Below are 42,822 nucleotides of genomic sequence, written 5' to 3'. Positions count from 1 at the left end.
ATCGCTTCCATTGAGTTAGGGCTTGGTGAGAAATGTTGTCGCAAACACTTTTACCTCCCTAATTCTTTGGAAGTTATTAAACTCTAAACAGCTTCCATCTTATTTATCCGTGAAACGGCAAAGGCGATTGACTATTTTTTTGAGGAAGATAGAAAAGAATACTATACTTGGCCTGCGGTCTCATTCGCTTTTCAACCAATTACCAGCTATGAAAAAACTTCTCCTGTCGCTCTGCGTCTTGTGGGCATGCAGTGCTTCGGCCCAAGGAATATTAAAAGAAAGCCTTGAGGTAAAAAGCAAAGTTCTGGACAAGAAGGTAGAATACTCTCTGTACCTGCCGGCAGACTATGAACGAACCAACCGCCGGTACCCCGTGCTGTACCTGCTGCATGGCTACTCAGATGACGAGACGGGTTGGGCGCAATTCGGCGAGGCCCACCTGACCGCAGAGCGGTTGATGCAGGCCGGCGAGGTGCCGCCTATGATCATTGTCATGCCAGATGCCGGCGTGAGCTGGTACATCAACAGCGCAGACGGCAAGGTGAAGTATGAAGATTTCTTCATCAACGAATTTATTCCCTACATTGACAAGATATACCGTACCCGTGGCAGCAAAGAGTTTAGAGCCGTAGCCGGTCTTTCTATGGGAGGTTACGGCACCCTGGTAATGGCGCTGAAACACCCAGACCTGTTTGCGGCGGCAGCCCCGCTGAGTGCCGCCGTCTGGACAGATGAGTTGTTTACCACTATGCCAGAGGCCTCCTTTAAACGGTATTTTTCTACTGTGTTCAAAGAGAACCTGCAAGGGCAGGAGCGACTGACTGCCCACTGGTACCAGAATTCAGTGCTGAAGTTGGTAGAAACAGCGCCTCTTGACCCCATGAAGAAAGTGAAATTTTACATTGACTGCGGGGATGATGATTTCCTGATCAAAGGTAACATGGCATTGCACGCGGCCATGCTGGACCGTAAGCTTCCGCATGAGTTCAGGGTGCGTGACGGCGGGCATACCTGGAACTACTGGCGCACGGCCCTGCCAGAGGTGTTGAAGTTTGTGGGGGAAAGCTTTCGGAGGTAGGTGTTCTAGGTACTGCCTGTTCAGGCGATGGGAAAATCCGTTTTGGGGCTGTTTTCTGAAAAACAGCCCCAAAACGGATTTTTTTTTAGCGGCCCTTCCGGCCGTTCTGGAGAATAAAGAATATCTTATATACAGTAATTTCAGTATAAGACAATGAATAACGTAAGGAGCCCTTACAGTATTGTGAAGGCTTTCTTGACCATTATTGCTTGATCTATGCTGCAGATAAACGAACTGTCCCTGAACATACCAGACACCACCAAGCCACGTGTTGTCATCATTGGCGGCGGCTTTGGCGGTGCCAACCTTGCCCGCAACCTCTCTGGAAGGGATTTTCAGATTGTGATGTTTGACCGCCAAAACTACCACGGCTTCTGGCCGCTGCTGTACCAGGTGGCCACCGCGGGGCTAGAGCCAGATGCTATTGCAGAGCCGCTGCGTAAAATGTTTGATGAAGACTATGAAGACTTCCACTTTAGGCAGGTGAAGGTGACGGGCATAAACCCGGCTGCCAAAACGGTCTCAACGCTGGTGGGGGACTTGCCTTATGACTTTCTGGTGATTGCCACGGGCACCAAGTCTAACTACTTTGGCAATGAGCAGATCAAGAAGTACTCGTTCCCGCTCAAGCAGATCCCAGATGCCCTGAACCTGCGCAGCCAGCTGCTGCAGTCGTTTGAGCAGGCCAACATGATCAAAGACCCTGAGGTGCGGCAAAGCCTGCTCAACATTGTGATAGTGGGCGGCGGACCAACGGGGGTAGAGTTGGCCGGTGCCCTGGCCGAAATGCGTAAGCACGTGCTTCCCGGTGACTACCCCGGCATGGACTTCAGCAAAATGAACATTTATCTGGTAGAAGGCATGGATCGGGTGCTGCCGCCCATGTCACCGGAGTCCAGTGAAAAGACCAGACGCTATCTGGAGGAAGTAGGCATCATAGTCAAATTGAACACCCTGGTGGAGTCTTATGATGGCCAGACGGTGACCTTCAAGGGCGGCGAACAGATCAAGACGCAAACCCTCATCTGGGCGGCCGGCGTGTCAGGCGCTCAGATTCAGGGGCTTCCGCCAGAGTCCAGTGAGCGGGGCCGTTACCTGGTGAACAAGTTCAACCAGGTGCTGGGCTTCAATGATGTCTTCGCCATTGGTGATATTGCCGCCATGAAGACCGAAAAATGGCCCAAAGGGCACCCGGGGGTGGCGCAGCCCGCCATTCAGCAAGGCAAGCACCTGGCCAAGAACCTGAAGCGGCTAGTGCGCCGGGAACCGCTTGAACCGTTTGAATACTATGACAAAGGCTCCCTGGCCATTATAGGGCGTAACCGGGCGGTGGCCGACTTGCCCAAAAACATGCACCTCAGCGGTTTCATTGCCTGGATGGCCTGGCTCTTTGTGCACATTTACTACCTCATTGGCTTTAGGAACAAGGTAGTGGTGCTGGCCAACTGGGTGTACAAGTTCTTTACCTATGAGAACAGCACACGCCTTATCATCAGGCCTTTCCTGCGGAAGGAAGATATAGCAGGGCAGGAGTTTGTGCGCAAGCAGGCAGACCTTGATTAAGTAGGAATCAACGTTTCATAGCAGCTTTCCTGTTTTCGGCCTGTTTTCCCAAAAACAGGCCGAAAACAGGAAAGTGAACCCTCTGGGTTAATCCTTTGCCTGCCATGGTTGGTGTTCTCGCTAGCAACTCACTGGGCGGTTCAGTTGCAGAGGCACCTACTTAGCCTGAGAACCTGTTAATAGTTTTCCGTTTACTTGTTTACAAGCGTAAGCCAGCGCCCAATATTTGGGGCTTGTCAGTTGAGACGAATCAGCAGCTTGCCCTTCCAAAAAAAGCTAAATGGAAAGCTTGCGCCAGAGAAGGGAATGCCTTTTAAATAGCTTCTAAAACAAAAAGCCCCGCTGTGGCAACAGCGGGGCTTTTTAAAGATAGTCAATATGGTAGATTAACCAATGGCAACACGCTTGAACTCAGTCACGGTCATGCCTTTGTTAGTGTTATCTAACAATTTAGCAATGGTTACAGATGGGTCTTTCACGAACTCCTGGTTCAACAACGTGCTTTCTTTGTAGAACTTGTTCAGTTTGCCTTGGGCAATTTTCTCCAGCATTTCCTCTGGTTTGCCTTCCTGGCGAGCCTGCTCTTTCCCAATCTCAATTTCGCGTTCAATAGTAGCGGCGTCAACTCCGTCTTTGTCAACCGCGATAGGGCGCATAGCGGCAATTTGCATAGCTACGTCTTTGCCTACTTCAGTTACTTCTTTACCGCCGGTGTTGGTTAAACCTACCAACACACCCAGTTTACCGTTTGAGTGGTTGTAAGCAACAACTTTCTCAGCAGAAACAGTCTCATAAGACACTACGTCAATTTTCTCACCAATTTTACCCATCAGGTCAGTGATGTGGTCTTGCAGCGAACGGCCGTCTGTCTGTGGCGTAGCCAACAGTTCTTCTTTGGTGGCAGCGTTGGTAGAAACCGCGGCGCTTAATACCGCTTGTGCCAGGTTTTTGAAATCTTCTACTTTAGATACCGGCTCAGTCTCGCAGGCTAACGCGATTACTTTACCTACAGTACCTTCAGCGTTTACTTGCGTTAAAACAGCTCCTTCAGAAGTAGCGTTGTCAGCGCGCTTGCTGGCAATTTTCTGACCTTGCTTACGCAGAATATCTTTGGCTGCTTCAAAGTCGCCGTTGGCCTCAGTCAGGGCTTTTTTGCAGTCCATCATACCAGCGCCAGTCTCTTGGCGAAGTCTGTTTACATCTTGTGCTGTAATAGCCATTTTTCTTTTATTAAGAAGTACGGATAAAAAGTTTTATGAGGGTGGGGTTGCTTTCTCGCAACGCCTTTTAAGCCTTTAAATCTTTGTCTTTCCTGCTGCCATGGGCTCTGTCAGGAACCGCTTCTGCAGAACCTGGTTGCCTTGGCTTGCAGGAACAATCTTTAAAGAGGCTGTTATCAAAAAGAAACTGAACATTAGTGGCCAGGCTTCCTAATGTTCAGTTTCTTTGACAGTGATCTTATGAGGTTAGGAGCTTATTCAGCCTCTACTTTCTCGGCAATGCCTTCTTCCTCGGCACGTTTTCTGTCTGAATCTTCTTTGTCTACTTTACGCTCAGACAAACCTTCTTCAATGGCTTTGCCAATCAAAGAAGTGATCAGGGCGATAGACTTAGAAGCGTCATCATTGGCCGGGATTGGGAAATCAACCAGCTCTGGGTTAGAGTTGGTGTCTACAATCGCGAATACGGGCAGGTTCAGTTTGTGGGCTTCTTTGATCGCAATAGACTCACGCTTCACGTCCACTACAAACAAGGCTGCCGGGAGACGGGACAGGTCAGCAATACCACCCAACACACGCTCCAGTTTCTCGCGCTCACGAGACAGCATCAAACGCTCACGTTTCGCCATGGCGGCATACGCGGTGTTTTCTTTCACCATTTTGTCAATGGTAGACATTTTCTTCAATGACTTACGAACAGTCTGGAAGTTGGTGAGCATACCACCTAACCAACGGTCAGTCACATAAGGCATTTTCAGGCGTTTCGCCTCTTCTGCCACTATGTCCTGCGCTTGTTTCTTGGTAGCCACAAACATGATCTTGCGGCCAGACTTGGCAATCTGCTTGATAGCAGCAGTAGCCTCATCTAAAGACACAAGGGTTTTGTTCAGGTCAATGATGTGAATGCCGTTTTTCTCCATGAAAATGTAAGGAGCCATTTTAGGATCCCATTTTCTGGTAAGGTGACCAAAGTGTACACCGGCATCCAGTAAATCTTTATATGTGGTATTAGCCATGATATTGATACAGCTGATGAAATATTAACGTTTAGAGAACTGGAACGAACGACGGGCTTTGCGCTTACCGAATTTCTTACGCTCCACCATACGTGGGTCACGCGTTAAGAAACCTTCTTTTTTCAGGGCCGGACGGGTCTCAGCGTTTTCTTCTACCAATGCCTTGGTAATCGCCAGACGAAGGGCCTCTGCCTGACCGGCAACGCCACCGCCTTTGATATTCGCCTTAATGTCGTATTTGCCCACCCCGTCAATCAGCACCAATGGCTGCTGCACAATGGTTTGCAACACTTCACTAGGGAAGTATTCCTTAATATCTCTATCGTTAATAGTGATATTCCCTTGCCCTGACGTCATGTAAATGCGCGCCACCGAGGTTTTTCTTCTACCAGATGTATTGAGAACTTCCATTAAATATGTCTAGATTATTTTGTAAGTTTTACTTGAACAGGCTGTTGTGCCGCATGTGGGTGCTCTGCACCTGGGTACACAAACAGGTTGCGGAATTGCTCACGGCCCAGACGGGACTTGGGCAACATCCCTTTCACCGCACGCTCTACCAGCAGCGTAGAAGATTTGGCTTTCAACTCACGGGGAGTGAAGGTGCGCTGGCCGCCTGGGTAACCGGTGTGGGTTACAAAGGTTTTCTTATCCCACTTCTTGCCAGTCATACGAACTTTATCCGCATTGATCACAACCACGTTATCTCCGCAGTCTGCGTTAGGCGTGAAAGAAGGTTTGTTTTTGCCGCGAAGGATCATCGCGATCTGAGAGGCCACACGGCCAAGGGTTGAGTCTCCGGCGTCTATCACTACCCAGCCTTTATTAGCGGCCGCCTTATTAACTGATAGCGTCTTATAACTTAAGTGGTCCATTATTAAATGGTTAACGGTGAAAAGAATTTACTTTTTCTTGAAAATGGTCACAAAGATACGCGCTTTCTTTTTGGTATGCAACACTCCCTTAATTTATTGCCTTGAAAATCAGGCGAATTTAGAAAGAGTCAGAGTGGTGGCAGTAGAGGAGGCCTCCCGTTGTTATCTGGGGTAGAAGCGCTTGAGAGTTGTTTTGGGATAAACAGGCCAGAAACGGAAATTGGCGCAGAGGCCCGCAGGTCTTCCGGGCGCTAGGGGGCCGGTAGCAGTCCTGAGTCTTGGGTTCTGAGTCAAACATGTGATTTGGTTTCAGTTGGGGAAACAACTTGCCACGCGTAAAACCCACCACTGCCCCTCCCAGGAGGGGAGTATCAGGAATGCGTGGGGCAAGTGGCGGGTGACCGTACATCTGGCGAATGCGTATCCCTCGGCTGTCCGGAATTTGCCATCCCGGGCCTGTTACCTGCGGATTTGCAATCCGCGGCGCCTGAAGATCAAACGTGCCGCCACGGGGATTGCAAATCCCCTCAGTACCAGCTTCCGGATTGCAAATCCGGAAGAGCACTGTGATTGGCAGAACGCAACTATATGCGCCAAAAAGAGGGTGATCTGGCATGCGTGTCCTCCTGAGTAAACATTCCCCTTCGCCCCTTCAAAGGGGGAGTATTGGAGTGAGTTCTGAGTCTTGAGTTCAGAGTCCTTTCTTTTTCCCCTAGGCAATTCAGCATGGATGAAGTAGCAATGTCTGGTTTCGCAGCCGCGCCGCGAGGGCAGGCAGAGACGGCCCATCAGTAGGAACGCGTCTGGAGGCCCGCGCCAGCGCGGGATGTGGGAAACCATTCGCAACAGGCAAGCAATAATGAACAATCAACGATTCCCCCGACTGATGTGCGCAGCACGGGCTCGCCTCAGGCTAGCGGGACAGCACTAGTTACCTACTGAAACAGACAGAGCAAGTAAGGAAGTAGCAGGAGGGGAAGCCAAACCAGTCCTGGGGTGAGCGCCTCTGTTAATACGGTGCCGAAGGCAACGACAAAGGCCTAGTTTTAACAGCAGTGCGAACCGCCAGGACGGGGCCCCGCGGCCGTGAGCGCTTACCGGAAAGATGAAACGATACAGTGAGTGAGGCATTGCGTCAAACGCCAAAGCCAAGGGAACAGCGAACTACGCATTGCCCTTGCAGCAGCATGACTATAAGGCACCTCATCCAGCAGCCCAGCCAGGGTAACAACAGACTACACATTGCCCCAAAAGAACAACATACTACGCATTCCCGCAATGCAACATGGTAGCCCGTGAGGCACTGCTTCCAATAGCCCCGCCAGGGAAACAACGAACCATGCATACCCGCGGCAAAAAGCAGACACACCTTATTAAACCAAGCAGAGACGGCAATGCTGAATTAAGCAGAGGAGATGAACCCTGCCGCCAAGAGAACAACAAACAACCCCCCGCTACCCATGCTGCCGTAGCAGCTTCACCAGCACCTGAAAATCTTTGGGGTATTCTGCCGTAACCATGACGGGTTCATTATTCAAAAGTGTAAAGCCCAACTGGTATGAGTGCAGGGCGAACCGTTTGATCACCGGTTGCTCCTCTGTGTTCTTGGCCAGATTGAACTTGCGTTTCAGGGTGGAGAGGTACAGCGGCTCCCCGCCGTACAGTTCATCCTGCACAATGGGGGCTTTCAAGAAAGCCAGGTGCAGACGAATCTGGTGCATACGTCCCGTAATAGGCTTACACGCCAGCAGGGTGTGGCGGCCAAACTTCTCCAGCGTGGTGAAATAGGTTTGGGCAGGCTTGCCCTTGTAGGCCAGTTTGGCCACTCCTTTGAGACCGGGTTGAATGGCGCGGTCAACCAGTTCATCTTGGAAGGCATGGCTTCCCCAGGCTACCGCGTGGTACACCTTCTGCACCTGCCGGTTCTCAAACTGCATGGAGAGGTGGCGGTAGGCCTCCGGGTTCTTGGCAATGGCCAGGCAGCCCGAGGTTTCCTTGTCCAGGCGGTGGCAGGCCTGGGCGTCTGGGTGGTACTGGCGGGCCAGGGCCAAGAGGTTGGTGGCGTTGAGGGCGCGGTCTTCCAGCGTGGCCAGAAACGGTGGTTTGTTCACCACTATATAATCATCATTCTCAAAAATGATGAGGTCCTGAAAAGCAGGTAACTTCATAGAAACAGCTAAAGGTGGGCCTGGGTGATTTCTGTTTTCGGCCTGTTTTTCTAAAAACAGGTTGAAAACAGCTACGGCCTTTCACGCAACAAAGGTACCGAATATTTTCTGGTAAGGGGAACGGTCGTTTTGGGGCTGTTTTGGCCAAAACAGCCCCAAAACAGAAACTATTCCTTCAGTGTGGGCAGTTTGAACCGGAGCGTGGTGCCTTGCCCCACCTCACTGGAGACCGCTATCACAGACTGGTGCGCCTCTACAATGTGTTTGGAGATGGCCAGCCCAAGGCCAGACCCCCCCCCAGACGTATCACGGGTGCGGCTCTTGTCTATGCGGTAGAAGCGCTCAAAAATGCGGTTGAGGTGCTCTTTGGGAATACCCGGGCCGTCATCCCGCACGGTGATGAGCGTTTTCTTTTTGCCGTCCTGGAACGAGAGCCAGATGTTGCCGTTTTCCAGCCCGTACTTGATGGCGTTGTCAATGAGGTTGATGAGTACCTGCTTGATCCGGCCCCGGTCAGCAAGTACGTCAAAGACTTCGTGGGGCGGGGTGAGCAGGTGCAGGGTGATGTGTTTAGAGGCGGCTTTCCCTTCCAACTGCTCAAACACCTCCTGCCCCAGCTCATTCAAATCAAAGGGGGCCTTCTTCATCTGGATCACCCCTTTCTCCAACTGGGAGATGGTGATCAGGTCCTGCACCAGAGTGTCTAGCCCGTCTAAGCTTTTGGCGGCTTTCATCAGGAACTTGTCCCTGACGCGCTCATCATCCATGGCACCGTCCAGCAGGGTGTGAATAAAGCCCTGGGCGGCGAAGATGGGGGTTTTCAGCTCATGTGATACATCGGCCAGAAATTCGCGGCGCATCACCTGCAGGCGTTTCAGCTCGTCAATCTCTTTCTGGTTGCGCTCAGCAATGAGGTAAATCTCATCTTTGATGCGCTTGAGCGGGTCTGGCCTGAACAGGAATTTGCTGCTCATCTGCTTGAACTCCTTGCGCTTGAACTTCTCCAGCCCGGCGTAGATGTTGTTGATTTCCCTGAACACCAGCGCCTCATAAGAGAAGTACACCAGCAGGAAGCAGGCCGAGAAGGTGAATCCCAGCACCAGCACCATTTGCTTAAAGCTCAGCTGCGGCGCTAAAATGAGGTACGCCGTGATAATGAAAGCCACCAAAAAGGCCACTGCAACAGCAATGGCCCGGGAACCTACTCTAATCCCTTTTTTAGGGGCAGGTTTAGTCTGTGTTGAATTTGTAGCCAACGCCTTTGATGGTCTTGATCTGATCTTCGCCAATTTTCTCCCTCACTTTTCTGATGTGCACGTCAACGGTACGGGCAATCACGTAGACATCGTTCCCCCACACGTTGTTGAGGAGCTCGTCGCGGCTGAAGACCTTGTTCGGCGTAGCCGCCAGAAAGGCCAGCAGTTCAAATTCTTTCTTGGGCAGGGTGATTTTCTGCTCGCCTTTGAGCACCATGAAGCTGGTACGGTCAATACGCAGCTCCCCAATCTCAATCACCTGGGTCTGCTCCGGGCCCTGGCTGCTCTCGCGGCGCTTGTAGGCGGCCAGACGGCTAATGAGGGCGCGCGGCTTGATGGGCTTGACAATGAAGTCGTCTGCCCCGGCCTCAAAGGCGGCCACCTCAGAGAACTCCTCACTGCGGGCGGTCAGGAACAGGATGTGCGTGTCTTTGAACTTGGGGTCTTCCCTGAGCTGGCGGCAGGCGGTGATGCCGTCCATCACGGGCATCATCACATCCAGCAGAATAATGTCTGGGGTGATTCTTTTGGCGGTTTTGAGCGCCTCCTGGCCGTTTTCGGCGTGAGACACTTCATAGCCTTCCTTCTCCAGGTTGTACTGCAACAACTCTACAATATCTGGGTCATCATCTACTACCAGAATCTTATATTTAGCCGGCGTTTGCATAAAGTATGCGTTAAATTGAAAAGAGTATCACAAGTGGCTAGTCTCTTCGAAATGTCAGGCTAAAATCGCTAGGGTAAGTGGAGAATCGCGAATCTCTGAATTTCAAGTCAAAGATAGGGAATATGTTGTTAGTTGTTTGTTTTTAGTTGCCCAGGGCGTTTTTTACAGGTGCCAGGCAAACCAAGAACAGAGGTGCAGAAGCGGTGAGGGTGGGGCGGGCGCCTGTAAAGTCACTAGGGTGGCCATTCCTGTTTTAGACCTGTTTTCAGAAAAACAGCCCCAAAACAGACGGCAGCGCAACGCTTACACGGCCGCGGTGGCTGCTATCGTTACGTTTATCTTTCCAAGCCGCAAAGTCCAATGCCAGGCCGCTTTCCCGCTCTTACCGTTTTCATAACGCGCTAGTAAGTTCTTAAAACCGCTCTACAAGAACCTCCCGCGGCGGCTCTACGCTACCAGAACTTACCCCTAAACAGCTTTCCCAGAAAACTCAGTGACGAACCACTCTGGACTCAGAACTCTTGACTCAGGACTCTTTCAGGGCGTGCCCCTGCGGGTCGGGCGCTATACGCTGCAAGCCCACAGGGCCGCGGCGGGGCCTTGGCCCTGTGGGCTTGCAGCTGCTATCCCTCACGCGCGGCCGGGCAAACCGCTGCAAGTGGCAAGCTGTTTCCTGTTTTGGAGCCGTTTTTTCAAAAACAGCCCCAAACCAGTGAGGGCCGCCCCGGTCAACTTGGGCGGCCCTCACTGGTTCTCCTGACTGCTGGCAACAGGAACTGATATTACTTGACCAGGTTTAACCTGCTCTTCAGGCCGCTGTACTTGTAGAGGTTTACTTTAACGGATCCCACAAACATTTCGGCCTCAAACAGAACCGGTGCCTTGTTCTCGTCATTTGAAAAATAGACAGAGATGGCGTCTTCGCCTTTGAACAGTTTGTTTGACGGCATCTTGGGGGTAAGGCGGTGCGCCCTGATCTTGCCGGCCTTGGTGTCAACCGTAGTCACCCCTTTGTAAGTAACGGTCATGTCAAAGACCTCATCCCCCAGAAAGCCAGACATTTTCAAGGTTTGCCCCGGTTTGTAGCTGTCTAAATCAAGGGTGCGCAAGTAGTAGAAGCCGCTCACCATGTCCTGCACGTTGTCTGGCACTTTGTACACCTGGTTCTTTTCTTTGTCACGGCTGTCATTGACCACCACCACGTTGCGGGCATGGTCAAAGTCTGTAGTCTCTTTGCGCTTGTAGCTGCCTTCTTCAATGTTACGGTGGAACCGCAGCGGCTGCATGGTAGAGGTGTCTATGAAAGAGCTCCAGGTGTCCCGTATGCGGTGAAAGAAGTCAAAGGAGCCGGTGGTTTTGCCGCTCACGGTGGTGAGGTAGCACGGGCGGTTGTTGATGCGCTGCAGGTTGGAAGACACGTTGATGGTGGCCTCTCCCGCATTGATGATGCCGTAGTGCACTTTGTATTGCAGAACCTCGCCAGGGGCGAAGCTGTCATTCTTCATGGTGCGCAGGGTGTCCTTCAACGCGAAGCCGCTCAGCACCAGCCCAAGAAGAGGGAGTATCAAAAGTAGTTGATGTTTCAATCGCATAAGCTGTTCAATCAGGTGTACCTGTGCCTATTCAAATGTCGTACCAAATCTGGTTAGGTGCTTGGCTGGTACAAATCTAAAGTTTTCAGGTGAACTTCACCTAAACAAAAACGGCACCCTGAAAGGTGCCGTTTTTGTCTTATTTTTTCTGTTATTCATTGTCTTCCAGGGCGGCCGCCACCTTGTCTGGCTCGCCTTTTACCAGAGCTCTGATTTTCGTCTCAATGTCCTGCATGAGCTCTTCGTTGTCCAGCAGCAGCTGTTTTACCGCGTCACGGCCCTGGCCTAAGCGGTCACCGTTGTAGGAGAACCAGGAACCAGATTTCTGGATAATGTTCAACTCCACGCCCAGGTCAAGGATTTCGCCTACTTTGGAGATACCCTCGCCGTACATGATGTCAAACTCCACCACTTTGAACGGAGGCGCCACTTTGTTTTTCACCACCTTCACCTTGGTGCGGTTACCGGTAATGTTATCAGCCCCCTCTTTGATCTGCCCAATGCGGCGGATGTCCAGACGTACGGAGGCGTAGAACTTAAGGGCGTTACCACCGGTAGTGGTTTCCGGGTTCCCGAACATGACGCCAATCTTCTCCCGCAACTGGTTGATGAAGATACACAAGCAGTTGGTTTTGTTGATGGTACCGGTCAGCTTACGCAGGGCCTGTGACATCAAACGGGCCTGAAGCCCCATTTTGCTGTCCCCCATGTCGCCTTCTAGTTCGCCTTTAGGCACCAGAGCGGCCACTGAGTCAATCACAATGATATCAATCGCGCCAGAGCTGATCAGGTGGTCCGCAATCTCCAGGGCTTGCTCGCCGTTGTCTGGCTGGGCTATCAAGAGGTTTTCTGTGTCAATGCCGAGTTTCTCAGCGTAGGTTTTATCAAAAGCATGCTCGGCGTCAATGAAAGCGGCAATACCGCCTTGCTTCTGCGCCTCAGCAATGGCATGCATAGTGAGCGTGGTTTTACCGGAAGACTCCGGGCCGTAGATTTCTACCACCCTGCCACGCGGAAGACCCCCAATTCCCAAGGCGATGTCTAGCCCGAGGGAACCGGTAGAGATGGCCCCTACGTCCACCACTTGGTTGTCGCTCAGCTTCATGACCGTGCCTTTGCCATAGGCTTTGTCCAGCTTGTCAATGGTGAGTTGAAGCGCTTTCAGTTTTTCGGTGTTTACACTCATGTCTGTGTTTTCTTTGCTTAAATTTAGGTCTAAATTACTACTTCCTGAGCCAATCTGCAAACGCTTGCCGCGGCGTCTCAGCTGCTTCTAAGACAGGGTCTGGAGGTGTATAAATGAAACACCCAAAGTACCGGATTTGTGCCAAGATATGCTACTTTTTTTAGTTTTATTTTTAGCTGTTTGCTATTGGTGATAGTATTGTTTTAACGGGCTGAGCAGCACGTGCTTGGTACAGTCTGGCTGTGGGCGGCCGGTTTCCCCTCTTTCTGAAACAAAGCAGGGGAGAGATTAGTTACACCCGGGCTGAGAATTTTCAGGGGTAAGCGCGGCATACCTGCCGGGGCAGGCATTCTGTTTTAGCCCTGTTTTAGAAAAAGTAAGCCAGAAACGGCCTGGCCAGAAGGGGAGGGGAAGTTTGTAAGGGGGGCGCCCTCCCTTTTTTCCTTCTTTTAAGTATCTTTCGGTTTGGTGCGGCGGCCTCAGGGAGCAGATGCCGTGCGCTCAACTTGTTTGCAGCTGTTGCGTTACCAGGGGTGACATTAAGAATCATATGCTAAAAAAATGGCTTTTCATGGCCGTAGGAGCCGCTTTTGCCGGGCAGAACGCCTTGGCGCAGTTAAACAACAAGGCGCTGGAGCAGCGGTTTCCGGTGAAACCAGACCAGACGGGTGAGCTGCAGCTGGGCCTCAACGCCTTGGGGTACCAGAAAAACAATGAGTACTTCAATGACATCGCCGAAGGCTATACGCTGTTTGGCTATCACCTGAACCCGCGCCTCATCTACTTTGCCAGCCCTAACGTGCGCATTGACGTAGGGGTGCAGGTGCAGAAAGACTTCGGGACGAACAAGTATTCAATGGTGCAGCCCACGTTCACCATCCGGTATGAGAAAGACGGCAAAGCGCTGTTGTTTGGTAATCTGGAGGGCAACGTGAACCACGGGTACATTGAGCCGCTGTATGATTTTGAGCGCGTGATCACCAACCGGCTGGAGAACGGCCTCCAGTTCCTGCTGGACAAACCCGGGGTGAAGCTGGACGCCTGGATGGACTGGCAGCGCTACATCAGGCGCATGGACCCGTTTCAGGAGGAAATTGCCGGGGGCGCTTCTGCTGAGCTGCGGCTGTATGAAACGCCCGTTTCGCTTGATTTTCCAGAAAATAAGCCGGAAACAGAAACTTACATCGGGCTTCCGCTCCAGTTCACCGCCCAGCACCGCGGCGGCCAGATTGATGACACAGAACTGCCGCTGGTGACGTTGCTGAACGTGGCGGCCGGATTGGTGCTCAGGAGGACCTATAACAGGAGAGTACTCAAGGCGCTGCATTTTCAGCCGTACGTGGTGGGCTGGAAGGATTTCTCCAATGAGAAGAACCTGCCGTTCACGCAAGGGGGGGGCATTTACCTCAATGCGGGCGTAGACACCAAGTACCAGAACGTGATGCTGAGCTACTGGCGCGGGAGCGGCTATTATGCAGAACTGGGCGGCAAGCTGTTCCAGTCAGTGTCTACCAACTTCAAAAGCCCCGGCTACACAGACAAGACCCGCCAGCTGCTGATTCTGCGGCTCATGCATGACATCAAACTCATGGAAGGGCTCATGCTCACCCTGCGGCTGGAGCCCTACTATGACCTGGACAACCCCGCCCTGGAGTTCTCCAACAGCCTGCACCTCAACTTTAACTCAGACTTCTTCCTGGCGCGGCTCAAAAAGCGCTAAGGGCATGTTTTCAGGTTAATTTTACCGGCTAAAAGTACCAGCAAACGGTTCTGCAGAGGCAGTTTTTGAGCTGCGTAGCAGCACTGCGGGAAAAGTGTGCAGGCAGTTTCTTTTTATGAGCGTTTTGCAGCCTGAGAGATCCATTGAAACAGGCTCTGGCGTTTTTGGCCTGTTTTCCAGAAAACAGGTCAAAAACGCCAGAGCAGCTGCAGGGCAAAATCATTACGCTGAAAACTGTAGCAGCACAACTCCCGCGGTTCCCCGCCGCTGTCTGTGACGGTGGGGGTGTAGGTTCTGGTGAGGGTGAAGCCGGTGCGCTCGGCCACTTTCTGGCTGCGGGTGTTGGCTTTGGCGCACCGCAGGCTCACGCTTTCCATTCTCAACACCTGAAACGCGTATTTGAGTACGGCTTTCAGGGCCTCGGTGGCATATCCCTGGCCTTCGGCGGCGCCGGAAAGGTAGTAACCCACTTCTGCGTACAGTTTGCCGCGGGCCAGCCGCCTGAGGGTAACGTCGCCAATGTAATCTTCAGTGTCTTTCCTGAAAATGCCCAGACTGTAGAGGTCGCCCGCCCGGCGCTGGTAGGTCATGGTCCTGATGCGGTGGGCGGCGTCTTCCAGGGTCTGCACCGCCGCGGTGCGGTCTGGGAAATCTGTGAGCAGCCGGCTCCGGTTTTCCTGTAAGAGCCGCCAGAAAGGGAGGGCCATCTCGGGTGAATAGGCCCGTAGCCAGAGTCTATGGGTTGAAAGTTCAAGGGTGGCTGGCGAAGGTACTGCTGTCTGCCGCATAGGTCTCTTTCTTCTTGGTTCCTTCTTTTATCTACGGGCCTTGCCCGCCGGTGTGACAGGAATTTCAACTAATTGTGCGGGCTTCCCGTTATTCTTTCAGAAATGTACATGAAAACAATGGAAGGAAGATTAGCAAACAAAGTGGCCATTGTCACAGGAGGTGGCACGGGCATAGGCGAAGCCATCTGTAAGAAATTTGCCCGGGAGGGCGCCCGCGTAGTGGTGTGCGGGTTCCCGGAAGATCCTGTAGAAGAGGTGGCCAAGGCCATTCGGGAGGAAGGCGGCACGGCCATCTCGTTCACGGGTGACATCTCTCTGGAGCCAAACGCCAAACGCTGTGTAGAGCTGGCGGTGAAACAGTACGGCCAGCTTGATATTCTCATCAACAACGCCGGGGTGTTCCCCGCCACCTCTCTGTTGCAGGACTACCCCACAGAGGCGTTTGAGTACATGCTGAAAAACAATGTTGCCAGCACCTTCATGATGAGCCGGGCCGCCCTGCCGGAGCTGCACAAGACGCACGGCAATATTATTTCTGCGGGCTCAGAGGCCGGTCTGATTGGGATTGCCCAAAACACGCCTTACGGCGGAACCAAGGGTTTTAACCACGCCTTCATGCGGGGCTTGGCGGTAGAGCAGGCCCAGTTTGGGGTACGCTGCAACTGCGTGTGCCCCGGCCCCATAGACACCGCCTGGACCCACAAAGAAACCGGCCCCATGGACAAGGAAATGGAGCAGAGTATGATACAGGCTACGCCGTTGGGCCGGCGCGGCACCCCGGAGGAGGTAGCCAACGTCTACGCCTTTCTGGCCTCAGATGAAGCCTCTTACGTGACCGGGGCCCTGTATTTTGTAGACGGCGGCGTCACTGTAGCCAAAGGCCCGGTGGGCGACAAAGTGAAGGGGAGCCTCAAGAAAGAACCCAACGGCACCCTGAAGACAGAGCACAGCCTTGACGGCCATACCCAGATACGGGAAGAACATCAATAACCGCTAACACGTAGAATATCACCCGCTTCTATGCAACAGGGCGGGTGTTTTGCTTTTAAGGGTGCTTACATGTTGAATTGGGCATTGAAAACGGCTGGCGTTGGGGTTTACTGTAGCGGCTTCAAGCCAGAAGCAGTGCTGCCCAGGCAGTAGAAAGTGAAAGGGCGGCAGGGCCTGCCAAGGCGGTTGCAGCACAAAAGGCTACAGGTAAACTTGCTCTGGAACAGTACCACGGCAAGCCGAAAGGAGGAGCAACTATGCGGGTGAAAAGCGTTTACCACTCATTGCAGGAGTACGGCAGGGGGATCATTGGCGGTCTGCTCTTCAGCCTGCCCATGCTCTACACCATGGAGGTCTGGTGGACCAGCTTTGATGTGAGCCCCTGGCAGTTGATGCTGTACGTGGCCCTCACCTTTGTCTTGCTGCTGGCGTACAACGCCTATGCAGGTCTCCGGGCCAGTGCCTCCTGGAAAGAGGTGGCCATTGACTCAGTAGAAGAGCTGGGGCTGGGGCTGGTGTTGTCTTTCCTCTTCCTGTGTTTGCTGGGCCGTATTGTTCCCGGCGAAATGTCTCTGCAGCGAATAGTGTACATGGTGGCCGTAGAAGCCATGCCCGTGGCTATTGGCGTCTCGGTGGGGACAGCCCAACTGGGGGCGTCTCCAGAAGACGAGGAAGAGGAGAAGGCAGACCGGGAGCCGGCTTCCAGCCTGCCGGGCCAAAAGCAGGGAGACGCCTCTACGCTGGAGCAGATCCTGCTGGCCACCTGCGCGGGCATGCTATTTGCCGCCAACATTGCCCCTACAGATGAGGTGATGGTAATTGCCACCGGTGCCACACCGGTGCAGCTGCTGCTCATGCTGCTGGTCTCACTTTCCCTCAGTGGGGCCATTTTGTTTTACATTGGGTTCAGGGGGGCGTATGAGACACCCGCCCAAAAAGCGCCCAGCCTGCTGGAGGTGGTGTGGGGGCTCAGCCTGACCTTCGCCTCCTCGGTTTGCGTGTCAGCGGGGGCACTGTGGTTTTTTGGGAGGTTTGAGGGCGTGGGTCTGCAGGTTGGCGTAGAGGCTACGGTGGTACTGACGGTGGTGGCGGCTCTGGGCGCCTCGGCCGGAAGGTTCTTACTGGATCAGGAGTACAGAGATGAAAAGCAGGAGGAATGAAAAAAAATGCATTGGAATGGTGTGTGTTTGGGGCCAGCGTGCTGCTGATTGTGGCATTGATTGGGTATCTGGGGGTAAAAGCCATTACGTACCAGAGCACTCCCCCAGACCTGCGGGTAGAGATCATGCCTGAAAAGGATATATTGCGCCGCAATATTCAGCGCATAGAACTGATCAACCACGGCGAGCAGACGGCAGAGAATGTGGCGGTTGAGGTGGTGCTACTGGTGCAAGGCAAAGAAACGGAGACCGCAGAGGCCCTTTTCCCGTTGGCCCCCAAAGAAAGCAAACAGGAGGCGTGGGTTACCTTCAGAACGCCGCCGGCAGAAGGGCAGAGGTTCAACGTGCACATTCTGGGGTATAACAAACCCTAAAAGAGAGGATGCCCCCACTTGTTGGTTGGGCTTTCCCCGCTTTTAGGGCTCTATCTGGTCATACGCTGCCCGCTGGGGCAGGTGTCTGTGCGGGGGAACGGGGTCAAAGGCTGTTTTCGGCCTGATTTCTGAAAACTAGCCCCAAAACAGGGAACACCGCAAGCTCTTCTATTTCATGGCGCTACTAAGGCTAATGCTGCCGCTCCCTATTTGTTCAGGAACGGATAGTTGTACTGCAGGGGGCTTCCCAGTTGCTGCAGGCGGGCAATGACTTCCATGGAGTGGGCAATCTCGTTGAAATACTCCAGCCTTCTGATCAGCTGCTCCTTTAACAGGACTGTGCCGTCACCGGTTTTGATGTAGGCGCGCTTGTCTTCCAGAATCTGGTGCATGGCGTCCAGCACGTGTTTGCCTTCGCGCATGTACAGGTCATGAAACTCCACCAGGGCGTCAAACCCGCCTTTGGTCACTTGAAAGTGAAAGCCTTTCTGGTTCAGGACATCGCAGAGCAGGTTTATCTCCAGCGGCATGGAAATGTGGTAGGGCGTAGTGCGCACATCTAAGCCTTTTTTGATATAGCCGAAGATTGTTTCTAAGTTATTCTCAAAGCGTTCGTAGAGAGCGGCTGCTTCCATGGGTGTAGGGTTAGGTATAGGCACAAAAGTACACAATGGCTTGCTCTTTTGCATTACCCAATGTACTGGTGCGGCCAAGGTTCTGTGCGTTTTAGCGCTGTTTTCAGAAAAGTAGCCCGAAAACGGAAAGTATTCCCTGGTGGTTTGGAGGAAGGGGATGGTGCGTTTCTGGCCTGTTTTTCTGAAAACAGACCCAAAACGGCTACAGCAGCCCTTTGATGATCTGCTCTACGGTAATGCCTTCGGCCTCTGCCTTGAAGTTGCGCACCAGGCGGTGCCGCAGAATAGGAATGGCAACTGCCTGCACGTCTTCAATGTCTGGGGAATATTTTCCGCGGAGCAGGGCGTTGCACTTGGCCCCCATGATCAGGTGCTGTGAAGCCCTTGGCCCGGCGCCCCACTCCAGGTACTGCTGGGTCTGCGGGCCCGCCATTTCTGTGTCTGGGCGGGTGGCGTGTACCAGTTTTACCGCATACTCTACCACGTTGTCTGTGACTGGTACGCGGCGCACCAGCTGCTGAAAGGCCACAATCTCATCTGCATGCAGGACCACCTTGGGCTGGTGCTTCCGGTCACCGGTGGTGTTCTTTACAATCTGAAGTTCGGCCTCGTAACTGGGGTAGGTGAGGGCCACATGGAACATGAAGCGGTCTAACTGCGCCTCTGGCAGCGGGTAGGTGCCTTCCTGTTCAATGGGGTTCTGCGTGGCCAGCACAAAGAAGGGCCGCGGCAGGTGGTAATGGTGCCCGGCCACGGTCACTGAATACTCCTGCATGGCTTCTAACAGGGCGGCCTGGGTCTTGGGGGGCGTGCGGTTGATCTCATCTGCCAGAACAATGTTGGCAAACACAGGGCCCTTCACAAACTGGAACTGGCGGTTCTGGTCAAGAGTCTCAGAGCCCAGAATGTCAGAGGGCATGAGGTCTGGCGTAAACTGCACCCGGTTGAACGAAAGATCCAGGGAGGAGGCAATGGTATGGATCAGGAGCGTTTTGGCCAGCCCCGGCACCCCCACCAAAAGACAATGCCCCTGACAAAAAACAGCGGTAAGCACTAGTTTTACCACCTCTTCCTGCCCAATAATGGTTTGGGAGATTTCAGAGGTCAGGCGCCCGTAGGCTTGGTAAAGCGCGTCAGCGGCTTCTTTGTCAGAGGCGAATGGCATATTCAGAGAAAGTTATTGTTCTAACCTACAGGCTTCAAATTCTGGCGCTACGTCAACAAACACGGTGTCTTTGTTTTTCTCAAACCACTCACTGATGGCTCTGTTGCGTTTGTTGCTCAGGGCGGCCGTGGCAATCTTGGTGTAGTCGTCCTGTAAATTGGCCTGGTGCGGAGGTGTTTTAGACTTCAGGTACAAGATGCGCATGGCGTCTTTCCCGTCTTCTGTACGGTAAGGGAGCGGTCGGCTGATCTCTCCTACCTGCAGGGTGTCTACCACAAAGAAAACAGAAGGGTCCAGTTTGTCTACCGGAATGTAGGTGGTGGCGCTGTTACCCAGAGACATCATGCCGCCGTTGCCCTTGCTGAGCATGTCATCTGAGAATTCTTTGGCTGCTTTGGCAAACGTCATGCTGTCGTTCTGGATCAGGGTCCTGATGCTGTCCAGGAACTGGGCGGTCTGCTGTACGTCTACCTGCGCGGTGGCGGGCTTGATCAGGATGTGACGGGAATTAAACTCCTCGCCGCGTTTCTCAATCAACTGAATCAAGTGGAAGCCAAACATAGACTCTATCACGGGCGACATCTCGCCTGGTTTCAGGCGCAGGGCCGCCGCCTCATACTCCGGTACCAGTTCACGCTTCTTGAAGAACCCTAACGTTCCGCCCTGGCTGGCAGAGCCGGGGTCCTGGGAGAACTGGCCTGCCAGGGTGGCAAAGTCTTCACCGGCCAGGATGCGCTTTCTCAGGGCTTCCAGCTGCTCCCGCGCCGCCTGTTTCTGGGCAGCGCCAATGGTAGAAATCTTCACAATCTGCCCCACTTCTACCTCTGTTGAGAAATAGGGGAGGCTGTCTTTGGGAATGGTGTTGAAGTACTGCTTCACCTCTTTGGGGGTCACCTTGATCTGACCGGCAATCTCCTGCTCCATCTTCTGGAGCGTCATTTGCTCTTTGATGCTTCTCCTGAGGTCAGCTCTGATTTCGCTCATAGGTTTTTTGAAGTACTCCTCCAGTCTTTCCTCGCTGCCTATCTGGGCAATGAACTGCTGCAAACGGCCTTCTAACTGTTCTGTTATTCTGGACTCATCTACCACCACAGAGTCAATCTCAGCGCGGGCGAGCAACAGTTTGTTCTGGATCAGGGAACGCATGATGTCACACTTCAGGTTGGGCGACGTGTACCCCTGGCCTACCGCGTTGGCGTTCTGGAACTCTAATTCTGACCTAAGCACAATGTGACCGCCAACTTTGGCCACAATATTGTCAATAAGGGTAGTCTGTTGTGCCTGGGCAGACAGTGCCAGACCCAGGGCCAGGCAAAAGCAGAACAGGGCTCTGGTGAAAGAAGTAATAGAAATAAGGGTTTTCATGTGGTTATCAACAACTGACACGGGTTAGGTGCCGCATTACTAGCAAATTAAAATTAGTGTAACAGACAAAGCTAGGTAAACCGCTTCATTAAATGAAACTTACTTACTTTCCTTCCTGATAAGTTTCTGGACCTGCTCTTGGTTCACGTTTACCGGGTATTTCTGCCTAAGCTCTTTGATCCATTCTTTCTCCAGGTAATTCTGGTAATCAGAAATGACCAGGCCGCGGGTTTCGTTCAGTTGTTTAGGCATGGGGGGCTCCACCTGGTCAATCTTTAACCAGATGGTTCTGCCGTCCTGCTCAACCGTATAGGTGCCGGGTTGCCAGTTCACCGCATCCAGGGCTTTGTTTTCGCCCCGCTGAAACTTGCGGGCGGTTACCTGCAAGGCAAGCGGGTTGTTTTGGTTCAGCTGGTCTGCCAACGTCTGCAGGTCAGAGGAATACACGGCCACTGAAACTCTGCGGGCGTTGCGGCCACTGGTAGAACGATCTGCGGCGGCAACTATTTCAACCTGGTCTTCTTGAACCCCTTTTTGCTGTAAATAATTCTTTACTGCGGCGGCGCGGCGGGTGGCCAGGGTTCTGTTGGCGCGGTTGGTGGTCTCCCGGGCGTCTGTGTAGCCGGTGAGCTGCACAGAGAGGGAGGTGTCTGCCTGCAGGGCCGTTACCAACTGGTCTAGCTGGGTGGTGGCATTCTTCAACAGGTTGTCATTCCCGAATTCAAAGGTGAGGTCAGGCTGCTTGAACCGCACAGACGGGAACTTGCCCTGCTGCAGCTGTTTCTGGGCCTCGGCCAGGACCGCCGGGCTGGCCGCGCTTAAGATAGTGGCCTTGGCGCGGGTTCCCCAGGTATATTTGTCGCGGTTCTGTTCAAAGAAGGCTTTTAAGCCCACGGTGTCTTCTACCGCTTTGGCCCATACTTTCTCCTCCATTAACTGGAACAGCAGAATGCCGTCATGGTAGTCTTTCACCAGCATTCTGAAATCCTGATGTTTCTCCTCCAGGTGCTCCCGCTCGTAGTTGAGCAGGCTGGTTTCCACAAACCTGTCATACAGCAGGTTCATGGCGTGGGCTGGGGAGACATTCTGCTTTGGCCGTTGGTTCGCTTCTACGTAGTCAGCAAACTGGGTCACGGTGTAAGCCTGCCCGCCAATGGTGAACAGCGTGGCAGAGGCGAAGTTTTTAGGTTCTGCCGGGGCTTGAAACTGCCAGTTGCCTACCACCAGGGTTGAATCTGCCAGCTTGAGGGCGGCTTCTTTGGTGGCGGGAACTTCCTGCAGGTTGTTTTCTTTTCTGATTCTTCTCAGGAACGCCGCTTTGTTCAGCTCTGAGCGGGAGTCTTTGGAGATGCGGTTCCGGAGGGAGGTCTCCATCTCCTCATAGGTGGGCAGCTCTTTGCGCTCCAGCAGTTTGATAATGTGCCAGCCATAGGGGGTCTGCACCGGCGGGGTGATGGCCCCCGGTTGGGCCAGGGCGAAGGCCGCTTCCTCAAAAGAGGGAATCATGCGGCCGGTGCCAAACCAGGGCAGCTCACCGCCGTTGTCAGCTGAGGCGGCGTCTTCAGAGAATTGAGAAGAAAGCTTGTCCCAGTTCTCCTGGCGTTGTACCCGCTTATAGATTTCGTCAATCTTGTTCTTCGCCACCAGGGAGTCTGCCTTGGGCAGGCCTTGCTGGGCCCGCACCATGATGTGGGCAACTTTGATTTCACCCTGGGCCGGGCGCACTTCATTTACTTTGATCAGGTGATAGCCAAAACGGGTTCTCACCGGCTGGGAGATCTGGCCTGGGGAGGTGGTGTAGGCGGCATTCTCAAACGGGTATACCATCTGCAGGGCAGTGAAGTACCCCAGGTTGCCGCTGTTCTCTTTGGCTGAGGGGTCTTCTGAATGCTGGCGGGCCAGGGCTTCAAAGGAAGTGCCACTTACCGCCTGCTGCCTTAAACCCATGATTTTCTCATAGGCGGCCAACGTGTCTTTGGGGTCTGCGTCCTGTTCAACCGTTACCAGAAGGTGGGTGGCGTTGATTTCCTTCTTCATGCGCTCATACGCTTCCCGCACCAGTTGGTCTGTGACACTTTTCTCTGTGAGGTAGGGCTGGGCCAACTGCTCTTTGTAGCCGCCCAGTTCTTTCTTGAACGCCTCAGTGGTGTCCAGGCCTCTGCTTTTGGCCTCGGCCACTTTCAATTTATAGTTGGTGTACAGGTCCAGGTATTCTTTGATGCTGGCACTGGAGTAAGCGCTGTCTGCATTGCCGTTGTTTTTCTCATACACATAGGCAAACTCAGCGGCCGGAACCGTCTCAGAACCAATGGAGAGGACAACCGGCTCAGTGGCTTTCTTGGGAGAGCCGCATTGAAAGAGGAGCAGGGCACCCAGGCCCACGTAGAAAGATGATAATCGCATAGTTATTGGCAAAACGCATGCTGACCTGAACACACTCATCAAGCCATTATGCAATTTTACTCATTTTTTCTCACAGAACCGGCTAAGGTTGTAAAACAAAGTGCCAGAAGTGGGCTAGCAGACATGACATTGCCGTTTTTAGCCTCTTTTGCTGAAAACAGGCTAAAAACGGTTTTTATTGTGCGGGAGGCAGAAAAAGTAAGGAATGGGTTACGGGATGTACTTGTGCAGAATGCAAATATTGGTGTTGCCGTTCACGCTGTACTCCACTTTGTCCATGATGCGGTTGACCAGCGCCACCCCCACGCCCCCTTTTTTGCCCATGCGAATGTTGTCCTGGATGTTGGGTTCACGGTAGTTGGCCCGCTCAAACGCCTTGCCGTTGTCAGACAGCTCAAAGACCATCTCCTTGTCATCATACCGGATGGTGAGGTTCAGGAATTTCTGGCTGTCTTCCTGGTTGGCATGAATGATCAGGTTGGCGCAGATCTCATCTACCGCCAGTATGATTTGGTTGAGGGTGATCTCAGATAAATGGACGGGCGCCAACGTATCCGTCACAAAGGTGCGGATCGTTTTCAGGTTTTTCCTGTCACAGCTAACCCGGATCTTGTTAGTCATTGGCAATGGTCACGGCTTCTTCATAAGAACCGACAATGGTCATGAGCAGGTCAAGCCCCAGGATCTCAAACACGTTGCGTACTTTTTCCTGCATGTTAAAGAAGATGAGTTTGATCTGCGCGTCTTCAAACCGCTGTAGGTGGGAGATGAAGACGCCTAAGCCGGCTGAAGAAATATAATTCAGGTTCTTGCAATCCACAAGAATCTTGCTGAACATCATGATGCTGGGGTTTGAAAGCTCTTCATCCAGCATGACAGAGGAGCTGGCATCTAATTCACCGTCTAAGCTGATGGTGATCGTGTTGTCGGAGATTGTGTGTTTTATTTTCATCGCCCTTCTTTACGAATCTCTATGTGTTAGGTTGACGTGGTTTGAATTTGATCACAAGCAAGGTCTGGTCATCATGCAACGTGTCATTGGTAAAATCGGTTACATCATTCATGATGGCGCTTTTAATGTCCTCAGCCTCCAGGTGGTAGGTCTGGGAAAGCATGTATTTCAACCGGTCCTCCCCGTATTCCTCCTGGTCTTCGCTCCGGGCTTCAATGATGCCGTCTGTGTAAATCACCATCACATCACCGGGGTTGTAGTCATAGTGCAGGCGGTGAATGCGCTTGGCGTAAGAGGCGTCTCTGATAATGCCCAGGCCCAGTCCTTCGGTCTGGAAGTAGAAGGTGTCTTCCATCATGGCGTTGTAGTACAGGGTGTGGCAGTGGCCGGCGCGGGCAAACGAAACCCCCTGCATTTTGTAGTCAATGATGTACAGTGCTGACGTGATGAACGAGGTGCGCTCCAGGCAGCGGCTGAGGGCGCTGTTGGCCTGCACCATGAACTCGTCTGGCAGTAAGTCCTGCTGCATGAGGCCATGGAAAATCCCTTTCATCTGCGCCATGTGAAACGCCGCTGAAATCCCTTTCCCAGACACGTCCCCAATAATGATGGCAATGCGTGACTCACTCAGCTGCAGAAAGTCATAGAAGTCTCCCCCCACTTCTTTGGCCGCCTGCGAGTAACTGCTGATTTCAAACCAGGTGTCAGTGGGAAATGTTTTTGGGATGAGCCGGTCCTGTACCAGGCTGGCAATCTTGAGTTCCTCTTTGTAGCGCTCGTTCTGCAGAGACTCTTCCAGCAGCCGCAGGTTTTCAATGGTGAGCACCGTCTGGTTGGTGAAAGACTGCACCACGTTGATGGTGTCCTGGTCAAACCCTTGCTCTACTTCCCGCAGCAGGTACAGGTGGCCATACCGCCGCTTGTTTGACGCCAGCGGCATCACGAGCAGCGAGTGAAACGGCAACTGCAGATCTTTGAACGTGGAACTGTGCCTCAGGTCATTGTTGATGAAGATGTGGTTCCAGTCGGCTTGTTTGTCTTTGCCAGATTGAGCCAGAGCCCGTTTAATATCCTGAACCAACGGGTCTGGCGCACTTTCATTGTGCCTTCTGGCGCTGGGCTTGGCATCTTCACCATATTCCAGCCAGGCGGCGTCTGCCCCAGAGGCCTTGATCACACTTTCAAAGAGCAAGGCATATACCTCTTCTTCGTTCTGCCCCTGCTGAATAGACTGGGTTAACCGCTGAAAGCTCAGCAGGTCTGCGTTCTTCTGCTCAAACACCCGGCTGGTGGGTAGGCTGAACAAGGCCACCAGCAAAGAGGAGAGGGTGTAGCAGAATACAAAAGCCAGCGTGATCAGAATGAAGGGGTTGTCTGTGTAGTCTACCACCAGCTCCGGGGAGTCTGAGTATTGGAACAGGAAGTGCGAGAACAGGACTATGCTCAGAAGAATGGCGGCCAGCAGAAAGATGCTCAGCCACTTCTTGTCAAGGCTCAGGAACGCCACCCAGCGCAGGTTCACGCTCAGGTACAGCCCGTAAGCCAGCAGCAGGCCCAGATCCAGGATCAGGAAGATGTGCTTCATGTACTCCACGTTCAGGAGCGGGACCAGGAGCGAAAGGGCCACCAGAATCTCAAACCACTTCCACTGGGTCATCAGGTCCTTGGTCTTCTGGTACAGGATGAACTGGCGCCAGGTGTAAAACGCCTTGGCCAGAAAGTACACCAGAAAGCCAAACAGCACCTGGTAGAACGCATCTAAGAGGAACACGTTGTTGGTGCCCATCTCCTGTATGCTGGGGTACCCGAAGAACAGCAGGGCGGTTAGGTAAGCGCCAGCCCCGCCTTTCAGGAGTACTGCCTGCAGGGGGGCGGTAAACTCAGCGGTGCGCTGCGCGTGTACGCGGTACCGCTGGTACAGAAACACAGACAGGATGAAAATGACAGACAGCAGGTTGTTCAGGTATGGCTCTGCCAGGTTGGCTTCGCCCTCATGACGCTGGCGCGCCAGAAACAGAACATTCACCAACAGCAGAACCCAGCTCACGCATCCGGTAAAAAAACTCAGTCGCTTGATTCGTTTGTCTTTGGGCATTGGAAAAAGTGCCTGCTGTGAACGTTTTGGTTTAACGAGGGTGAATACGAGAATTCTCTAAAAATAACTGAAAAAAGTTATTTTATTACGTTTTGCTCCGTGGTAGAATTTCTGTCTGCTGGGCAAAGGTATCGTATTCTTTGGTCAATAGACAGCAAACCGCAAAAGTAACAGCGCAATACTATACTTAGAAACGCTAATAAAGCAGGAGGGTTGTTGTAATCTTGGTTTGCCCTGAGGCGGCAGGAGGGGGAAATACGTTTTGGCCTGGCGGTTTGAAGGGGTATTTCAGACAGCAACCCCTCTTGGTGACAGGATTTCTGTTTTGGGGCTGTTTTCTGAAAAAGAGGCCAGAAACAGGGCCGCTAAAAAAATAGCCTTGCCCTGAGGTGCTGGGCAAGGCTAAAGAATAGGCTTCATCTGTACGGTTGGCGCTCATGGGCTTTCCCGCACAGGAAAGCAAGACTCAAATAAACCGGAAAGGCTGACTTCTCTGAAAAATAAGCGCTCCTGGTTAGCGGCTGTAGTTGGGCGCCTCCCGGGTGATCTGTACGTCATGCGGATGGCTTTCTCTTAAACCGGCCCCGGTGATCTTTACCATCTTCGCTTTCTGCAGCGCGTCAACGTCTGGGGCGCCGCAGTAGCCCATGCCCGCTTTCAATCCGCCTACCAGTTGGTAGAGTACTTCACCGGCCAGCCCTTTGTAGGGCACGCGGCCTACAATGCCCTCTGGTACCAGTTTCTTCACGTCATCCTCGGCATCCTGGAAGTAGCGGTCTTTGGAGCCTTCGCCCATGGCTTCAATGGAGCCCATGCCGCGGTAGGTCTTGAACTTGCGGCCTTCATAGATCTGCATGTCGCCGGGAGCTTCCTCTGTACCGGCCAGCAAGGAGCCAATCATGATGGTGCTGGCGCCGCCCGCAATGGCTTTCACAATGTCACCTGAGAATTTTACGCCACCGTCGGCAATGACGGGTACGCCCGTGCCCTCCAGGCCTTTGGCGGCTTCCATCACGGCAGACAGCTGCGGCACGCCAATGCCGGCAATGATACGGGTGGTACAGATAGAACCCGGGCCAACGCCCACTTTCACGGCATCAGCTCCGGCGTCGGCCAGGGCCTTGGCGCCTTCGGCGGTAGCCACGTTGCCGGCTATGAGGTCCAGGTCTGGGTACGCGTCTTTGATGCGGCGCACGGCGTCTATCACGCCTTTGGAGTGGCCGTGGGCGGTGTCAACGCTGATCACGTCTACACCGGCTTCTACCAGGGCGGCAATTCTATCTAGAACGTCTGGGGTTACGCCCACGGCCGCGCCCACGCGCAGACGGCCAAACTCGTCTTTGCAGGCGTACGGGCGGTGTTTTCTCTTGAGAATGTCTTTGTAGGTGATGAGGCCGGCCAGCAGGCCGTTCTCGTCTACCACGGGGAGTTTCTCAATCTTGTATTCCTGCAGAATATCTTCGGCTTTGTCCAGTTCAATGCCTTTAGGGGCGGTGATGAGGCGGTCTTTGGTCATGATCTCAGAGACCTTCACGCTGTAGTTCTTCTCAAAGCGCAGGTCGCGGTTGGTGATGATGCCCACCAGCTTCCGGTCATCATTGGTCACCGGAATGCCGCCAATCTTGTGTTCCTTCATGATCTGCATGGCTTCGCCCAGGGTGGCGTTCTCATTCAGGGTCACGGGGTCCAGGATCATGCCGCTCTCAGAGCGTTTCACCTTGCGCACCTGCTCAGCCTGCTGCTTGATGCTCATGTTTTTGTGGATGATGCCAATGCCGCCTTCCTGGGCCATGGCAATGGCCATGTCTGCCTCGGTCACCGTGTCCATGGCCGCTGAGAGGAGCGGAATGTTCAAACGGATGTTTCTGGTCAGTTGGGCAGAGGTGTTGGTATCGCGCGGCAGTACTTCTGAGTAGGCCGGTAAAAGGAGAACGTCGTCGTAGGTGAGAGCCTCGAACAACACGTTAGGAGCGTGGGACTGCATGGCAAATAGCGTTTATGGTATTTGCCACGTAAAATTAAGGGAAAAGTTGAATAAACGACAAAATGACCTAAAATAAACTTAAGCCGGCCTGCTTGACCTTCCCCTTGAAAATGGGAGGAGCACACTCATAAGCACTCCCATTCTATTCCTTTTCCAGTGATAGGCCCACTTTATACAGGCTTCCCAAAATGGCGATTCCCCTCAGCTGAGGGGAATCGCCATTTTGGGAAGCCTGGTTAGGTAAACAGCACCAGCATATGCTTACTCTGTAAAGGCAGGTGATCTGCAAATTAAGACGAATGCTTATGCAAGGGATTGTTCCTGCTCTATCCTATAGACCTGTTCAATAAAGCGGTGCACACTGGTTGGTTTTCTTCCCAGCAAAATTTCTAACGTGGTATCTTCCAGATCCATCATTCCGGCTGCTATGCCGGTTCCCCACATAGTAAACATACCGATGTACAAATCAGGCACACCTGCTTTTGCAAGAATGGCCTTGAAATCTTCCACCGCGGGAGAAACATAGGTCACCTTTTTACCTAAAACCTCCGAGATATAAGCAGCTATTTGCTCAAAACCTACCGAGGTAGTATTGGTTAAAGGATATGTCTTGTTTTCATGTCCATTCGTGATCAATATATTTGCTGCTGCCTCGGCAAGTTCTTCACGAAGCACCCAACTCGCTTTCCCATCTTGGGCAGGAAATAAAATAGTATCTGTTTCGGCAACACCTTCACCTATAAAGGCCAGGATCATTTCCTGGTAAATACAGTTTTGAAGAATAGTATAGGTAATGCCACTCTCCTTCAGGAAATTTTCTGATTCTACATGGGAATTCTGAAAGCCGGATATGGCAGAATTTTCATGGCCTGGCTTTCTCACGAATGACGTGTAGGCGATGTGTTTTACGTTTGCTGCCTTGGCTGCCGTAATCGCATTGATATGGTGCTTTGTCCGGTTTTCCACCGCCCCGCGGTCATTGCTTGAAATCAGCAGCATTTTATCAACGCCAGCAAAGGCCTTTACCAAGGAATCTATCTCTGCATAATCACCTATTCTTATATGAATGCCTTGCTCCTTAAGGGTACTGGCGTCCTCTTCTTCTCTAACCAATGCGGCAATGTCTTTTGCCGCGGTTCCCTTATTCAATAGATGTGCTATTACTTTTGAACCCAGATTTCCTGTGGCACCTGTAACTAAAATCATACTTTTACTTTTTTATAGTGGATGAATAGAGGACACTTGTCTTTGATGCTTTGCATAGGACACATAGGACGCAATCAAAATGGCAAGAAAAGCCAATCCCGCCACTACTTTATCTGCAGGATCTCCCATCATGAAGTGGGCGTATGCCGCCGAAGCAAACATGATGGCGAAACCAATGTACCCCGCTTCTTTTAGCAAGCGAACAGGCAGCCAAAGGAAAACCACCCCAATCAGTTTCGTGATCCCTAGTTCAATCCTGAAATAATCTGGGAACCCTAAATTAGCCATGGATACTTTAACCTCAGGTTTAGTAAGGGTCTCATAAGCAATGAAGAGCATCATTACCGTGATAATGCCGGTAGTGGCGTAATAGGTGATCTTGGTTTTGTTCATGTCATTGTTTTTTAGAAGTTGATGTTGCAAGATTATGTATATTTACTATACTAAATAGAGTACTTACCCATAGGTGAGTAGTTACCTTTGAGTTAGTTTATTCAAAAAAAGACAATGGCCTTAAGCAAATTAGAGTATTCACCAGTACAGTGCAGTAATAGGTTATCAGCAACTGAAGACGCTATTTATGTGCTTGGAGGGAAATGGACGATAAGGGTAATGATTGGAATTCTGGGCGGGAATACCAGGTTCAACGAATTGCAACGCGCCTTGAAAAGTATCTCTGCTAAATCGTTGTCAATAGAATTGAAGAAATTAGAAGAAAATCATCTGGTGGAAAGGAAAGTATATCCTGACCAGACTCCTGTGATGGTAGAATATATTCCTACGGAATACAGCCATTCCTTAAAAGATGTCATTACCGCTTTGACCCAATGGGGAGCAGGGCACAAAAGGAAGATCATGGATTTGACACCGCAAGAGCAGGAAAATGAACTTGGCTAAACCCAAAGAAGTAAGGAGGGAGCGAGCATATTCAGCAAAGCCTGTTTTGGGCCTGTTTTCCGGAAAACAGGCCCAAAACAGGCTTTGCTGAATACCAATGAAATAAGCAGTACTCCTGAAAGAAGTACAGGCAGGATCGCTCAAAAGGCCTTAAAAAAAGACTCTAAACAGCTTTACAGGGTTTTTATCTGAGGCAACCCCAGCGCTAATTGAATGTCTGCCTAAATTCCAGCGGCGACATGTTTGTTTTCTTTTTGAAAAGTGTGCTGAAAGACTGTGCATGCTCAAAACCAAAAGAATAAGCAATTTCACTGACTGACAGATTGGTAGTGGCTAGCCTTTCTTTCGCTTTTTCTATCAGTTTCTCGTGTATATGCTGCTGGGTGTTTTGGCCGGTGTGCACCCGGAGCATATCACTCAGGTAATTAGGGGACAGGTTCATCCGTTCTGCCACATACTGCACGGTTAACAGCCCTGCCTCCTCAGGAAGGTTGGTTTCAAAATAAAGACTAAGTAACTGCTCAAATTTAGTGAGCAGATGGTGGTTGTTGTTTTTACGGGTAATAAACTGGCGCTCATAAAACCGGTTAGCGTATTGAAGCAGCAAGTCTATCTGAGACAATATGATTTCCTGGGTATGGCGGTCAATGTGCGCGCATTCTGCGTCTATTTTAGCCAGGATCGTTAACAAATTGTCTTCTTCTTCGGCTGATAGGTGCAATGCCTCATTGACGGCGTAATCAAAAAAGCCATACGTATGGATGGAGCTGGCCAGGTGATGTTTCAATAGGAAGTCTGGGTGGAAGATAAGCAGGTACCCAGAGCCGCATTCCATGTTCTGCAAATCCAGCGATTGCACCTGGTTGGGGGCCGTAAAACTGAGGACGCCCTTGTCATAGTCATAGTGCTGTTGCCCGTATTTTATTTTGCCCTTCGCTTCTCTTTTCAAAGCAACGCAGTAGAAACGGTTCACAAAACCTTTCCAAATGTCATCTTCCAGAAAAATACTTTCCTGCAGGTTAATAACGCTTACCAGCGGGTGCCGGGGAGCAGGCAAAGACAATAAGCGGTGAAAAGCTGAAACAGAGGTAATGGCATTCATAGAGGTAAATCAAACGTGGAAATAACCAGCGGCCGCACCCTGAGCAGATTTTTGGGCGGCCGCCGGTTAAAATTAATCAATCAGCCCCATGCTGAATTCATCATAAGGCTTACCGGTATCTGTACCCAAAGGCACAATGTTCTCTATGGTAAGCAGGTCGTCTTCGGTTAGCGCAACACGGGTAGCGGCTATGTTTTCCTCTACATACTTGCGGCGTTTGGTGCCGGGTATAGGTAGAATGCCTTTGCTCATAATCCAGGCCAGGGCTAACTGTGAAGGGGTAACGTTTTTGGCTGCGGCCATGGCTTCAATGGCTTTTACTAACTCAATGTTCTTATAGAAATGTTCCGCCTGAAAGCGGGGAATGGCCCTCCGGAAATCATTTTCGGGCAGGTCGTCTATGCTGCGGAGATTTCCGGATAAAAAACCGCGCCCCAGCGGAGAGTAAGCGACAAACCCAATGCCAAGCTGCTGCAGCGTCTGCAAAACGCCGCGTTCCTCCACGGTACGTTCAAATAAGGAATACTCACTTTGTACTGCCGTAATAGGGTGCACCGCATGGGCTCTTTTCACCGTTTCAGAAGACACTTCTGACAAACCAATATAGCCCACCTTGCCTTCTTTCACCAAATCTCCCATAGCCTGAACGGTTTCTTCTATTGGGGTGCTTTTGTCGAGGCGGTGCAGGTAATACAGATCAATATAGTCAGTGTTCAGGTTTTTAAGTGACCGCTCCACTGCTTTTTTTACATACTCCTTTTTACCGTTAATGGCCCAGGTGACTTTGTCGTGATCATCTATCTCCCAGCCAAATTTAGTGGCAATGATATATTTGTCTCTATTGCCTTCAATCGCTTTTGAGATCAACTGTTCGTTTTTTAGCGGACCATACAAGTCTGCCGTGTCCAGAAAGTTACCTCCTAACTCCAACGACCTATGAATGGTGGCAATGGCTTCCTGTTCATCTGCTGGGCCATACATGTGGCCATCTTCAAAACCAGTCATGCCCATGCACCCCAGCCCTATCATAGGCACAGACAGACCTTCACTTCCAAGTTTCATTTTCTTTATTTCCATAACGTTTAGTTTATATACCAAAAGTAGTGGAGCAGTGAAAGGCAGATGTTGGCAAACCCCTGTTACATGTGTGCAAATCAGGGAATGATTAGTTCTTGGAGAAATGATCAATTTTTAAACTAACCATTTTGTCTGAAAAGAGCAGGTGTGGTTGCTGCATCAGCTGCCAGTGATTTGCTGGTAACTTAATCGTAATTTGCTTGTTGATATAAGTATTGCCCTCAACAAGAATGTTATTTACAAACGGCGAAATCCCTGTGTGATTTTTAAATCGAAAAAGCAGGCATTCAAGACTATTGCCTTACGGACGTTTATACTTGCAGCCATCATTGCTCCAGGCTAAAAACTTGCAGAAGGCAGAAGGTAAAATGGAGCTTCTCCAATAAAGGCGGTAGAATATGGCTGCCGGAGAAACAGTTGTAAGGGAACTGGAGCTGCGGCAAGAAGTTTTGTTCTAAAAAACAATTATTAAATACCCATCAATATACCGGGAACTCCGGGTCTACCTCCTGCGCCCATGCATGTACGCCGCCTTTGAGGTTGAGCAGGTTGGTGAAGCCGTGGCGCTGCTGCAGAAACATCAGTGCCTGCGCGCTCCTGAAGCCGTGGTGGCAGATCAGGACCGTGGGCGTGTCTTTGGCTATCTGGTCAATAGCCTTGGTCAATTCACCCAACGGGATCAACTGCCCGCCCAGGTGGCAGATAGCCCACTCCTCAGGTTCCCGCACGTCAATCAGTTGCAGGTTCTCCTGGCGGTCCAGGCGCTCTTTCAGTTGCCGGGGTGTAATTTCTGGGATCATGCGGTAAAATTACAGCATTTTTCGGCGCAGCCGAAAGGAATCTGCCGCAACCTGTTGAATTGCTTCTATTTTTGTGCGCCTGCCTTTTTAAGGGAAAGCCGTTTTTGGCCTCCTTTCCTGAAAACAGGCCAAAAACGGCTTTTTGATCTATGGACTTCTTCTCCCCTGACTACTGGACCCTGGACACCCTCACTGAAGTGGTGGGCGTGATCACCGGCATTCTGTGCGTGTGGCTGGCGGCCAGGCAGAACATCTGGACGTTTCCCGTGGCGCTGGTGAGCGTGCTGCTGTACATTGTGATCTTCTACAAAGCCCGCCTGTATGCTGATATGGGGCTGCAAGTCATGTTTGCCCTGCTTAATTTCTACGGCTGGTACATGTGGCTGCATAAGGGCAGTCAGCGGGTGGAGCGGCCGGTAACGGCCATGACCAAAGCGCAATGGGGCTGGCTGCTGCTGTTTGTGCCCGTCTTTACCGTGGGGCTGGGCTATTACCTGCACCAGCACACAGATGCTGACCTGGCTTACTGGGATGCCGGCACCACGGCCGTGAGCCTGGGCGCCCAATGGCTCATGAGCCGGAAGAAACTGGAAAACTGGCTCATCTGGCTGGTGGTAGACGCCGTGTACGTGCCTATTTACCTCTACAAAGAGCTTTACCCCACCGCCGGGCTGTATGCCATCTACCTGGTTCTGGCCTGGATAGGCTACCGCGACTGGAAGAAGAGCATGCAGCCGCAAACCCTTTCACCTGGCCAGGCAGCAGGGTAGGTTGAACCTGAAAAACAGGGCTTAGCAGCATTCCCTTGCAAGAAAACGGGGCAGATGGCGCAATTAACCCCCTCTGGGGCGAGTGGCGCTTGGTACGTTCAGAGGCAGTAGCTTCTGTTTTGGGGCTGTTTTACGAAAAGTAGCTCAAAAACAGAGGCACCAGCCGCCGCTTGCCCCGGGCAAACTCCTCCCAATAAACCTATAGAGCGCTCTTACCAGGCTCCGTCTATCAATTCTGCGGCGGCGGAAATGGGGGATTTCTCCAGAAGGTATTTTTTTCCGGGATCGCTTGAAAAATTTATAGCCTTACGGGGGAACAAGGGCAGATTTTTCTCATAATCACTCTAAAAATGGAGGGTTGGTTTGCCTGGCATAAAGTTTAGGGCTTGTTTTGCAGCTGTACTCACCAGATGCCGTTTCTGCGGCAAGACTTGCTATGAAGAAGATTTTCCTGCTAGCCCTGCTGATTTTAGGAGTGGCGGTTGCCCAGGTTCAGGCCCAGAACAACCGCCGCCATGACACCAACTTCAACGGCTGGTACATGTATTTCGGGAATCACAGACTTACTGACAAAGTGGGGCTGCACACAGAATTCCAGCTGCGGCAATACAAGGTTATCACCCGGCAGCAGCAGCTCATGCCGCGGGTGGCACTCACGTATAACCTCTCAGACAATGCGTTTGTGGCCTTTGGCTACGCATACGTGCACACCTACCCCTACGGCGACAACCCGGCCGCCCATGATTTTCCGGAGCACCGCACGTACCAGCAGCTTCAGTTTAGAGACCAGCAGGGTATTTTTGGGCTGACCCACCGGTTCAGGCTGGAGCAGCGCTGGATCAAATTCGCCAATGCCCAAGACTACACGTACCTGAACCGGGTGCGCTACCAGTTTAGAGCCAATATCCCGCTGCAGGGGCCTTCTATTGAAGACAAGGAGTTCTACTTGGGCGTGTATGACGAGGTGTTCATCAACTTCGGGCCCAATGTGACCACCAACTTTCTGGACCAGAACCGCGCCTACGCCGCCTTGGGCTACCGGTTCCACAAAGACGCCTCGGTAGAGGTTGGGTACCTGCACCAGCACGTGGCCCAGCGCAACGGCGTCTGGTTTGAAAACAACCACACCCTGCAGGTAGGGCTCACCTATAACCTGGACTTCCGGAGGAAAACCGAAACGGCGAAATAGCGAAGCCTCTTTTTTGAGAAGGGCCTGCCCGCGGTTTCTTTGGCAGGACCAGATTCTTTTGGCTATTTTCACCGCTGAGAATTTTCTGTTTCTGGGCTGTTTTCTGAAAAACAGGCCGAAAACAGATTTACCCTTTATCCCGCTTTCGTGCTGAAAATAGCCATTACCGGTCCGGAGAGTACGGGCAAATCTACCTTGGCCCAGCAGCTGGCGCAGCATTACGGTGTGCCGTGGGTGCCAGAGTATGCCCGCGAATACATTGCCCACCTGGGCAGGCCGTATGAGGCGCATGACCTGGAGAAGATTGCCCGCGGCCAGCTGCAGCGGTGGCAGGAGGTGCTGGGCGCGCAGCCGCCGCTGGTGTTGTATGACACGGAGCTGCTGGTCCTGAAAATCTGGTCTGAGCATGCCTACGGCGTGTGCGCCCCCTGGATTTTGCAGGAGCTCAAGCGGCAGGACGTAGACCTGTATCTGCTCCTGAACATAGACCTGCCCTGGGAGCCGGACCCGCAGCGCGAGCATCCGCACCTGCGGCAGTACTTCTATGACTGGTACAAACGCGAACTGGAGGGGCTGGGCGTGCCCTATGTGGCGATCTCGGGCTCTTCTGAGGAACGGCTGTTGAACGCCATTCAGGCGGTGGAGCAGGTGCGGCAGCTGAGATCTTTTCAGTAGGCGCCGCATACCTTAAACCCATGTGTTGATCAAACCCGTAAACAAATAGAAACGCCTGTTCTTACGGCCTTCTACCCCTCATCAAACCATAACTTGACCTTGGAAACCACTTTTCTTGAAAACGATCTGGTACGCGTAGGCGTGAAAAGCCACGGGGCCGAACTCTGCTCCCTGGTAAAAAAAGACAGCAATTGGGAGTATCTCTGGCAGGCAGACCCGGAGTTCTGGAACCGCCATTCGCCCATCCTGTTCCCCATTGTGGGGCGGTTGCCGCAGAACCAGTTCCTGCACCAGGGCCAAACGTACAGCCTGCCGCAACACGGTTTTGGGCGGGATAATGTATTTGCGCTGGTGGGGCAGACAGAGAACCAGCTGGTGTATGAGCTCAAAGCTTCTGAGGAAACCTTAAAAGTGTATCCGTTCCGGTTTACGCTAAGGGTGGTGTACACGCTGCAAGACCAAACGCTGGAGGTGAAGTGGCAGGTACGGCATGCCGGCGAAGGGGAGATGCTTTTCTCCATTGGCGCCCACCCTGCGTTCCACGTGCCTATCACAGAAAACGGCGCTTTTGAAGACTACTACCTGGAGTTCTCCCAACCCGAAACCCTTTCCCGGTACCTGCTGGAAGAAGGCACCGGCTTGTTGAGCGGCGCCACTGAACCGGTGCTGGACAACATGGCCCTTCTGCCGCTGAACTATGACCATTTTGAGAAAGACGCCCTGGTGTTCAAGAACTTCAAGTCTGAGCGCGTGACCCTCAAATGTGACCAGCACCCGCATTTTGTGCAGATGGACTTTGCCGGCTTCCCCTTTCTGGGTATCTGGACCAAACGCCGCGGCGCGCCTTTCCTGTGCCTGGAGCCGTGGTACGGCGTGGCTGGCAGCGCCGGTGGCCCCGTAGAGCTGAGCGAGAAGGAAGGCATGCAGTCTGTTGGTTCCGGTGAAACCTTTGAAGCCGCCTATACCATTACCATAGGTTGATCTGTTTTGGGCTGTTTTCAGAAAAACAGCCTCAAAACAGCCCCAAAACAGCCTTTAGATTTTCTTTATGGAAACCATTTCCTTCTTCGCCAAAGATACCGCCTTTGGGCGTTCTCTAAACTTAGCTGATTTTGGCATTGAGTTAGACGGGAAATAGTGGCCCTTAAAGAGCATTATTTCCAAACCCTGAAGTTTGGAGATGCAGCGTATCAGGAAAAGATCAGAATCGCTGCCTCTCCCAGAATGGCAAGGGAGTTGGGCAGGACCAGACAAATTCACATTAGAACTGACTGGGAGGAGGTACGGAAGGAGGGTATGCTTTCCGCGGTGCGGAAGAAATTACAAACCCATACCGTGTTAATGGAGCTTCTGCTCTCTGCGCCTTTGGCCGAGGCGTCACCGTATGACTTCTTCTGGGGGATTGGGGCTGATGGCACGGGGCAGAACAGGCTAGGCCATCTCCTGATGCAGGTACGCGAGGAGCTTCAGGGGTGAGAAGTTCTTCTATCTAACTCAAGTTGCGATTTATTAAAGCAGTTGACCCGTTACCTACCCCTTTAAGGAGGGGGCTTTCTACTGAGGCTTTTGCAGATGATTCCCCTCTTGGGAGGGGTAGGGGTGGGTTGTCACAGAAGGGCAGTAACCATTGCAACTTGAGTTATTTAATTGCATAGCTGATGCCCAGCAACAGATTGGTGGAGGTGGTTTTTAAGGTGCCTCCGGTCAGGATAGGTTCTTTGTTGGTGTCCAGCAATCCCCAATTATGCCGCGCTTCCACTGACCATCTCCACGTGTTGGAAAGGTTTCTTGAAAAACCAATTCCGGCGCTGAGCCCGCCATCTATTCTGCCGGTGTAGGGGGTGAGGTTCAGATCTTCGTCTAAGGCGCTTACCTGCTGTTTGAAAAGGTAGGCTAAGTAGACTCCCGCTTTGCCGTAAAAGCCGGTTTGGCCAACGTTCTTCCCAATGAACAGGGGCATGACCAGGTAATGGTAATGGGTGCGTACGGTATACAGCTGCTCTCCCTGCAGATGGCCTTGTTCATCATAAACTAGGTTACTGCTTTCTTCTTTATTGCCTTTGTTCTCATACAGGAGCCCCGTTTGCAGAAAAAACCGGTTCAACTGGTACCGCAACGCCAGGCCCGCCACCGGCCTGATATCCCCTGACGCTTGATCTGTAAGTTCACGTCCGCGCAAGAAGGTATGGCTGGGACCAGCCTGTAATAGAATCTCTAAGGTTTGGCTTGTCTGCTGGGCAAACCCAAGGACAGGGAAATCAATCAGGAGGAAGAGGAGCAGGTAAATGCGGCGGGGAATCTTGTAACGTACAGTACGCATGTACAGAGGCAGTTGGTTTCTGGTATGTACGTGCGAGGGTGGGTTTTGGCTCTGGTGAGATAACTGCTTCTGGTAAGCGGAACAATGACCTGTATTGACGCTTTCCTACTTATAAAAAGCTTTATTTTTCTGTCCCTTTATTGGCTTCTCAAAGCTGCCACCTTCTAAAATATCTTCCTGCTAGCGTTAACCCTAATCATAACCTGCGAGTGGATTTGGTTTCAAACACCTGTTACGCCTAATGAGTTGGCGGCCTCTTCAACGGCTTCTTTTCTCCTGCCCGTAATAGCTACTTCCGCTCCTTGTTTAGTCAATGCTTTTGCCAATGCCGCTGTTGCCGTCCGTAATGACGGCAACTTTCTCTTTTAAACTTGTCATTTTAGTACGTGCTATTTAAGTATTAAATATTGGATGCTACACCTGTCATTTTTTCGCTCCAATGGCACAGTTGCTTTGCCGTGGCCTCATCCAGTGAGTGTGCTTTTACACCCGCAGAAATAGCGGTGTCAGAAGCCAATTCGGGAATGTCTCCATCTTCACAGTACACACCTCCAGGCTGTTGAGCAAGGGGCTGGTGGCAGCCCAGACAGTGGTGGCGGCCCCTTGCGGAATGGTTTTGAGCGAGGCCAGGACTTCGGGCAGCATATTGCCTTCTGCATCACAGAACCCCATTTGCTGAAACAGTTCCAATGGCGCTTCTCTGCCTAACTCTGTGCCCCCAAAAGAACCAGGTGTACTGAATAAGCTCTTACCTTGTATGTTTTGGCTCTATTGTCTAATTCCAGGGCGAATAAATTACTGGCAGTTTTAGATTGCCCGTAGGCTTGTAATGTCCGAAGCTGTTTAGAGTTTTAGAAACCGGCAGGCAAAGGCTGCCGGGTAAGGTTTTTCACCAGCCTGTAGTTTCTGTTTTCGGCTTATTTTTCAAAAAACAGGCCGAAAACAGAAACTAGAATCTTGACCAAATGCCTTTCTATCAAAACTCTAAACAGCTTCGTCTCATAGTCCCTATGAAGGAATTGGGGTCTTTAAAACAGAAGGGTGCAAATTGGTGCCCTTGAGAGGAGACATTGACTACCCTTGCCCATTGGCTTTTTTAAGGGCAGGCCAAAGGTTTGCCGTCAGTTGAAACTGTGCTACATAGTTAGTCCCTAACGGAGATTCTATGCCCCGGTTATCTTTGCGTAGCGGTACCTACAACATGCTTGCGTTGTTGATGAGCAGATGAAGCGGTCTGCCTGATGCTAAGAAGTTTTCAGCAAACGCATCAATTGAATTGAGATCCATCAGGTCCATTGCCGCCAACTCTACATGGGCAATGCCCTCCAGATTTCTTTTCGCTTTCTCAATGTCTCTTGCAGGAACAACCACGGTTGCCCCTGCGGCTGCAAGTGTTTTGGTTGTTTCCAGACCTATGCCTGTGTTACCCCCTGTAGCAATGGCAAATTTTCCTGTGAGGTCAATGCCTTTAATTACCTCACTTGTGGAAGATGCGGCGTTAAACCCTGAACCTACTGGTTTCTGTAACGCTCCCTGATAATTGTTCTTTCCCATTTCTTTAACATTTAATTGTTTTGTTGGGACAAAGGGAGATAGCATGCTGAGCGGTAGCTTTGTTCAAACGTCTGAAGTTGCTTTGTTCAAACCGCCAGTTTGTTTTCTTTGAATCTCAGGTATAATGGGGTAGGTGTTTTTATTGTTTTTGCGTCTCCTTTACCACGGAATCTCGCCTGTTGCCGGGTTTGTTTCTTCGCTGAAGAACTTTCCGGTGGGGCCGTTTTGGTCTATCAGGGCGTATTTCACAATGCGTTTGCCAGCTTCTTCCACCTCACCTCCATTGTGGTTAGTGAAATCGGTTTTGGTATAACCAGGACAAACGGCGTTTACCTTGAAAGCTGTGTCACGTAATTCATAAGCCAAATGCACGGTATACATATTCAAAGCGGCTTTTGAAGAACCATATACTGCATATTTTGCATAGTCATAGGCTGGCCAGCTCGGGTTACTTTGTAGTGAAAGAGACCCCACGCTGGTGCTTACATTGACAATTCTTGGCTCAGTTGATTGATAGAGTAAGTCAATAAAAGCCTGTGTCACTCTTGCTACGCCTACTACATTGGTATTGAAGGCAGCCATGAATTGGTCTGCCCCCGCCTCAAGTGCGGTATAGGGCGGCCTCCCTCCATTGATACCCGCATTATTGATAAGAACATCTAGTACCTCTGTCTTCTTGCCAATTTCCTCACGCGCAGCTTTTACAGAGTTGTCATCTGTTACATCTAGTTGGATGGCTTCAGTGTTGGTTAGCCCTTCTGCATGTAACCTTCTTACAGCTTCCCGCCCATTTTCCAGTTCACGGCTTCCCAGATAAACATAAAACCCTTTTTGCAACAGTTGTCTGGCAGTTTCAAACCCTATGCCTTTGTTCGCTCCAGTAATCAATGCTGATTTCATTTTTATAAGTATTTTAATAATGAAGAGCCTGTTTAGTGTTTTCTGATCATAGGCGTAAGTGTCTGCTTTTTGGAAGTCTTTTGAAGCTGTTTGCTTCTGTTTCTGGCCTGTTTTCGCAAAAGAAGAGCCAAAACAGCGACACAAGCGGGTGCTGGCGCCAGTACAGAAGCTGTCTAAAGCTCATTTTTGGAAATGCTAAACAGGCTCGAAGCAAAGTAGGCTCTTCTAAAAATGGAATCATTTACCATTTGGTAAAAACCAGGTTTACCTAATGTTTTTTCTTATTCTGCTTAAAGACTGCTGCGTGATTCTTAGCTAGGACGCGATATACGCTAATGGAATTCGGTTGACAAGGGACGGGTAGTTTTCTATAAATTCTAGATAACGTGTTGTCGCATGCCAGCTTGAGCAAAGGCGGGGGATTTTTAGCACAAGTGTTCAACCAAAATTTGCAGAAGCCCCATTGTAGCCGCTCACCCCCGCTTTTGACAATACATGGTTACCAGCCATTTTCTGTCAGTAGTTTAGATAATGGGCAATGCACCACCGTCAACTGAATAATTTGTGCCTGTGATATATTTTGCTTCAGAAGAAACAAGGAATGCTACAAGGTTAGCAATTTCTTCGGGTTCAGCCATTCTTCCCATTGGAACACCTACTTTGTCTATTAGTGCTTTGAACGCCTCGTCAGGTGTGATGCTTGAAGATTTGGCTATATTTTCAACAAACTCCAACATTAACGGTGTTTTTACCACACCCGGTGAAACTACGTTTACCCGTATTCCTTTTGAGCCTACTTCGTTTGCCAATGCTTTACTGTAAACATTCAACGCTGCTTTGGCAGAAGAATATGACATGGTCATTTCCCAAAGCGGTTGTTTTGCAGCACCGGTAGAGATGTTGATAATAACACCACTTTTCTGCTCAATCATAGTAGGCAATAACGCTTTGTTAATGCGAACGGCTGACATAAAATTGAGCTGCCAATCATTATTCCAATGCTCGTCTGAAAGAGCACTGAAGCCGCCGCCCGGACTTAAATTAGCCCCTGCGTTATTAATGATGATGTCTATCCGGCCATATTTTCCCAGAATTTCTTTTGCAACTCTTTCTGCACCTTCGGGGGTGGCAAGGTCTGCGGAAATGAAATACTGTCCGTTGGTGTTTTCTTTTGGTGCAGTGCGTGCCGTTACCACCACTTGCATACCTGCCTTACTTAAATTGTCGGCAATGGCTTTTCCAATGCCTTTTGTTCCGCCTGTTACTAAGGCAACTTGTCTTTCTACTAGATTGTCCATATTGCTTTTAAAGTGAGTTGCAAAGCAATAGACAATACTTTACTTTTGAAAGTAGTTACATGAATGTATAGTAATAACACAAAGTAAAGCGTTCAACAGAATCAAGTAGTTATGAACAAAAAAAAAGGTAGCAGCTCTGAAGAAAAATGTACACTTCAGGAAATTTTAGGTGTAATAGGCGGAAAATGGTCTATGTCGATCATCTATGCCTTGTTTACCGGTAAAAAGCGTTTTAGCGAGTTAGAACGGCTTGTGCCAAACATAAATACCCGAATGCTGGTCAAAGAATTGAAGAATATGGAAGCAAATGGAATCGTTGTCAGGGAAGTTTTTGCGACCGTTCCCCCAACAGTTGAATACACCTTAACAACAAAAGGAAGAAAATTAGAGCCCATTATCAATGAGCTGTATAAATGGGGCGTTGAATATGTTGGCTAACCGTGACGGTGGTGTTAGGTAATTGGCCGTTCGTGATATTTTTTTAATCAGCGAAGAACTGTCCAGTCCAAATGTAGAAGTTAGATGTTCGTCTGTTGAATTTCAGTTGTGTAGGCCGAATAGTGAACTGTCAGTGAACGGTTCTCCGCAAGCTTTAGAACTGACGGGTTTTGTAGTTGTCTAAATTGACCGCCAACGGTCTTGGCTAAAAAGCGTGCAAGGCCGTCGGCCGAGATGACTTTTACACAATGTGCTTGTTGCACAACTGGTTGAAGATAAACGTAAAAGGATATTCCACCAAATCATTTTACGATGCAGGGCAGGAAGCACTTTGCCGATGAGAA

41 protein-coding genes are annotated in these 42,822 nt (G+C 51.3%); 13 read left to right on the top strand and 28 right to left on the bottom strand.

The window, feature by feature from the left end:
* The first annotated feature begins 208 nt into the window (after positions 1 to 208).
* A complete protein-coding gene (locus FHS90_RS21185) occupies positions 209 to 1,078 on the top strand; it encodes an alpha/beta hydrolase (protein WP_182514477.1) in 870 nt (289 codons plus the stop codon).
* Between the two features lie 216 nt (positions 1,079 to 1,294).
* Positions 1,295 to 2,641, top strand: a complete 1,347-nt coding sequence (locus FHS90_RS21180) for an NAD(P)/FAD-dependent oxidoreductase (RefSeq protein WP_182514476.1) — start codon at positions 1,295 to 1,297, stop codon at positions 2,639 to 2,641.
* 386 nt (positions 2,642 to 3,027) lie between these two features.
* Here FHS90_RS21180 and tsf read toward each other — a convergent pair whose 3' ends face one another.
* The 9 genes from tsf to recA all read right to left on the bottom strand — a co-directional run bounded on the left by tsf (position 3,028) and on the right by recA (position 12,621).
* Positions 3,028 to 3,861, bottom strand: coding sequence for a translation elongation factor Ts (gene tsf, locus FHS90_RS21175; protein WP_066834666.1), 834 nt, complete (start codon positions 3,859 to 3,861; stop codon positions 3,028 to 3,030).
* Between the two features lie 254 nt (positions 3,862 to 4,115).
* Positions 4,116 to 4,877, bottom strand: a complete 762-nt coding sequence (rpsB, locus tag FHS90_RS21170; protein ID WP_066834663.1) for a 30S ribosomal protein S2 — start codon at positions 4,875 to 4,877, stop codon at positions 4,116 to 4,118.
* A gap of 24 nt (positions 4,878 to 4,901) precedes the next feature.
* Positions 4,902 to 5,288, bottom strand: a complete 387-nt coding sequence (gene rpsI / locus FHS90_RS21165; protein ID WP_066834660.1) for a 30S ribosomal protein S9 — start codon at positions 5,286 to 5,288, stop codon at positions 4,902 to 4,904.
* Between the two features lie 14 nt (positions 5,289 to 5,302).
* The gene (rplM, locus tag FHS90_RS21160) at positions 5,303 to 5,752 is read right to left on the bottom strand and encodes a 50S ribosomal protein L13 (protein WP_066834657.1); all 450 of its coding nucleotides are present in this window, start codon (positions 5,750 to 5,752) and stop codon (positions 5,303 to 5,305) included.
* A 1,454-nt stretch (positions 5,753 to 7,206) separates the two neighbouring features.
* On the bottom strand, positions 7,207 to 7,920 hold the full coding sequence (locus tag FHS90_RS21155; RefSeq protein ID WP_182514475.1) for an RluA family pseudouridine synthase: 714 nt from the start codon (positions 7,918 to 7,920) through the stop codon (positions 7,207 to 7,209).
* 167 nt (positions 7,921 to 8,087) lie between these two features.
* Complete coding sequence (locus FHS90_RS21150) at positions 8,088 to 9,176, bottom strand: sensor histidine kinase (RefSeq protein ID WP_220483123.1); 1,089 nt, start codon at positions 9,174 to 9,176, stop codon at positions 8,088 to 8,090.
* Positions 9,151 to 9,843, bottom strand: a complete 693-nt coding sequence (locus FHS90_RS21145) for a response regulator transcription factor (RefSeq protein WP_066834652.1) — start codon at positions 9,841 to 9,843, stop codon at positions 9,151 to 9,153. The genes FHS90_RS21150 and FHS90_RS21145 overlap by 26 nt, the downstream gene beginning before the upstream one ends.
* A 782-nt stretch (positions 9,844 to 10,625) precedes the next feature.
* On the bottom strand, positions 10,626 to 11,435 hold the full coding sequence (locus tag FHS90_RS21140; RefSeq protein WP_066834641.1) for a DUF3108 domain-containing protein: 810 nt from the start codon (positions 11,433 to 11,435) through the stop codon (positions 10,626 to 10,628).
* A 151-nt stretch (positions 11,436 to 11,586) separates the two neighbouring features.
* Positions 11,587 to 12,621, bottom strand: a complete 1,035-nt coding sequence (recA, locus tag FHS90_RS21135) for a recombinase RecA (protein ID WP_182514474.1) — start codon at positions 12,619 to 12,621, stop codon at positions 11,587 to 11,589.
* Between the two features lie 571 nt (positions 12,622 to 13,192).
* On the opposite strand from recA, the gene FHS90_RS21130 reads away from it, so the two are divergent.
* Positions 13,193 to 14,341, top strand: coding sequence for a lipid A deacylase (locus tag FHS90_RS21130; RefSeq protein ID WP_246387301.1), 1,149 nt, complete (start codon positions 13,193 to 13,195; stop codon positions 14,339 to 14,341).
* A 188-nt stretch (positions 14,342 to 14,529) separates the two neighbouring features.
* Here the strand turns inward: FHS90_RS21130 and FHS90_RS21125 are convergent, their stop codons facing one another.
* Positions 14,530 to 15,129, bottom strand: coding sequence for a GNAT family N-acetyltransferase (locus tag FHS90_RS21125; RefSeq protein WP_182514473.1), 600 nt, complete (start codon positions 15,127 to 15,129; stop codon positions 14,530 to 14,532).
* 117 nt (positions 15,130 to 15,246) lie between these two features.
* Here FHS90_RS21125 and FHS90_RS21120 point away from each other — a divergent pair, with 117 nt between their 5' ends.
* From FHS90_RS21120 to FHS90_RS21110, 3 genes are all read left to right on the top strand, one after another.
* Complete coding sequence (locus FHS90_RS21120) at positions 15,247 to 16,119, top strand: SDR family NAD(P)-dependent oxidoreductase (protein WP_066834746.1); 873 nt, start codon at positions 15,247 to 15,249, stop codon at positions 16,117 to 16,119.
* Between the two features lie 257 nt (positions 16,120 to 16,376).
* Positions 16,377 to 17,279, top strand: coding sequence for a TIGR02587 family membrane protein (locus tag FHS90_RS21115; RefSeq protein WP_182514472.1), 903 nt, complete (start codon positions 16,377 to 16,379; stop codon positions 17,277 to 17,279).
* On the top strand, positions 17,276 to 17,653 hold the full coding sequence (locus FHS90_RS21110) for a hypothetical protein (protein ID WP_182514471.1): 378 nt from the start codon (positions 17,276 to 17,278) through the stop codon (positions 17,651 to 17,653). The genes FHS90_RS21115 and FHS90_RS21110 overlap by 4 nt, the downstream gene beginning before the upstream one ends.
* Positions 17,654 to 17,859: 206 nt before the next feature.
* On the opposite strand, the gene FHS90_RS21105 is transcribed toward FHS90_RS21110, so the two are convergent.
* The 10 genes from FHS90_RS21105 to FHS90_RS21060 form a co-directional block, all read right to left on the bottom strand.
* Positions 17,860 to 18,288: a hypothetical protein gene (locus FHS90_RS21105; RefSeq protein WP_066834624.1), complete on the bottom strand. Its 429-nt coding sequence runs from the start codon at positions 18,286 to 18,288 to the stop codon at positions 17,860 to 17,862.
* A gap of 202 nt (positions 18,289 to 18,490) precedes the next feature.
* Positions 18,491 to 19,453, bottom strand: coding sequence for an AAA family ATPase (locus tag FHS90_RS21100; RefSeq protein ID WP_182514470.1), 963 nt, complete (start codon positions 19,451 to 19,453; stop codon positions 18,491 to 18,493).
* Positions 19,454 to 19,465: 12 nt separating this feature from the next.
* Positions 19,466 to 20,818, bottom strand: coding sequence for a peptidylprolyl isomerase (locus tag FHS90_RS21095; RefSeq protein WP_066834621.1), 1,353 nt, complete (start codon positions 20,816 to 20,818; stop codon positions 19,466 to 19,468).
* A 99-nt stretch (positions 20,819 to 20,917) separates the two neighbouring features.
* Complete coding sequence (locus FHS90_RS21090) at positions 20,918 to 23,221, bottom strand: peptidylprolyl isomerase (RefSeq protein ID WP_066834617.1); 2,304 nt, start codon at positions 23,219 to 23,221, stop codon at positions 20,918 to 20,920.
* Between the two features lie 210 nt (positions 23,222 to 23,431).
* Positions 23,432 to 23,842 (bottom strand): ATP-binding protein, encoded by a 411-nt coding sequence (locus FHS90_RS21085; protein ID WP_066834616.1) that lies wholly within the window; start codon positions 23,840 to 23,842, stop codon positions 23,432 to 23,434.
* Positions 23,835 to 24,173: an STAS domain-containing protein gene (locus tag FHS90_RS21080; RefSeq protein WP_066617784.1), complete on the bottom strand. Its 339-nt coding sequence runs from the start codon at positions 24,171 to 24,173 to the stop codon at positions 23,835 to 23,837. The genes FHS90_RS21085 and FHS90_RS21080 overlap by 8 nt, the downstream gene beginning before the upstream one ends.
* Positions 24,174 to 24,192: 19 nt before the next feature.
* Positions 24,193 to 26,268, bottom strand: coding sequence for a PP2C family protein-serine/threonine phosphatase (locus tag FHS90_RS21075; RefSeq protein WP_066834615.1), 2,076 nt, complete (start codon positions 26,266 to 26,268; stop codon positions 24,193 to 24,195).
* A 514-nt stretch (positions 26,269 to 26,782) separates the two neighbouring features.
* Positions 26,783 to 28,252, bottom strand: coding sequence for an IMP dehydrogenase (gene guaB / locus FHS90_RS21070; protein ID WP_066834613.1), 1,470 nt, complete (start codon positions 28,250 to 28,252; stop codon positions 26,783 to 26,785).
* Positions 28,253 to 28,555: 303 nt separating this feature from the next.
* Positions 28,556 to 29,458 (bottom strand): SDR family oxidoreductase, encoded by a 903-nt coding sequence (locus tag FHS90_RS21065; RefSeq protein WP_182514469.1) that lies wholly within the window; start codon positions 29,456 to 29,458, stop codon positions 28,556 to 28,558.
* Between the two features lie 12 nt (positions 29,459 to 29,470).
* On the bottom strand, positions 29,471 to 29,851 hold the full coding sequence (locus tag FHS90_RS21060; protein ID WP_066834608.1) for a DoxX family protein: 381 nt from the start codon (positions 29,849 to 29,851) through the stop codon (positions 29,471 to 29,473).
* 114 nt (positions 29,852 to 29,965) lie between these two features.
* Here FHS90_RS21060 and FHS90_RS21055 point away from each other — a divergent pair, with 114 nt between their 5' ends.
* Positions 29,966 to 30,355, top strand: a complete 390-nt coding sequence (locus tag FHS90_RS21055) for a winged helix-turn-helix transcriptional regulator (protein WP_182514468.1) — start codon at positions 29,966 to 29,968, stop codon at positions 30,353 to 30,355.
* A 205-nt stretch (positions 30,356 to 30,560) separates the two neighbouring features.
* Here the strand turns inward: FHS90_RS21055 and FHS90_RS21050 are convergent, their stop codons facing one another.
* From FHS90_RS21050 to FHS90_RS21040, 3 genes are all read right to left on the bottom strand, one after another.
* Positions 30,561 to 31,457, bottom strand: a complete 897-nt coding sequence (locus FHS90_RS21050; protein WP_182514467.1) for a helix-turn-helix domain-containing protein — start codon at positions 31,455 to 31,457, stop codon at positions 30,561 to 30,563.
* Between the two features lie 72 nt (positions 31,458 to 31,529).
* The gene (locus FHS90_RS21045; RefSeq protein ID WP_182514466.1) at positions 31,530 to 32,534 is read right to left on the bottom strand and encodes an aldo/keto reductase; all 1,005 of its coding nucleotides are present in this window, start codon (positions 32,532 to 32,534) and stop codon (positions 31,530 to 31,532) included.
* A gap of 479 nt (positions 32,535 to 33,013) precedes the next feature.
* Positions 33,014 to 33,334, bottom strand: coding sequence for a rhodanese-like domain-containing protein (locus FHS90_RS21040; RefSeq protein WP_066834603.1), 321 nt, complete (start codon positions 33,332 to 33,334; stop codon positions 33,014 to 33,016).
* A gap of 149 nt (positions 33,335 to 33,483) precedes the next feature.
* Here FHS90_RS21040 and pnuC point away from each other — a divergent pair, with 149 nt between their 5' ends.
* The 5 genes from pnuC (at position 33,484) to ybiA (ending at position 37,444) form a co-directional block, all read left to right on the top strand.
* Positions 33,484 to 34,104, top strand: coding sequence for a nicotinamide riboside transporter PnuC (pnuC, locus tag FHS90_RS21035; protein ID WP_066834600.1), 621 nt, complete (start codon positions 33,484 to 33,486; stop codon positions 34,102 to 34,104).
* A 436-nt stretch (positions 34,105 to 34,540) separates the two neighbouring features.
* Positions 34,541 to 35,293 (top strand): DUF2490 domain-containing protein, encoded by a 753-nt coding sequence (locus FHS90_RS21030; protein WP_066834598.1) that lies wholly within the window; start codon positions 34,541 to 34,543, stop codon positions 35,291 to 35,293.
* A 147-nt stretch (positions 35,294 to 35,440) separates the two neighbouring features.
* Positions 35,441 to 35,968, top strand: a complete 528-nt coding sequence (locus FHS90_RS21025; RefSeq protein WP_066834596.1) for an ATP/GTP-binding protein — start codon at positions 35,441 to 35,443, stop codon at positions 35,966 to 35,968.
* Positions 35,969 to 36,067: 99 nt separating this feature from the next.
* Positions 36,068 to 36,949 (top strand): aldose 1-epimerase family protein, encoded by an 882-nt coding sequence (locus FHS90_RS21020; protein ID WP_182514465.1) that lies wholly within the window; start codon positions 36,068 to 36,070, stop codon positions 36,947 to 36,949.
* A gap of 156 nt (positions 36,950 to 37,105) precedes the next feature.
* Positions 37,106 to 37,444: a riboflavin biosynthesis intermediates N-glycosidase gene (ybiA, locus tag FHS90_RS21015; RefSeq protein ID WP_220483122.1), complete on the top strand. Its 339-nt coding sequence runs from the start codon at positions 37,106 to 37,108 to the stop codon at positions 37,442 to 37,444.
* Between the two features lie 163 nt (positions 37,445 to 37,607).
* Here ybiA and FHS90_RS21010 read toward each other — a convergent pair whose 3' ends face one another.
* The 5 genes from FHS90_RS21010 to FHS90_RS20990 form a co-directional block, all read right to left on the bottom strand.
* Complete coding sequence (locus tag FHS90_RS21010) at positions 37,608 to 38,288, bottom strand: porin family protein (protein WP_182514464.1); 681 nt, start codon at positions 38,286 to 38,288, stop codon at positions 37,608 to 37,610.
* A 483-nt stretch (positions 38,289 to 38,771) separates the two neighbouring features.
* Complete coding sequence (locus tag FHS90_RS22325; RefSeq protein ID WP_220483121.1) at positions 38,772 to 38,933, bottom strand: hypothetical protein; 162 nt, start codon at positions 38,931 to 38,933, stop codon at positions 38,772 to 38,774.
* 549 nt (positions 38,934 to 39,482) lie between these two features.
* Entirely contained in the window at positions 39,483 to 39,887 is a 405-nt protein-coding gene (locus FHS90_RS22535) for an SDR family NAD(P)-dependent oxidoreductase (RefSeq protein WP_246387299.1), read from the bottom strand.
* Between the two features lie 114 nt (positions 39,888 to 40,001).
* Positions 40,002 to 40,742 carry an SDR family oxidoreductase gene (locus FHS90_RS20995; RefSeq protein WP_182514478.1) on the bottom strand — a complete coding sequence of 247 codons (741 nt, stop codon included), beginning with the start codon at positions 40,740 to 40,742 and terminating at the stop codon, positions 40,002 to 40,004.
* A gap of 524 nt (positions 40,743 to 41,266) precedes the next feature.
* A complete protein-coding gene (locus tag FHS90_RS20990; RefSeq protein ID WP_066834588.1) occupies positions 41,267 to 42,040 on the bottom strand; it encodes an SDR family oxidoreductase in 774 nt (257 codons plus the stop codon).
* Between the two features lie 111 nt (positions 42,041 to 42,151).
* Between FHS90_RS20990 and FHS90_RS20985 the strand changes: the two genes are divergently transcribed.
* Positions 42,152 to 42,478: a winged helix-turn-helix transcriptional regulator gene (locus FHS90_RS20985; protein ID WP_182514463.1), complete on the top strand. Its 327-nt coding sequence runs from the start codon at positions 42,152 to 42,154 to the stop codon at positions 42,476 to 42,478.
* Positions 42,479 to 42,822 lie beyond the last annotated feature (344 nt).

The sequence above is a fragment of the Rufibacter ruber genome (genome assembly GCF_014138425.1).
Classification (GTDB): Bacteria; Bacteroidota; Bacteroidia; order Cytophagales; family Hymenobacteraceae; genus Nibribacter; species Nibribacter ruber_C.
This window is presented reverse-complemented; position numbering and strand designations above follow the sequence as displayed.

Coding starts and splice junctions, on each gene's coding strand:
- FHS90_RS21185 (WP_182514477.1), top strand. CDS start 209: ATGAAAAAACTTCTCCTGTCGCTCTGCGTCTTGTGGGCATGCAGTGCT.
- FHS90_RS21180 (WP_182514476.1), top strand. CDS start 1,295: ATGCTGCAGATAAACGAACTGTCCCTGAACATACCAGACACCACCAAG.
- tsf (WP_066834666.1), bottom strand. CDS start 3,861: ATGGCTATTACAGCACAAGATGTAAACAGACTTCGCCAAGAGACTGGC.
- rpsB (WP_066834663.1), bottom strand. CDS start 4,877: ATGGCTAATACCACATATAAAGATTTACTGGATGCCGGTGTACACTTT.
- rpsI (WP_066834660.1), bottom strand. CDS start 5,288: ATGGAAGTTCTCAATACATCTGGTAGAAGAAAAACCTCGGTGGCGCGC.
- rplM (WP_066834657.1), bottom strand. CDS start 5,752: ATGGACCACTTAAGTTATAAGACGCTATCAGTTAATAAGGCGGCCGCT.
- FHS90_RS21155 (WP_182514475.1), bottom strand. CDS start 7,920: ATGAAGTTACCTGCTTTTCAGGACCTCATCATTTTTGAGAATGATGAT.
- FHS90_RS21145 (WP_066834652.1), bottom strand. CDS start 9,843: ATGCAAACGCCGGCTAAATATAAGATTCTGGTAGTAGATGATGACCCA.
- FHS90_RS21140 (WP_066834641.1), bottom strand. CDS start 11,435: ATGCGATTGAAACATCAACTACTTTTGATACTCCCTCTTCTTGGGCTG.
- recA (WP_182514474.1), bottom strand. CDS start 12,621: ATGAGTGTAAACACCGAAAAACTGAAAGCGCTTCAACTCACCATTGAC.
- FHS90_RS21130 (WP_246387301.1), top strand. CDS start 13,193: ATGGCCGTAGGAGCCGCTTTTGCCGGGCAGAACGCCTTGGCGCAGTTA.
- FHS90_RS21125 (WP_182514473.1), bottom strand. CDS start 15,129: ATGCGGCAGACAGCAGTACCTTCGCCAGCCACCCTTGAACTTTCAACC.
- FHS90_RS21120 (WP_066834746.1), top strand. CDS start 15,247: ATGGAAGGAAGATTAGCAAACAAAGTGGCCATTGTCACAGGAGGTGGC.
- FHS90_RS21115 (WP_182514472.1), top strand. CDS start 16,377: ATGCGGGTGAAAAGCGTTTACCACTCATTGCAGGAGTACGGCAGGGGG.
- FHS90_RS21110 (WP_182514471.1), top strand. CDS start 17,276: ATGAAAAAAAATGCATTGGAATGGTGTGTGTTTGGGGCCAGCGTGCTG.
- FHS90_RS21105 (WP_066834624.1), bottom strand. CDS start 18,288: ATGGAAGCAGCCGCTCTCTACGAACGCTTTGAGAATAACTTAGAAACA.
- FHS90_RS21100 (WP_182514470.1), bottom strand. CDS start 19,453: ATGCCATTCGCCTCTGACAAAGAAGCCGCTGACGCGCTTTACCAAGCC.
- FHS90_RS21095 (WP_066834621.1), bottom strand. CDS start 20,818: ATGAAAACCCTTATTTCTATTACTTCTTTCACCAGAGCCCTGTTCTGC.
- FHS90_RS21090 (WP_066834617.1), bottom strand. CDS start 23,221: ATGCGATTATCATCTTTCTACGTGGGCCTGGGTGCCCTGCTCCTCTTT.
- FHS90_RS21085 (WP_066834616.1), bottom strand. CDS start 23,842: ATGACTAACAAGATCCGGGTTAGCTGTGACAGGAAAAACCTGAAAACG.
- FHS90_RS21080 (WP_066617784.1), bottom strand. CDS start 24,173: ATGAAAATAAAACACACAATCTCCGACAACACGATCACCATCAGCTTA.
- FHS90_RS21075 (WP_066834615.1), bottom strand. CDS start 26,268: ATGCCCAAAGACAAACGAATCAAGCGACTGAGTTTTTTTACCGGATGC.
- guaB (WP_066834613.1), bottom strand. CDS start 28,252: ATGCAGTCCCACGCTCCTAACGTGTTGTTCGAGGCTCTCACCTACGAC.
- FHS90_RS21065 (WP_182514469.1), bottom strand. CDS start 29,458: ATGATTTTAGTTACAGGTGCCACAGGAAATCTGGGTTCAAAAGTAATA.
- FHS90_RS21060 (WP_066834608.1), bottom strand. CDS start 29,851: ATGAACAAAACCAAGATCACCTATTACGCCACTACCGGCATTATCACG.
- FHS90_RS21055 (WP_182514468.1), top strand. CDS start 29,966: ATGGCCTTAAGCAAATTAGAGTATTCACCAGTACAGTGCAGTAATAGG.
- FHS90_RS21050 (WP_182514467.1), bottom strand. CDS start 31,457: ATGAATGCCATTACCTCTGTTTCAGCTTTTCACCGCTTATTGTCTTTG.
- FHS90_RS21045 (WP_182514466.1), bottom strand. CDS start 32,534: ATGGAAATAAAGAAAATGAAACTTGGAAGTGAAGGTCTGTCTGTGCCT.
- FHS90_RS21040 (WP_066834603.1), bottom strand. CDS start 33,334: ATGATCCCAGAAATTACACCCCGGCAACTGAAAGAGCGCCTGGACCGC.
- pnuC (WP_066834600.1), top strand. CDS start 33,484: ATGGACTTCTTCTCCCCTGACTACTGGACCCTGGACACCCTCACTGAA.
- FHS90_RS21030 (WP_066834598.1), top strand. CDS start 34,541: ATGAAGAAGATTTTCCTGCTAGCCCTGCTGATTTTAGGAGTGGCGGTT.
- FHS90_RS21010 (WP_182514464.1), bottom strand. CDS start 38,288: ATGCGTACTGTACGTTACAAGATTCCCCGCCGCATTTACCTGCTCCTC.
- FHS90_RS22325 (WP_220483121.1), bottom strand. CDS start 38,933: ATGCTGCCCGAAGTCCTGGCCTCGCTCAAAACCATTCCGCAAGGGGCC.
- FHS90_RS22535 (WP_246387299.1), bottom strand. CDS start 39,887: ATGCTATCTCCCTTTGTCCCAACAAAACAATTAAATGTTAAAGAAATG.
- FHS90_RS20995 (WP_182514478.1), bottom strand. CDS start 40,742: ATGAAATCAGCATTGATTACTGGAGCGAACAAAGGCATAGGGTTTGAA.
- FHS90_RS20990 (WP_066834588.1), bottom strand. CDS start 42,040: ATGGACAATCTAGTAGAAAGACAAGTTGCCTTAGTAACAGGCGGAACA.
- FHS90_RS20985 (WP_182514463.1), top strand. CDS start 42,152: ATGAACAAAAAAAAAGGTAGCAGCTCTGAAGAAAAATGTACACTTCAG.